This window comes from Hyunsoonleella pacifica, from assembly GCF_004310335.1.
Lineage (GTDB): Bacteria > Bacteroidota > Bacteroidia > Flavobacteriales > Flavobacteriaceae > Jejuia > Jejuia pacifica.
Genome location: NZ_SIRS01000002.1, coordinates 57,672 through 115,342, shown reverse-complemented (window position 1 = coordinate 115,342; position 57,671 = coordinate 57,672). Strand labels below are relative to the sequence as shown.

The window sequence follows — 57,671 nt, the reverse complement described above, 5'->3', positions numbered from 1 at the left end:
ATTCTGATGCTTTATTGTATGTCAATAAAGCCCTAGATGTATCTCCTGGAAATCCTAATGCTTTAACCTCCAAAAAATATATTTATTTAGGCTATGCGTACCAAAATCAGCAAGCCCAAAATTATACTGAGGCAGAACGCCTTTTAAAAGAAAACCTTAGCCTTTTTAAAGATGATAAAGACAGCTTATTAAATTTAGCCAACTTATATATTATTGCAGCTAAATTTGATGATGCTGAAACTACCTACAACACCATTGGTAATATTGAAGATAATAAGTTAATAGCATTAAACGGACTAGCCTTGGTTAAGCACTTAAAAGGGAAAGAAAAAGAGGCTTTAAGGTTAAGTGAACAAGCGTTTTTAAGTTTGGGTGCTGCTGACACAGATGCTAATTTGGTTCAGCCTACCACTGAACGATACATACAAGCTTTAATTTGGAATAAAAAATTTAAAACCGCTAAAGCCTTAATAGATAACTTAATGGTAAATAAACCCAATGAAAATTGGATTTTAGCTTTAAGTGCTACACTTAACATCTATAAAAGCGACTTTAAAAAAAGTTTAGCCGACTATAATCGTATATTGGAAAACGACAGTAGCTCTTTTGATGGCAACTTAGGGAAAGCCAATGCTTTAAAAGCTTTAGGCAATTATGATGAGGCATATCTCTCTGCAGAAAACACCTTAAAATTTTATGACAAACAAAAGGATGCCACGCAGTTTATAAACACCTTAAATAGCAACTTTACACCATTTTTAGAAGCCAAAGCCAGTTATTCTTTCGATAATGGCAATAACAAGGCCTATGCGTTTATGGTAAATTTGGAGTTTCCTACGTCTACACGTTTTAAATGGTTAGCAAATTATGGGTATCGTACCACAAATAATAATGTTACCAACAATAAGGCTACATCCAACAATGCTGGTTTGGGTTTGTCCTACCAACTGTTACCCAACATTACCTTTAAAGGTATTGCTGGAATTACTTCAGCTAAGGCAGATACGGATGATTATACTCAACTTTTAACAGATATTTCTTTTAACATAAAACCTTTTAAGCTACAAGTTTTAGATATAGGCTATAAACGGGAGGTTCAAAATTTTAATGCAGAATTATTAGACAGGGAAATTGTAATGCATAACCTTTACGCCAATTACAGTCTTAGCACTAATTTTAATTTGGGTTGGTTTACACAGTATTATTATACCATTCAAAGTGATGACAATGCCAGAAACTTATTATTTACATCACTATACTACAACATTTTATCAAAACCTAGTTTAAAAGCTGGTTTAAACTACCAATATATTACCTTTAAAAACCAGGTGCCTACTATTTATTTTAGTCCAGAACGCTTTAATGCTGGCGAGGTGTTTATTAATGTGATTAAAGATGAAAGCATTACAAAACCTAAAGCATGGTTTTATCAATTAACTGCTGCAACAGGATACCAGTTTATTGAAGATGATGAAAAACAAAGCACCTATCGTATACAAGGCGCTTTTGGTTATAAGTTTTCTGAACGCGCTCTTTTAAACCTTTTTGGTACAAGAAGTAATATAGCCTCTGCTACAGCTGCGGGATTTACGTTTACTGAAATTGGAGTCAGGTTTAAATGGTATTTATGTAAAACGCCTGGGTTTAGAAATAACCAGTAGTATATCTCATAAGGAATAGTAGCGGAATATAAACTCTTACTTCTTTATAATTATTACTTCCATTTTATAAAGATTCAGGACTAGGGTTTAAACTCTAAACCACTACAATACTTATACGTGTATACTATTTCTCCTTTTATACATAGAATTATCTTACTTATACACAAAAATCTAGCGCTCATGCCATTTTGTTATAATTCAATTCATTAATTCCTAAACTTTACATCACATCCAAAACAAATTATTCGATTGAGTAGCTACTATCAGTTTTGTGATTACAAAGGCGCAACCGAAAAGCCTATTTTAAATAGAGTAGGGAAATATCAAATTTTAAAAACATGGCAAGTACTGATTTAATAACCTATTTAAACTATATGTCAACTTGGGATACCGAGAGTGATGGAAACATTGATGATATTATCAAAGAACAAACACTATTCTTAAATGTAGGCGATTTTGATGCTGAAAGTGCAGTAAACTCTGAGTTTTCTGAATTGGAAAGCTTAGCAATGGAGGTAAGGGATAGAACAATTGCAGCTGATGCTACCAAGATAGCAGCTGATGCTGCTGCTGTAGCTTCAATCTGGTCTTTTGGTTTGGGAATGGCTGCATTTGCTGCTCTTGAAGCTACCGCAATTATTGAAGAAAAAGTAATCTCGGATAAGTCAAAAGAACTGAACAACAAATTACAAACTGCAGATACTGATATTTCGAATAAGATTGGTCCCAGTGTTGCAAATTACGTAGCACAATACAAAAAGAACAATAATTTGATTGCATCTAAAGCACCTGTAGGTCTTGATACCAAGACCTGTAGAGCTAACTTAATGCAGTTCATGGCCGAGGTACAAAGAAAAGCAGGTAAATTAGACGCAGCAACTTTTAGGACTTATGCTGAGTCTGCAAGAATTGTCTATAATAGTAGCGAAATCAATCAGGTCTACGATGCATTAGATGAATTAAACCTTAGTGCAAAATCTGATGCCGATGTTGAAAAATTCATGAACTCATTAGTAGGTTGGACACCTCCAGCAGCAGCTAAAGTAGGAACAGAATTAGTAAGAGGAATATCTATCTTGATTTTGAAGAATAGATTGAATATCGCGACAAAAACTATCGAAACAGCAGCTAGAGACGCAGGTATTCCTGCTGAGGAAGTTGGCGTTAGTGCATTTGAGGCAATGGATGCAGTTGGGAAATTTGCAGCAGCAGTTGTCGTTGTAATGTCTGTTGTGGATGTGGTATTCAATATTCTTGATATCGTCAATGTCGTTGATCAATGTAAGCAAATGTGTAACGATCTTGAAAACAATATCAAACCTAAATACAAAGAGTATTTTAATGGTATCAAATCTGCATCAGAAGCTTACAAAGCAGCCATCAATCCTTCAAAGACAACTTGGAAAACTGTCTCTGATGTAGCGCAGTATGGTGGTGCTTCTTGGGATAATCACATTGATACCATCACTGGAACTTCTGTTGAAGCTGCCAAAGTACATGCAGAAGCAAATCCTGACATTACGTTCTTTTTCTTTTGTAGACAGCCAATGTACTTAAGCGCGGATAAAAATTTTAGTGCTAATACTGCGGTATTCTTTAGTGGAACGCCATGGTATGGAAGTGCGCCTCAATGTGATTCGTATGAGAAGACTTCTGTTACTCTTCTACAGACCACTACGGCATAATCATGCACTATTAATAAAATAAAAACTTAGTCATTCCCCGGTAGGGGGATGACTTTTATGTAAAATTATCTAACTACAAAAAATATGAGTTCTATAAAACAAACTATTGCAATGTATTCACGTAATGCATATCCTTCCAACGAAGTTACTAAATATTCAAGCTACTATGAAGATACCTCTATTAACTCACTCATTATTTCTGGACCTAATGGTTATAAAGGAGGAATTGTATATAACGACCCTACTTCTCCTATGTTTGATTCGAATGGCGCGTATGTTGGAGATTCTGACTGGATATCAGTTTTGTTCGAATTTACTTCAAAAAACAATATTTCAGATGTCTATTTTTCCCTTGGCGACTCGGCAATTGAAGCTTTAGCTGCTATGAGTTCAACAGCACTCAGTAGTGTTATGCTTTGGTTAAAAACAAATGGATTGACAGGTATTGATATGGATAATGAACAAGAAATAGCAACAAGTGAAAAGGTAAAAACAGTAACACTAGCTGCTATTAAAGCAGGTTTAAAGCTTACAGCTGCACCATATTATTTGGAAGGATGGGAAGAGTGGTATCAATATGTTTCCAAATATAGCGGTGTTGTAGAACGTTTTCATTTACAGTGCTATGATGGAGGATACGGAAATGATCCTTCAGTATGGATAGAAAAATTTCCTTCCATTCCTATTGTACCCGGAGTAGAATCTATTAATTCTTCGGGAGCTTTAGGCCAATACACGCCATCTGAAACCAAGATGAAATACGAAGATTGGCAAAATAAATCTCAAAACCGTTTAGCTGGTGGATTTATTTGGCAATTCTTTTTCTTTATTAATACTCCTGGTAATGGGTATAAAGTAAAGCAATATGCACAAGCTATTTCTGATGGATTAAAAGATCAAATCAGTAATTGAGCACATTTATCACATGTAACCGTCAGTTACAGGTTAAGGACGTAAACTTTTTTGTTGGGCACAAGCATTAGCAATTACGGAGGATTCGTATTTTGTCGAATCCACCGTAATTGTGTTTATAAATTGTTAACACCAGTTTTTCTTTCTTTTTTTCGGTATGCAAAAATTAATAAAATAGTAGCTATTATTGTAATAAATAACCCAGGTCTTACATCAAAGCTTTGTGTAAAACTATAGTTAAATAAGCCTAACAAAAACCAAATTATCAATCCAAGCTGTATAGCAATGTACCTCTTTTTATTTTCTATTATTTCTAAAGAATGACTAACAACGATTAATCCAATAGATATTACACTTAAAGTAATCAGCCAATATGGGAAATCATAGTCAAAAACTATTGATTGTCCATCCCACCCTGAATTATTTCTATATATTCTCTTTCCATTTTTGAAATAATCAAAAAATCTAGTCCAAGGAAGTAGAGAGCATATGATTATTAAAACTGTTAAAAAGGATGACAAAATTAAATATTTATTAACCCTTTTTTTTTCTCGCTCAATTATTTCTATTTCTAATGCGTTAAAAATTAATTGAAGGGTTTTTTCTCTTGGTTTGGTTTCATTATTTTCAATTCGTTGAATTGTCCGTAAATTTACCTTAGAAGCTTCAGCTAATTCTTCTTGAGATAATCCTTTTTTAATCGTATTTCTTTTATTCTATTTCCAATTTCTGTCATTATTAGTTCAGTTAAATTTGTACAGCAAAAATATTCTTTAAATTCTCAATTTATAGTGACTTGCTAACGACATTTATACGGCATTTACGGAATTTATTGTTATTGATGGGATTAAATTGTTTATATCCTCAAACTATTCGGTTTATAACTCCATTTTAGTTGGCTATATGGAAGTTTAATACTTTTTTAGTTCTATTTGTCAATCAGGAAAATACTAAACAGTATAACAAAAACCTATAATTTTCTTACTCAATTGCAGTATCTAAATATTTAGCCAGAACCCGCGTTAGGGATTGAGGCATTTGTTGAAGCTCCCCGACGCAGGAGGGAGCGACTGCCGAAAGCCCGACCCTTGTGGTAACGCCCAATTATTACAATAAAAAAGCGCAAAAAACTTATGTTTCTTACGCTTTTTCACTTTTGAATTAGTCGCTATTATTAATCCTCAGTTAATTCAATTTGGGTTGGAGTTTAATCTAATCCAAAACAAGCTTGATTGTTTTATAATGGGTTAGTTTACTTTCTAACTTGCAAAAATATATTCCCGAACTTAAGCTTCCTCGCTTTAGAGTTACGTTATTGTTTCCTCTTACAGCCTTTACTTCTATGGTTTTTACCAAATGTCCTAATTGGTTATATACTTCTACATCAAAAGTTTCAGTAGCTGGAGCATTAAATTGAATGCTTGTACTTAAATGCATTGGATTGGGGGTGGCTAGTATTTCTATACCTGTATTTTCTATATCTTCTACTGATAAAGAACTGCTAGCAAAATGTACGTGTTCTAAATCTAATATTTTTGTTTGCGTTTCGCCATTTTCAGCCAACATAGTATACACTATAGATGTTACATCGTTTGCTTGTAAAGCTGCTCCTCCTTGGTCTATAAAGTCTGAAAAAGGCAGAGTATATTCTTCCATATCTTCAGTTAGCGTTATGCTTGTTTTAAATTGCGCTTCCCAATCGCTAATACTTTCTTTGACCAAACGTACTATTAATGTTCCTGTACCGCTGGCTTTAAGTTTTAAACTATTGTACGCTGATAAGTCTATAGGATTAAACTTTGGTGTTAATGCACGGTATACCGCTACATAATCGTCTGTTGTAGCTTCTAAAGCTATGTTACGCTCTACTTGATATACATCTTCTTGAAAGCTCTCGCTGTTTGTGGCAACATCAAAACGTGTTACATTGGCTTGAGCATCATCGTAGCCCCATGGTCCATCAGATAAAAACAGGTCATCTGGAATGTTTACGCCATCCCCAATTCTGAACCCTACGTCAAATAAACTACCTGCATCTACTTCTACATTAGATATATAATGCCCATCTAATGTGATGTTAGTAGATACCATTTCTACTGTTCCTGTTTCTGTAGTTCTTACGCCTCCATCAAATACTATATTCTCTGTTCTATTCGTGTTAACTATCAATAAGTCTAGCTTTCCATTACGGTATTTTCCTGATTTTATAAATACTGTTGGTGCTGATGAGTTGTTGTAATTAATTACTGGCTTTTGTACCTCTAATAGTGTTACCACTTCTTCTCCAAGCTTTACTAAATTATCCAAGGAGTTGGTCCAAATTTGGAAATTATAAAAACCTACATTATCCTCGTATTTATCAATATTCCAATGGCTTTCTATTTCAAAATTAGTATCGTTATCTACAGCTTTAGCTGAAAAACTTAATACAAATTCTAAGTTACCATATACATTTCGTATCAACGATCTTATAAATTGCTGTCCTTTAATTTCTATAGTTGACACTGATATTAACTCTGCTCCCAATAATCTATCACAGATATATTTTGAATGCTCATACACACCATCTTCTGTTTTTAGTAATAAAATAGATGCTACAGCTTCACTGTTTTTTATATAATCTACCGAATATATCTCTGTTGCATTAGTAATACCTATTAAATCTTGAGGAGAAGATTCTATAGCTTCATCCTCACTTATCACATCTAAAGGAATAAAATCTGACAACTGAAGCGTATTTCCCTTTCCTGATAGATTTTTACCATACTTTGATGTTTTTTTGAATCGCTTCGCTGTAGTTTTATCAAAATTATAACTGCGCTTTGCACGATTAAAATTACGTTTGTTTACTAATTCTGAAAGTCTATTATTACTCTCTAATCCTCCTTCATTTGCGCTTGAAGATGTTGAGGCTTCTATCACAGGACATCCAGCATAACCAGAACATGAAGGATCTTCACAATCGATTAGTCCATCCCCGTCGTCATCAATACCATTTGAACAGTCTTCCTGTGGTACTGGTGCTGTAGGACAACGTGCACCATCGTTTTGAGAACTTGATGGACCAAATGCAAATAGATTAGATTCCATAATATTCGAGCCAGTTAAATCTTGTACATTTTGAATTACATAAATGGTTCCTGTTTGATTGGCTGAAACATAAAAACGTCCATCCGCATCAAAATACACTGCACCATACGTATAATTTAACCCTGAAAGAATAGGAACTTCTCCTAGATTAGTCATTGCTCCTGTGTCAATATTTATTCTATATAAAATATTTGTTCCCTTTTCAACTGTATATAACATGCCATCTACAGCATTGAATGCCCAATCGTGGATGCTAATACTTTGAGGTAAAGTTAAAGTAGCTATATGTTGCCCATAGTTTTCCGATTCTGGATCTACATCTATAGAGTAATACGTTGTTCCTCCTCCTTTTAAATAATAAACACCATTAGCACTAATATCTCCTATATAACGACCACTAGTTGGTAGTTCGTCTACATAAAATACAACTGTTGAAAAATCTTTTCCTATTCTAACAATCGATTTAGAAGGAGAACTTAAAGATCCCCATATAAAGCCATCTGCCGGATTGTAAGCGGCTGCATTGATAGAACCCTCTGTAACATCAGTTGCAACCGCATACGAATTTCCGGAGGCCAAATCAATGGCGTAAACATCATTATATTGAAATAAATAAGCGTTATAATCACAATTAAATGGTTGATCTTGTCCATATAAAGCAGTTGTAATAAATAATAGTAGTAGTAATTTTTTCATGATTCTTAGGTTTTATACTACAAATGTAGGTTTGTTATTTTGGGGTTATCTTTATTTTTCGTTCGATGAAACTTTAGTGTAGACGAATGGTTTAATAGTTAAGTTAAAATAATTATGTATGATATTATTTATAACACTAATCTAATGTACGAAAAAGAATATATTGATTGTTGTAATTACAATAGCATTAGTTGAATAACACAATATTTTAACAGTTTAAATCACAAAAACATCGATGAAGTGTATTTTTGAAAGGATTTTTTAAATATGTGGCTACTATAATTAGGTGATTTACTAGAGTGAAATTATGCGGAAAAGTTGAATATATATGGTTTTTATAAAGGTAACTTGAAGTACTAGTATTAAAGTTAAATCTTTAAAGCAAATTTAAACGCTTCATTAATTCAGGCCGGTTGGAACGACTTACAGGTATTACGTCTTTTTTAATAAGTACACTATTATCTTCTATATCAATAATTTTTTTAACATTAATAATATATGAACGATGAACTTTTAAAAACAAATCGTTAGGTAACTTCTCTTCTATTTTCTTTAATGTAGAATGTACAGTGTAATCTTTATTTTCTGTTTTTACATGTATGTAATCGCCTTTGGCCTTAACCAAATAAATACTTGGAATATCTATTTTAATTAATCGCCTATCAATATTCACATAAAGGTCGTTGCCAGATGTAGTTTCTAGTTTATTTTTTTTGGGAGGCTTCGGCGTTGTAAGTTGAAAAGATTCAGCTTTTTTGATAGCTTTTTTAAATCGGGGTAAAGCTACAGGCTTTACTAAATAATCAACAATACAATCGTATTCAAAAGCTTCGATGGCAAATTGGCCATCTGATGTTGTTAAAATTATTTTAGGCGGATTTTTAAGTGTTTGGATAAAGTCGAAACCTGTAAAATCTGACATATGTATATCTAAAAAAATTAAATCTACTTTGTTTTGATTTAAATATTTTATGGCCTGTAATGCATTTGGAAACGATTCCAAAATATTTAAGCTTGGTATATTAGAACACAACTGAGAAATAATTGCTCTAGCTGTTGCTTCATCATCAATAATAATACAATTCATTAATGTGGCGGTCTTTACAAGGTCTCTAAATAATCTGTAATAGTTTTAAGGATCTCATTAAAAGCCTCATTTCCAGAAAGGTTATTTTCTTTTAAATTTTCCTCGTAATCTTCTGCTATTTTATAACTTTTTTCAAGGCCTAAAATACTAATTTTATGCTTAATCTTATGTACGTTTTGCACTAATGCCTGAAAATCTTTGGCTTTAAAGTTTTTAATATAAACCTCTTTCTCTTCTGGAAATTCCTTTTTTATGATTGCAATTAACTTATCCTTAAAACTTTCGTCTCCTCCAGATAGTTGGTTTAAATAAGATAGATTTGGTGTTTCCATTATTTATTTTTTTAAAGTAAAATAAAAAGTTGTGCCGGTTTCTAGTTTAGATTCTACCCAAATTTTGCCACCATATAGCGTCACTATTTTTTTAACTATAGATAAACCTATTCCTGAAGATTCGGGATTATTTTCTAACTTTTGAAATGTTTTAAATATTTTGTCAAAATACACACCATCAATACCTTTTCCATTATCTCTTACAAAAAACTTCCAAAATGTATTATCGTCTTCAACGCCAATTTCGATACGCCCTTCAGATTTATCATTATACTTAATAGCATTGTCTATGAGGTTTTGAAACAGTTGTTGTAATCTAAATTTATCACCTTTTACAATAGGCAATTTATTAGTTTTTTCTATGGTAATATGTTGCGGTACTAACATAATAGAAGTAATATTATCAACCAACTTATCAATATTTACATCGTAAAATTCTGTTTGATTTTTGTTTATAGTAGAATAATCTAAAATACCACTAATTAGCGTATCCATTTTTTCTACATTATTTCTGATAAGAACTAAACTTTCACGTCCATCATCATCAAACTTATCTTTATAATCTTCACTTATCCATGCTGTTAAAGCATCTATACTTCGAAGTGGCGACTTCAAATCATGAGATACCATGTGTGCATAGTCACTTAATTCTTGATTTTGATGTCCTAATTCTTCAAGTAGTTTTTCTCGTTGCTTGTTTATTTTAACGATTTCCCTAGTTTGATTATCTATAAATTCAACCAATTTTAAACCATCTAAATCTACATTATCTAAACTTGAGTTACTTGGTAATTCATAAAATTTAAGGGTTTCTATAACATGTTTTAGCTTAGCTATAAACTCTTTTTGTGCTTTAGCTTCTTTCTTTAATTGCTCATTCGCTGCATATAATTCTTCAGAACTAATAGCCATAGCCCTTTGTTGCATTACATAATGTTCATCAAAATTTGTGTAAGACCTGTTTATAGCATCTAAGAAATTAAACATCTTTGCAGAAGTCGCCTCTTCTTCTGGTAAATATTTACGAATTTGGCGTTTAAGTAGAGAGTTCATTATTCGCTTATTAGTGTTATAGTCATGGTTTGGTTGTGCAATTGGCAGTTGTTTTCACCATGGAAAGGCGCTATCTCTCCATAGGAATAAAATCCACATATTGTTGTGTTATCTCCTACTACTGCTACTACTTCTTCTATTTCTTCTTCAACACGTTGATCCAAAACCAATTTTCTACCAATGCAACTTACTAACAATGCCAATTGTGGTTTACTATTTCTTAACTCTAAAGCTTGTCTAGCTGCACGCTCTGATGCATTAGCAATATTATCTACATTAGTCATCATCAACTGTACTTGCGAGCCTTCAGGAATATCTCCTGCAAGAATCATTGTATTCTTCTCCTCGTTTATATTTAAAATAGTACGTACAAAAGATTGTTTTTCTTCTGTAGACTTAACATTTAAAGGGTATAACAAAGCAGCCGCTGGCAACTCTTTAGACTTTTCGCCTAGATATTTTTTGTATAAATCCAATGCAGGTTGACTATCTAATTCATAAAGCACATTGTTCTCTGATTTAGTAACGATACGCTCTGGACCAAAAGGAGTCCAGCCTCCATAGATTGAAAAAGATGCTTCAAACGATTTTCCATAAAACCCTATAGCTATAATTTCTCCTGATTTTGGGTTTTCGTTGTAACCAGCAACTGTTTTTTCAAAACGAGCTGCATCTCCACACAGGCCTCCTGTAATTAATATATTATTAAATACAGATGCATTCATCCCTTTAGTTAGCTCACTTCCGTTGATAAAACTACCTTCAGATAAAACAAAAACATACTTTAAACCTTCCTTGGGAAACTGCTTTAATAGATTTACTCCTGTTTTATAACTATCTAAATCTGAGCTTAAGACATTGCTAGTTTTAATTATAAACTCTGTTCTCTCAAACTCAACAGCTGTTATGGTTATACTTTTATCATCTACAGTATTGGATGTGATATCTCCACTAGTTGAACCAAACACAAAATGACCATCTGGAAATAATGATTTAACTTCATCATATATAGTTGTGCTCTCTAATAAATATCTGTTCCCTAACACCAAAACTAATGGTTTAATTAGATTAATGTCTTTAGATAAATACTCCCAAGAGCTATCATTAGTTTTTTTTAACTGTACTATTTTCATATACTACTTTTTTAAAGTAAAAAAGAAAGTTGTTCCCTTTTTCGATTCACTTTCTAACCAGATGTCTCCTTCATGCAAATCAACAATTTTTTTTACAATAGAAAGTCCAATACCTGAAGAATCTTTACTCTTATTTAATGAATGAAATATCTTGAAGATTTTCTCATGAAACTTTTTCTCAATACCTATACCATTATCTTTAACTAAGAATTGATAATGTGTTCCTATATCTTTAACGTCAATTTCAATTAGACCAACCTCCTTATCAATAAATTTAATGGCATTACTGATTAAATTTTGAAATAGCTGTTGTAGTTTAATCTTTTCTCCTTCTATTTTAGGGAGTGGGTTTAAAACTGATATAGATACATCTTCTGGAACGTATAATATGGTTTTTAAATCTCTAACCAGTACATCTAAATCTACTATATCTTTTTCAGACGTTTCAGCACCTAAACTTGAGTAGATTAGTACATCTGAAATAAGTTGTTCCATTTTCTCCAACGTAGTTTCTATTAGATCAAAGTTTTTAAGGCTTACGTCATCGAGCTTATCTTCATTATCTTCTTTAATCCAGTTTACTAATGCATCTATACTACGTAATGGAGATTTTAAATCGTGAGAAACAATATGCGCATATTCTTGAAGCTCATCATTACTTTTTTCTAACTTTTCAAGTAGTTTTTCTTTTTGTATTTGTAAACTATTTACTTCTGTAATATCTCTAACTATCCCTTGAGCTGCAACAGGTAAATCGTCTTCATAAATAATACTTGCATTAACATGTACTAGTTTCACTACCTTTTGTTGAGTAACAATTTTAAAATTTGAATCTGTAATGGTACCATCTAAAAGTAGTTTTTTAAAAGACCTTGAAACTATTTCTAGATCAACAGGATGTACCATATCCATCAAATTAGCATTTTCATTAGTATCAGTAAAGCCTAATAAATCTACGGCTGCATTGTTCATTTTCAAAATATTGCCCCATAAATCCATGATGACGTAGGCATCTACTATATTTTCGAAAACGCCCTGTAATTGAGAATCCGTTTTATTGAAAAGTGCCTCTAACTCTAAATAAGATTTTTCTAATTTTTGATTAGCATCATATAGCTCTGCAGCTTTATTTTCCAGAAGTTTTTCAGCCAGTTTTCTAGCTCCTTTTTCACGTGCAAGCGCACGCTCTAACATGTCAATTTTTTCTTGACTCATTAATTTTTGTTGATTACAAACTTAACTTCTGTGCCATCATCTCTAAGCTTTTCAACAACAATATCTGCTGTTGCGTTAAAATGCTCAAACGTTTTATTCATTAAACCTAGACCAAAGTGATGCATAGCTCTACTGGACTTATATATCATCACTAATGATTTTTTTGTTTTTTTGAGGACATCAAAAGTTGGTAGTTCAGCATCAGGATAAATTTTCTTAACCTCAACATGAATGTGATTTTCAATAGAAGCTAACATTTCGACAGGATCTTTATATGCCGCCAAAAGTTCAGGGTAATTCTGCTTTAAAACATCAAAAAAATGTTCAGCGTATACTAATAACAAATCATCAATTGATATACCTGTATTTGTACTTAAATGCTGTAATAATTGCAACATTTCTGAAAACTCGTAAGTGCCTACAGCAGTGTAAACACCTTCAGATTCTAGCTTCGAACTGGTTATTATTTTGTCAACCATTTCGAGTCCATATTTATCTTCTACTAAATCTAAAAACTCCGTAAATAAGATGCCTTTCACCTAAATTTGCTTTAATTCATTAATACTCCAATACGCCATAAGTTTTTCAATTTTAGATATATAGTCTTCGTATTTTAAAGGTTTTATAATGTAACCCGCAATTCCTATTTTATAACATTCCAATAAATCTTTTTGGTTATTAGATGTAGTTAGTATAATAGTGGGTATGTATTTTAATACATCATCATTCTTTAAAATATTCAAAAACTCTATACCGTTTAACTTCGGCATATTCAAATCTAATAAAATAATGTGAGGCAATTCATCTTTTTTTTGTAAAATTTTCAACGCGTCCTCTCCGTTATTCGCTTCAACGATATTGTGAGGTAGTTTTAATTTAGAAATTGTCCTGTGCAACTTCATTACCTCTATCATGTCATCTTCTATGAGTAGTATATTTAGAGTATTCATAATCTCTCCGTTTTTGTAAGATCAAAATTAAAATATAATACGTTTGTTTTTATCGTATTTCGACAATTGAGATTTAAATGGCGACGAATAGAAATTAAGTGTCGACGAATGGTTTTCACAATAATAAAATTTATAGGTTACTGGTAAAAAATACTTTTATGTTCTTGTTCTAATTTGCTGGTTTTACAGTTATTCTAACGCTCTTGGACGCTGGCGTTTTAGCAGTGTGCGCAAAACTGTCTAAAGGCACAAGCACATTAGCCTCAGGGAAATAAGTAGCACAACAGTATTTTGGAATATTGTAACCAATTACTTTAAAACTATTAGCTTCTCTAACTACACCATTGTATTCTGATTTTAGGTTGACTATATCCTGCTCCTGTAAACCTCGTGTTTTCATATCGTCCTTGTTCATAAAAATGATGCGTCTTTCATTAAATACACCTCTGTAACGATCATCTAACCCATAAATTGTAGTATTAAACTGGTCGTGACTTCTTATGGTCATCATAACCAACTCTCCTTTATTTAACTTCCACTGAGGTAGCTTATTAATTGTAAAATTTGCTTTTCCTGTTTTGGTGTTAAACTTTCGTGCCCTTGCGCCGTTTGGCAGATAAAACCCTGAGGGTTGTTTTAATTTGTTATTATAGTTTTCAAAACCATTCACAACCTCAGCGATATCATCACGCACCAAGTTATAATCGTCTTTATAGTCCAACCAGTTAATTTTAGAACGTGTTTTTAATGTAGCATGAGCAATACCACAAACTACTGCAACCTCACTCATTAAACTGTTTGAACAAGGCTCTAAGATCCCTTTAGTAGAAGACACCACACCCATGGAATTCTCTACACTTTGGGTTTGCACTCCTGTTTTTTGATAATCCTTCTCTGCCCTACCTAAACACGGTAAAATTAAAGCTTCTTGTCCTGTAACTAAATGCGAACGATTCAATTTGGTACTAACATGCACCGTTAAATTACAATTTGCCAGAGCTTGAGCGGAATAGGCCGTATCGGGCACTGCTGAAATAAAATTACCACCTAAACCAAAAAATACTTTAGCTTTTTTTTCACACATAGCTTTAATGGACTCAATAACACTATAACCATGCTTTGGAGAAGGTTTAAAACCATATTTAGCCTCAATTTTATCTAAAAATGCTTGTGGAGCAGATTCCCAAATACCAACAGTTCTATCGCCTTGTACATTGGAATGTCCTCTTACAGGGCAGGTACCCGCACCTTCTTTTCCTATACTTCCTTTTAGCAATAACAGGTTTACCAACTCTCGAATATTATCAATAGCGTTTTCATGCTGTGTTAAGCCCATCGCCCAACAAATGATAATCTTGTTTTTGTTTAAAACTAAATCAAAAACGGCATCAAATATATCTTTTAGCACTCCTGATGCTTTTAAGCAATCTTCAAAATTATAAGTTTTTAAATCTGAAATAAAGTCATCTAACCCGCTCGTGTAGTCTTCAATAAACGCCTTATCAAAAACACTTCCTGTTTTTTCTTCTCTCTCCTGTAATTTTAGTAATAAAGCTTTAAAAAATGCTACATCCCCATTTATAGTAATAGGCACAAATACATCTGAAAGTTTGGTACCGCCTTTTAGAATTTTAATTGGGTTTTGCGGATCAGTAAACTTCATTAATCCTGCTTCAGGTAAAGGGTTTATTGCTATTATTTTACCACCATTCTTCTTGGTTTTTTCTAAAGCCGATAACATCCTTGGATGATTTGTTGCAGGGTTTTGACCAACAACAATCACTAATTCTGCTTTGTATAAATCGTCTAGTGTTACGGAGCCTTTACCTATTCCTAACGTTTCGGATAATGCACTTCCACTGGCTTCATGACACATATTGGAACAATCTGGCAAATTTGATGTTCCAAATTCGCGAACAAATAATTGGTATAAAAATGCGGCCTCGTTTGTTGTTCTACCTGAAGTGTAAAACACGGCTTCGTCTGCACTATCTAATGCATTTAAATGTTCTCCAACTTTCCTAAAAGCGTTTTCCCACGAAATAGGTTGATAATGCGTAGCACCTTTTGGTAAATACATAGGCTCTGCTAAACGCCCTGATTTGCCAATTTCAAAATCTGATAAGCTTGCTAATTCATCAACAGAATTGTTAGCAAAAAACTCACGATAAATCAACTTATTTTGCATTTCCTCTGCCATGGCTTTTAAACCATTTTCGCAATATTCGCCTAAAGACGAACGCTCATCATCTGGATCGGGCCACGCACAACCAGGACAATCAAAACCTCCTTTTTGGTTAATGTTTTGAGTAATCTTTAAAATATTTGAGGGCTTGATATATTTTACAGCATGTGCAGTAGCTGCTTTTAAACCTCCAACTCCTGCAGAATTTGTTGGTGGTTCTTTTACTCGTAAATTTTTGAATTTTTCTGGTGTTAAAGCTTTATCTATTGGCGATTTACTCATGCTTCGAAGATATAATAAATAATGAAAAAATTCGCTTTACTGCTAAGACCGTTTTAGCTCATGTTGATAATCCTCCTTTGTATCTATATCGAGGTTTTCAAAATCTGGATATATCGCTTTTACCGATTGCTTGTATTTTTTTAATAGTGATTTTGCTCCGTCATCTCCTGATAATTCAGATAATTCTTTAAAGTAGTTTTTATGAAACAGTGCAGGAACTCCATTTTTATGTGGGTTATATGCAGTAGCAACAATCGCTTCGAAATTAGAATCAAATAAGTTTATCATGCTATCTAAATATACAGTTGTTACAAAAGGTTGATCTGCTAAAACGATTAAAAGACCATCACTATTTACTTTAGAATCTAAACAATATTGTGCTGCACAGGCTATGGATTTTCCCAATCCTAAATCCCAATTTTCATTTTCTATAATATGTACGGCTTCTGTTTTAATATCTGAACTAATAGCAGCGTAATTTGCACCAAGAATCACTACAATATCTTCCTCCACAGTATCTTTACAAGTCTTAATAGTATGCTTTAACAATGTAGTATTTTCCCATTTTAGAAGTTGCTTGGGACTTCCCATACGCTTTGAAGCTCCTGCGGCTAAAATCGCTATGGTTATTTTTGAAGTAAAACTCAAAACCTATTGTTTTTGATGGATATGTCCTGACTTTAAGCGTAACGATTTTGAGTTTCGTTTTCGGGTTACTGCTAAAATCTCTGAAACGATAGAAATCGCAATTTCTTGTGGTGTTTCAGAACCAATATCTAAACCTGCTGGTCCGTGGATAGTTTCTAAGAATTCGTCTGAAATATCAGGGCAATATTCAATACATTGAGTAAGCAAATCTTCACGTCGTTTTGTTGGTCCCAAAAGCCCAATGTAATTAGGATTAGCTTTATGTAAAGCAACTAGATACCTCAAATCGTAAGCAAAATTATGCGTCATTAAAACAACTGCTGTTTGCATGTCGACACTTGATATATCAAACTCTTCTGGTGTTGTAGTTATTAAATTTTGTGCACCTTCAAAATACTCCACTGTTTTATCTTCAGATACTCCAGCAACTATAGTTACTTCCCAACCTGTTAATACGGCATATTTACATAGTTGAACTGCATCATGTTCAGCTCCAATAATTATCAGTTTGAAACAAGGTAACATGTTTTGATGAAATGTGAAGAGCCTCTTCTTTTCAGAACTATTATTTGAAAGCGCAAAGCTAGAGTTACCGATGTTAACAGTAGAACCAATGCCCTTAAAAATGCCTTCGCTTTTTTGGTATTTTGACACTACTTCAAAAGTTTGTCTATCATTCAAACATTTAAAAAAAGCAACTTCAAACTCTTTTTCAAAAGTAATAGCTTCTAGTAATATATATAAAATACCTTCACAACCTAAGCGATACCTACCATCATAGGTCATCATCTTAGATTGTCCTGTTGTAAAAACAGATTGTGCTTGTAATACTACTTCTTTTTCAACGCAACCACCGCTTACTGCTCCTATTATCTCTCCATTTTCTAAAATAAGCATCCGTACTCCAGGGCGTCTGTAAGAGGAACCATCTAAATCTACAACTGACGCCAAAATACAGGTTACCCCTTTTGTTTTAGCTTTAATTGCGTCATTTATTATATGTTTAAACTCATGCGTCATTTAGTAATTTTACTTATTCTAATCTATCTTTTTTTCATCTACATACTTCAGCTTACCATCAATAAAATAACATGAAATAATGTTTTGCACTGGTACACCAACAGCATTATTTGCCATTATTTTAAAAAATACCTGATTTTGATTTTCTAATCGTTGTGAAATAAGGCTATCGTTTTTTTGTTTACTATACGCTTTTGCTGTTAGTACTTTTAAAAACTCCTTATTTGCTTTATGATAAATAGAACCTTCCTTCTTTGTTGCTCCTACCAATTTAAATGAATCAGGATTATACATGTTTTTTTTATAATAGGTTTCAAACTGTTTTTCATAGGATTCGTTTTTGGTAGGACTAGCACATGCAAAAACAAAAAACAATAAAGTAAGAACACCAAGTTTCATAAATTAATGTATTAGTTAACCTATAATTGCTTCTTTATTATTTAAATTTTTCATGTAAGGAAATTTTGTTAATCGTCTACCTGTTGCTTTATAAATAGCATTAGCTACAGCTGCTCCAACTGGTGGTAATGTTGGTTCTCCTAAACCTGTTGGTGCTATATCACTTTCAATAAAATGCACTTCTACTTTAGGGGTTTGCGACATTCGAATCAATTGATATCCATTAAAATTATTAGCTGATGGTACACCGTTTTTAAAACCAAAATCAGCATACATTGCATGACCTATACCATCCAGAACACCACCCCGTGCCTGATTCATTGCTCCTAATGGATTTACCACGATACCACAGTCTATAGCACAGGTTACCTTTTTAACTACTGGTACACCATTATCCATTATTACATCTGCTACTTCAGCCACATGGGTATTATGACAATAATATACTGACAAACCTTGGTAAATACCCTCAGTAGTATTACCCCAATTAGATTTTTCTACTACAGTTTTTAAAACACCTTGTAATCTATCTGGACTATACTCTATGTTTGGATCTGGGTTCTTTTTAACATTTTCCAATAAATCCATGTGTAGTTTTACACGGTCTACCCCTAACTCTTCAGCTAGTTCGTCAAAAAAACTTTGTTCAGCAGTTGCTAAAAAGTTGGTGTAAGGTGCTCTCCATGCTCCAACAGTTATATTACTTCTTAATCGCGCACTATCTACTTGATAATTTTCAATAGCTCCTGCAGGAAAGAAATTAGGAATTAACCCATACATATTTCCATTAATACAGGCTTCTTTAAGGTAATATCCTGTGAGTTTTCCATCTTTTATAGATGCAGCAATTTTGTATTTACTTGCTGGCCTGTACACACCTGTTGTCATATCATCTTCTCTAGTTGATATCATCTTGACAGGTTTTTTAATAGCATCTGAAATTTCAACTGCTTCCAAAACGTAATCATTATAGAGGCGCCTTCCGAAACCGCCACCCATTCTTGTAAGATCAACATGAATGTCTTCTACAGGCCTTCCTAACATAGCTGCTACAGCTTCTTCTGCAGCCTCTGGCGTTTGTGTAGGCCCTACCAAATACACGGTTTCAGGTGTAACATTGGCGAAAAAATTCATAGGTTCCATAGTATTATGTGGTAAAAACGTGGATGTATATACACGCTCTAAAACCTTATCAGCATTTGCAAATGCTTTTTTTACGTTACCGTCTTTACGTCGCGTTCTAAATCTTTTACCATTTACTAAATCCAATAGTTTTTTATCATGCCCATCTGAACTTTCTAAACTAGTATCAGTTTTCCAACTAGCCGTTATTGCTTTTTTACCCTTAATAACATCCCAAGTTGTTCTGCCAATAACTACAACTTTATCTGTTGTACTTAATTTCACACTCCAATTGGGCTTACCTTTAGTTAACATGGTTCTCGCTTTTTCCCCAATGGTAATCACATCAATTACTCCTGGTAGTGCTTTTGCTTTAGTTGCATCATAAGATTCTAATATTTGACCAAATGCAGGTGGTCTCAATACAGAAGCATATAGCATGCCTTCTTCTTTATAATCTAGTCCAAACAGTGGTTTTCCTGTTATAATTTTATGGATATCCACATTACTTTTTCCCTTACCCACAATGGTAAAGTCTTTTGGATCTTTTAGTGTGATATCTTCTGGAACATCTAATACAGCTGCTGCTTCAACCACATCTCCATAGCCTAAAGTATCCCCATTAGCATTAGATATTACACCTTTTTTTGCTGAACATGTATTTGCAGCTATACCCCAACGTGCTGCTGCGGCATTTATTAGCATTTGTTTTGCAGTGGCTCCTGTTTCACGCAGCGGTTGCCAACTTCTTCTAATAGATTGACTTCCCCCGGCCGTTTGGTTACGATAACTTTCAGTATCTAAAGGCGCTTGTACAACATACACATCGTCCCAAACTACATCCAATTCTTCTGCTATTATCATGGGCATTGATGTTTTTACGCCTTGACCAATCTCTGGGTTTACAGAATATATGGTTACTTTTCCTTCTGGGGATATCTTAATATATGCATTGAAATCTTTGTAATTAAGCTGACTTAAATCTACTGGGAGTTCAACATCTGATTTACAGGCATTGAATAAGTTAAACCCAATTAACATACCACCACTTGCAAGTGCTGATGTTTTTAAGAATGATCTTCTACTGAATGTATGTTTCATTTTAATTTTTGTGATTAGGTTAACTTAATTTTTTTGATGCTAATTGCACTGCTTCTTCAATACTATTGTAGGATGCACATCTGCAAATATTACCGTTCATGGCATTTCTAATATCATCATTTGAGGGGTTTGGATTTTCTTTTAAGAATGCAGACGCTGTCATAATTTGTCCGGCTTGACAATAGCCACATTGTGGTACATCAATAGTTTTCCAAGCTTCTTGAACAGGATGATTTCCGTCTTCTGACAAACCTTCAATAGTAGTTATTTCCATATCTTCAGCTTGAGACACTTGCAATAAACAACTACGCATAGCACTACCATCTACATGCACCGTACAAGCACCACATTGGCCAATACCGCACCCGAATTTGGTACCAACTAGATTAATTTTATCTCTTAAAACCCACAATAACGGTGTATCTGCATCTGCCTCTACAGCATGTGCTTTACCATTAATTTTTAAATTGAATGTTGGCATATTATAATTTTTTCAAAAAGGTATAAAAAAATTATAGGCTACTATGCTAGTTCCTCAATATTTAACAATCGATTAACTAATAAAATTTAATCTTATGAAGATGTACTACAAAATTCTAATGCACGCCTTTCGTTGTAATACAGATTATCTTTATCAATAAAACCAGCATGTCCTCCAAAATTTGGCATTTCTAGAAATAAATTAGGATTATTTTTTGCTTCTTTAACAGGATAACATTCTGGCGATAAAAACGAATCGTTTAAAGCGTTTATTATTAAAGTAGGGATTTTAATATTTGGCAAAAATTGTAAACTGCTGCATTTTTCATAATAGTCTAAAGCATCTTTAAAACCATGCGCCCTTGAGGTATACACATTGTCGAATTCTATTAATGTTTTAATACTGTTAACGTCTTCAATAGATAATTTATCAGGAAAACGTTGTTGTTTTTCTTTTAAATGCTTTACTAAATCTTTTAAAAACCGATCATGAAATGGTTTGTTTTTTAGTTTGTGAAGCTCTTTACATGACCCATGCAAATCCACTGGAACAGAGACAGCTACAGCAGATTTTACTTCTTTAAAAATACCAGAGTGCTCTCCCAAATATTTCAAAATAATATTTGCTCCCAAACTAATGCCTTTTATGTAAATCTTAGAATAGCCTTTAGATGAAACAGCATGTTGAATTACCGCATGTAAATCATTTGTAAATCCTGAATGATAACTATAATAAAACAAATTGTTTTCGCCACTACAGCCTCTAAAATTCATGCAGACAGCATCTATACCATTATTATTATAATGCTTTGCAGCCCCAGTCATGTATGGACGTTGACCATGACCTTCTAAACCATGTAATAAGATAATAAGTTCTTTGGATTTGTTTTTGGAATAACTCCAATCCAAATCCATAAAATCGCCATCACTTAGAGTGATTCTTTCCCGCTCTTGCTTTAATTTTACCCTTCTGAATAATCCAGAATACACTGTAGCTATAAAACCGTTTTTAAAATAAAATGGTGGCTTATAAGTTGATTCTACTATTGGCATTTAATGGTTTTTGGTTGATGATTGAGTGTGATTAATCAAAGCTTAAAGATGTGAATTTAAAATCTTTTCCATTAAATAATCCTTTATCGCTTAATTTCAATGAAGGAATTACCAATAAAGCCATAAACGATAACGTCATGTACGGTGCATTTAACGTGCAACCTAAAGACTTTGCCATATGGTCTAATTCAGCATATTGACTACCAATAGTTTCACAATCTTTATCACTCATGATTCCTGCAACGGGAAGCGGAATTATTTTTTCCTCGGAATGAGATACAGCACAAATACCACCTTTATTTTCAATAATTAGATTTACTGCTTTACAGATGGCTTCATCTGATACACCAACCGCAATTATATTATGTGAATCGTGCCCTACAGAGGATGCAATAGCGCCCTCTTTTAAACCAAAATTTTTAATGAAAGCGAGTGCAGGTTTTGGGTTTTGGTAGCGATTTACGACAGTTATTTTTAAAATATCATTTTCAATATTTGACACTAAATTCCCGTTTTCTACTGTGGCTTCCGCTATGAGTTCATTGGTTACCAGTTGTCCTTCTAAAGCTTCGATAACGCGGATTTGCTTTGCGGCTGATACAAATTCAAAATCTGATACATCTTTCGCTTCACAACTAAAATTATTTAAGTTTTTAAACTGTACTGGCTCGATTAAAGATGTATCATTATCAAAAACCAATTCACCATTAATGTACGTTTGAAGTGTTTTAAAATGATTTAAATCTTCTACTACAATACAATCGACTGCGTCCCCAACTTGTAACAATCCAACATCTAAATTGTAATGCTTTACAGGGTTAATGCAAGCAGATTGCAACACTTTAAAAACATCAATTCTTTTAGACACTGCTCTTTCGCATAATTGATTTATATGCCCAAGAAGTAAATCGTCTGGATGTTTATCATCGCTACAGAACATCATACGATCAAAATGCTCAGGAAGCAAATCGATTAAAGCCTCAAAATTTTTAGCAGCACTACCCTCACGTATTAAAATTTTCATGCCTTTTTCGAGTTTCTCTATGGCTTCTTCATAAGTAAAACATTCGTGGTCGGTTGTGATACCCGCGTTAATGTATTTGGTAATATCGTCTCTTCTTACTCCAGGTGCATGTCCATCAACAGGTTTGTTGTAATATTTTGCCCAGGCTATTTTTTTTAACACCTCTGCATCATCAAAAATTACACCTGGGTAATTCATTAGTTCTGCGAGGTATTTAATATCTGGATTTTTCAATAGTGTTTTAATACCTTCTGAATCTATAACTGCTCCTGCCGATTCAAAACTAGTTGCAGGCACACAAGACGGTGCTCCAAAATTGAATTTAAACGGTACTTGTTTTCCGTTTTCAATCATAAATTCTACACCAGCAACACCTAATACGTTGGCAATTTCGTGTGGATCAGACACTGTAGCTACAGTACCATGCTTTACAGCTATTCTAGCAAATTCTGATGGTACTAGCATAGAACTTTCTATGTGAATATGCGCATCTACAAACCCTGGCAGAATGTAATGGTCTACATCATGTGCTTTCTCCACAATAGCAGCTATTTTACCATTGGCTATGGTAATTTCGCCTTTGTAAATGCGTTTATTTGGGATGTCTACTATATTTCCAAGTAGTTTCATTGTTATAACCTGTAAAATATCAACGAAGTTACGAGGTTATTTTATGGATAAAAAAAAAGAACTAAACTTTCGTTTAATTCTTTTTTGTCTGGTGTATTAACCTCTATTTCCAAGTTACAATATCGTCAATTGGTCTTCTAGATTTGGCATGAGGTGGCGCAGCTTTTCTATACCCAAAGGCTACCATATAAGACATACCATATTTACTAGTATCTATTCCAAATTTATCTTGCAATAAGGCTTCTGTTTTTTCTTGATGAAATCCTTCAATCGGGCAACTATCAATACCATTTAGTGCAGCGGCCGTCATCATATTTGCTAATGCAATATAGGTTTGCTTAGATGCCCAATCAAATAATTTTTTATCGGTATCTAAATTAAAATCTTCTTTCTGAAAATTTTTATAAAACCCTGAGTACATCTCTATCACATCTTGCGGAAACTGCTTTACATCTTTCATCATATGCATGATATAACCTGAGTCCCATTTCGTCATAGGTGCTTTCATACTTAAGCCTAAAATAAAGTGACTTGCGGTATCTAACTTTACGGGAGCGCCCCATGCCACTGGTTTTAGTAATTCTCTTAAGTCTTTATCTTGTACTACTACAAAATGCCAAGGCTCAAAACCAAAGGAACTTGGAGATAGGTTGGCTGTTTTTAAGATAAAATCTATATCGGCTTTTGATAATTTTTTAGTAGCATCAAACTCTTTTGTAGCATGCCTGTAATTAAAGGCATTTAAAATAGCTTCTTGTGAAATATTTGGTTTTTCCATGTTTTATATTTTTACTATACTTTTTATAGTTGCAAACTTAAGTATAGTATTTTATCTTTGCAATAACGGTCATAAATGATAGTTAGAAAAAATTTAAAATCATGTATACTTTTAAAGGTAAATCCTATCCGTGTTGTACTAGCTTAACTATGGGTATTATTGGTGGTAAATGGAAAACGGTAATTCTATATCATTTAATTGATAAAACCTTGCGATATAACGAACTACGCAAAGAAATACCATCGGTTACTGAACGTACGTTGAGTTTACAATTAAAAACTTTAGAACACGATGGGCTTATTGAACGCAATGTTTACACATCCAAACCGCCTTTAAGAGTGGAATATAAATTAACTGAGTTTGGTAAAAGTGTTATTCCGTTAATTCAATCTATTATTGATTGGGGCGAGTATGTTATTGAAACGCACGTGGAAAAATAAAATTAATATTATTTGTTTGGATTCCTGCCTTACTGAAACGCATTCAGCACATGCCGAAGCAATACACCTTAACTTAATTCAATTTTAAGTATGTGTTTGGTGTTTTTTGTTATTTTAAAACGCTCATCCGCTCGCCTTCCAACTACCCAAACAATAGCATCATTATCGGTACATAGTAACCATGTATTTTCTTTATCTAAGAGCGATAATTTTTCGTCTTTAAAATACTTGCTTAGCTTCTTTTTACCTTTCATGCCTAAGGGATAAAATATATCGCCTTCCTTCTTTTTTCTTAACACTAAAGGGTATTTTAAGGTATCCTTATCTACGTAAATTACGTTTTGCTGAGTTTTTGATATTGTATTTACCGCTTCAAAATATAGTGTTCCAAATGGGGTTTCTTTTTGTGTTTCATCTTCTAAAACACTAATAGTATTTGGCGTTTCTGCGGCTTTAAACGGACTTAATAATAATTGGTCTCTGTTTTTTATAAGCCTGTGTGTATTGGAGAATACTTGTTTTCCTGTTTCGGCATCCAGTAAATCTACCAAATCATTCCATTGGGTAAAACCAAAGCTTTTAAATACCTCGAACATATAGGCTTTTGGATTATTTACCTTTTTAAATTCTGAAATTTTAAAGGTTATAAAATGCTCGTTCATGGTTTCGATAGCACGCTTTAATACAGCATTAGTGCTTTCTTCAACGATATCTGCAGTATCGTTTAAATTGTCTAGAGTAGTTTGAAAACTCTGTAATAAACTTGGGTTAATTTCTTTAAGAATTGGTACGACTTGATGCCTTAGCTTATTACGAAGGTATTTAACTGATGCGTTGCTACTATCGTCTCTCCAATTAATGCTGTGCGCTTTAGCATAGCTTTCAATAGCATCACTTGAGAATGGCAATAACGGACGCACAAATTTGCCATTAATTTCTGGGATTCCTGTTAAACCTTCCAGCCCTGTACCACGAGTAAAGTTGATTAAAAACGTTTCTAAATTATCATCAGCGTGGTGTGCTGTTAAAATGTAGTCGAATTTTAATTGGTCTGCTAATTCTGTAAACCAATTGTAACGCAGTTCCCGCGCTGCCATTTGTATGGAGCGTTTGTTATCCTGTGCATATTTTTCGGTATCAAACCGTTGGGTAAACACTTCTACTTCTAAATTTTCAGCAAGTTCTACTACAAAGTCTTCGTCGGCATCACTTTCGGCACCTCTTAAATTGAAATTGCAGTGCGCTAGTGAGATATTTAATCCAGCTTTGTAACATAAATGTGTTAGCACAACACTGTCGATTCCTCCAGAAATGGCTATTAGGAGTTTGCTTTCTTTAAGGAAAGATATATTACTCTCAATATGTTTTTTGAAATTTTCTAACACGATTAAAGTAACGGTTATTGAAATTATACTAAATAGTATACATACATTAATCCAGTTTCTCCATTTTTATCTTTTCAATCATTTGAAATAGTTCACTCTTTCCAGTATCAGTTGCATATGAAGCAAAAATAGCTAGTGCAAAACCATTACGTATTGTAACATAATAATCTTGACTGATTCCAAAAGTTAAGTTTTCAATTTCTAAACACCTAAAGTTCTCGTCTCCTATGTTGATATCATAGGGTTCTTTTTTAAAATTAACCTCCATATTCAATTGAGCTAGGTAATTTTTGGCTTGTATAAGATACTCATCAATTGTTTTAACACCTTTTGCAGACTCTAAGTTTTCAACATTAACCAATAGTGTTGGGTTAGCTAATTCAGTAGTCCCAATTTCATATTTTGAAACCATTAAAAGCTCTGCAATATTTACCATTGATGCGTCTATTACTTCTTTGAGATTTTTATCTCCTCCATGAAGGATATCTTCTGATTGAGACTTCAAATCTTCTATTTGCTTTTTACCTTGTACTACCCAACCCTTATGTATCGGTACAGAAAATCTAAAAAATTTATTTTTATAAACATTGTTTTCTACAACGCCGTAATCAAATGACTTAGGCAAATTCTTTTCTTGCTTACAGCTGCTAAAAAATAACAACAGTAGTAATAAGGGAAATATTCGCATCAAGTGGGTATATGTTAAATTGTATCCAAAGTTAAGTTTTATTTTTCTCACGCAAAGATGCAAAGACACAAAGTTTTAAGATACTACTTTTTCCAACAAGCTAGAAAGTGATTGAACATATTTTGAAGCTCCTAGCAAATAACGACTAATGAAAGTCTGCTTGAAGACAGCCTCGCCCCCTCTGGATTACACCATAAAAACACTAATTTTCCAACACCTCTCTCATTGCTTTAGCCTTAACCAAACATTCTTCGTACTCTTTTAATGGATCGCTTTTTGCAGTAATGGCGCCACCTACAGAATAAGAAATGTATTGTTTTGTAGCGTTGTAGAGAATACTGCGGATGACCACGTTGAAATCGAAATCGCCATTTGGATTAAAATAACCTATAGCTCCCGAATAAACACCGCGTTTGGTTTCTTCTAGCTCTTCAATAATACGCATTGCAGAAATTTTGGGTGCCCCTGTCATACTTCCCATAGGGAAAGTGGTTTTTACAACATCTATCGGGTGTGTTTCTGGCGCTACTTTTGAAGTGACTGTAGAAATCATTTGATGTACTTGATCAAAAGTATAAATTTTGCACAACTCTTCAACCTTTACACTTCCTTTCTGTGCTGTTTTTGAGAGATCATTACGCACCAAATCTACTATCATGATGTTTTCGCTACGCTCTTTTTCATCATTTGCTAGGGCTTCTTTTAGTTGCTTATCTTCTACAGGATTGTCAGCGCGTTTTGCAGTACCTTTTATAGGCTGAGAAATAATGGTTTGCGCTTCTTTTTTTATATAACGTTCTGGCGAAGCACAGAGCACATATTTATCATATTGCTTTACAAATGATGCAAACGGCGAATTTGAAATAGCATTGAGATTCTGATAAGTTTCCAGAGGATTAATACATGTGTTCTCTGCATAAAACTCTTGACAAAAATTAGCCTCATAAATATCGCCTCGATGAATATGTTCTAGAATTTTATTGACTTTTTTAAAATACTCGTCTTTATGAATTCGTAGTTTTATTTTAACATCGCTACATAGATTACTGCGTTGCGATTGCCCACATTTGCCAATGGCCTCTAGATCTGTTTGAAGTTCATCATCTACATAGTTTAAATACTGAATGGTTACCTGGTTCCCTTTAATCAAAAACAACTTTTTAGGTTGAAAAAAATACAGATCTGGAAACCCTAAGCCATCGTGATTTTTAGAGTTTAAAGCCTCTATATCGTTTTTTAAATCATAAGTGAGATAACCAAAAACCCAATCATTTGTAGTGGTTTGGTATTCTTTTAATTTTTCAAAACCATCTTTATAATCAGTTTGAATGCTGGTAAAGGCATCTACCGCTAAAACCGCATCGTAACTTGTATATTTTTGTGCGTAGTTATTGGAATCTAACCAAACTACATCGTCAAACTGCTGTGCCCAAATCAATAATTGTTGCTTAAATATTTTTGGGCTTTCTAATTTATGAATGTAATTTGTCCTCAATAAAAAGTATTAAAAAGCAAAGTTACTTAGAATCCTTAAAAAATTAAGACTTTTGTATAAAATACCAATTAGAATGGTTTCAATTAAAAACGACAAGCTTAAAATAGCAGTAAAAAATATAGGTGCTGAACTTTGCGAAATTAGCAGCATAAAACATAATACTCAATTTATGTGGGATGCCAACCCTGATGTTTGGGGTAGTTTTGCACCTAATTTGTTCCCTATTATTGGAGCTTTAAAAAACAACACCTACAATTTTGAGGGTAATACATATACTTTACCAAAACATGGTTTTATAAGACATAATAAGGCTATTACATTGGTAGAACATACCGAAAATAGCCTAACCTTTGCTTTAACATATAACACAGATACTTTAAAGATATATCCGTTTAAATTTGAATTTCAAATCACATTTAAACTGATTGACAATAAGATTGAAGTACAACATACTATTAAAAATAGCGATGATAAAACTATCTATTTTTCTCTCGGTGGACATCCTGCTTTTAAATGCCCTGTGTTTGAAGGCGAAGCATACGAAGATTATTATTTAGAGTTTCAACAACCCGAAACCTCTGAAACCCATTTGATTGATATGTCTAATGGTATGATTTCAGAAGACACAAAGTTAATGCTCAATAATTCCAATATACTAAAGCTTACACATGAGTTATTTGAAGCTGATGCTCTAATATTTAAGGATTTAAAATCTAGAAAAGTTGCTCTAAAAAGCAAAACTCATGGCACAATCTTATCGGTAAGTTATCCCGATTTTAACTATTTAGGCATTTGGGCAAAACCTACCGGTAATTATGTATGTATTGAGCCTTGGCTTGGTATTGCCGATGCTGTAAATACCAATCAAGATTTTAAAACCAAAGAAGGCATTATAGCCCTTCCAAAAAACGAAATCTTTAAAGCATCTTACACCATAGAAATAGATAACACGCATTTAGTATAAACTAAATAATTAAGGCTAACTTTGCCCACAAATAGCAACACTGTGACGTTTCAAGACTTAAACCTTAACACCCCACTTTATAACGCCTTAGATGATTTGGGCTTTACTACCCCTACGCCTATACAGGCTGAAGCCTTTAGCGTAGTGGCCTCTGGTAGAGACGTTGTGGGTATTGCACAAACGGGTACAGGTAAAACCTTTGCTTACATGTTGCCTATTTTGCGGAATTTAAAATTCTCTAAGCAAGATAATCCGCGTGTATTGGTTTTAGTTCCTACTCGCGAATTGGTAGTACAGGTGGTTGAGGAAATTGAAAAACTATCTAAATACATCAATAATCGTGTTTTAGGCGTTTATGGTGGTACCAATATCAATACCCAAAAACAAGCAGTAGCACAAGGTTTAGATATTATAGTGGCAACTCCTGGGCGATTGTATGATTTGGCTGTAAGTCGCGCATTACAATTAAAATCAATTCAAAAACTAGTTATTGATGAAGTAGATGTAATGCTAGATTTAGGGTTTAGACACCAACTAATTAATATTTTTGATATTCTGCCCGAACGTCGACAAAACATAATGTTTTCAGCAACAATGACACAGGATGTTGATGCCCTAATTACAGATTTCTTTAGAAGTCCAGAACGGGTTTCTATTGCTGTTTCTGGTACACCTTTAGATAATATTGCACAACACCGATATAATGTGCCCAACTTCTACACAAAACTTAACTTATTAGTGCATTTGTTACACAATGAAGACACGTTTAATAAAGTGTTGGTTTTTGTGGCTTTTAAACGCATGGCGGATCGTTTATTTGAAAAACTAGACGACTATTTTAAAGAAGAATTGTGTGTAATCCACTCCAATAAAACTCAAAATTACCGTTTACGGAGTATTGAGCAATTTAAAGAAGGGTATAATCGCATTTTGATTGCAACCGATGTGATGGCACGTGGTTTAGATATTGATAATGTAAGCCATGTCATAAATTTTGATACTCCCGATTATCCTGAGAATTACATGCACCGTATTGGTAGAACAGGTCGTGCAGAACGCAAAGGCGAAGCGCTAGTGTTTTCTACTGAAAAAGAACAGGAAGCCATTGAAAATATAGAACTCTTAATGGCTATGAAAATCCCTGTTTTAGAATTCCCTGAGGTTGTTGAGATTTCTACAGAATTGATTGAAGAAGAACGTCCGCAAATAAGAGAGCGTAACAATCCAACAAAACTAAGGGATGAAGATGCTCCTGGACCAGCGTTTCATGAAAAGAAAGCTAAAAACCAAAAGGAGAACTTAGGCGGAAAATACCGTAGGGAAATTGCTAAAAAGTATAAAAAGCCTAAAACGCGAGGGGATAAGAATTATAATAAGCGGAATAGGAGGAAGTAAGTCGCAGTGTTCAGTTACAGTTTGCAGTGGTTTACGTTTTAACATTCAACGTTTGAGTTTTCTTTGATATTTAGGTTTTGGGGATGGATTCCTGCCTGCGCAGGAATGACAAATACGATTTATTTTTAGAAGATAAAAACCCTTTAATTTAATGTATTTTTACTTTAAAACTCACTATTACAAATAAACACAACGCTGTCATTCCTGCGAAGGCAGGAATCCATCTTTATTAAACAAAATGCACAAAAACATACACCAATACTACCTATATATACTTTCAAACAAAAAGAACGGAACCTTATACATAGGTGTCACAAATGACTTAGAACGCAGAATGTTTGAACACAAAAACAAACTCGTTGAGGGTTTTACTTCAAAATACGGATTAGACAAACTCATGTATTTTGAATCTTATCAATATGTTAATGATGCCATAAAGCGTGAAAAAAACATGAAGAAATGGAAACGCCAATGGAAAATTAATTTAATTGAAGAAGAGAATCCAAATTGGGATGATTTATCTGCGGATTGGACGTATTTGATTGAATAATCTTATTGTGGATTCCTGCCTACGCAGGAATGACAGACAGCAAAAAATTAGAATTTTAGATATAATAAAACACTAATTTTATTTACCTATTACCATAAATTCCTCCATGTCAAATAAACACAACGTTGTCATTCCTGCAAAGGCAGGAATCTATTTTTATCAAAAAACATAAAAGTGGAAACGGCAATGGAAAATTAATTTAATTGAAGAAGACAACTCCAATTGGAATGATTTATCTGCGGATTGGACGTATTTAATTGAATGATTTTGATATGGATTCCTGCCTGCGCAGGAATGACAGACAGCAAAAAATTAGCATTTTAGATATAATAAAAAACTCATTTTGTTACCTATTACCATAAATCCTCTATTTCAAAAAAACACAACGTTGTCATTCCTGCGAAGTCAGGAATCTATTTTTATCAAAAAACATAAAAGTAGAAACTCCAATAAAAAATAAACTTAATTTAATAATACAACCCCAATTGGAAAGGTTTATCTGCGGATTGGACGTATTTGATTGAATGATCTTATTGTGGATTCCTGCCTGCGCAGGAATGACAAATAATAACAATTTGACTTTGAGATATAACAAAACTCTAATTTAATTACTATTATCATGAATTCCTCTATTGTAAATAAACAAAACCTCTGTCATTCCTGCGAAGGCAGGAATCTATTTTTATCAAAAAACATAAAAGTAGAAACTCCAATGAAAAATAAACTTAATTTAATAATACAATCCTAATTGGGAAGGTTTATCTTCGGATTGGACATATTTGATTAAATGATCTTATTGTAGATTCCTGCCTGCTCAGGAATGACAAAATTACAGTTTAGCAACTCTATTTTAGGTTATTCTATTTATTGCTTTTGATAAAGCTTACAATATCTTCTATAAAACCTTTTGCTTTATTTATTTCTAGTATATGAGAACTAGGATGACCACAATGATTTCTTATATCTAAATTATTATCCATCTGAATCTTTTGGTGCTTTGACAGCACCTTTAATTCAAAAGCAAGTTTTAGAAGATTCATTTCCTTAATAGTTTCAAAATCTGTTATTTTTGAAAATTTCTTATTAAATTTCAATTTCGTAGCTGCACTATTTATTTCCTTAAACCCTGATTCTACACATCTATTTTGTAAAATTCTAATAAATGCTGACCATGAAAATACAATTCCAGCTTTTAGCGCACCAATTCTGAAACATTGAATAGCTTCCAACAAATACTCTTGTTCATCTTTTTCTTTTAGTGTAAAAATAATTTTTTCAAGATCTTGCATTTCTGGCTCAATAATACTTTCCTTATTAACAAATTTATCTAGAGGTGTAAAATCTATTTTGATGTTTCCATGGAATATTTTAGTATACTTCTTAATACTATCAAAATGATAAATACCTAATGAATCCAAAATAACTATTATTGGTACCCCTAAATTAATCATGTGATCTATGTAACTTCTTTTAAGAACCTTGATAACAGATTTACTAGATATACCCGCTTCTTCAAAAGATTTTTTAATTACTTTTTCAGCACTTGTTCTACTATATTTTGTTTTTGATTCAGTAGATTCTATTAAATATCGCTTTGGCTTATGATCACAACTTTTCCAGTATTCATCTAGATAATCTACTATCTTTTTTGAAATAAATACTTTTCGATTTTGATCTGGATTATTTTTCCTAATGTAGATATGAAATGGAGGTTTTTTCGTATTCAAATCGGATAATTCAATATTAAGCAATTCACTTAAATCAAGACAACAAGCATAAACTAGTATGAAAATAGCTCTATGCTTAGCATTTTTAAAATTTTCAATAATCACAAAAATTTCTTCTTGACTCAATATATCAATATCCTTTATCGAAGCTTTTGGCAAGTTTTTCCTATATATTACATAACTTTTTTTATGTATATGATTATAATAATACTCTGCAACTTGAATAAATTGAATTATTAAACTTCGGGAATCCTTCCGATTTATTAAGATTTTAATGTATTTATTCAATTCTGATTCAGAGATATTTATTGGCTCTGTAGCTGGATAATACTTTATTAAATCTATAAACCGTTTAGTGTAAAGATTTATGGTTCTATTATTTGAATATCTAATTTTAAGATATTGTCTTATTTCTAACTCAGCTTTTACTATATCTACCACAAATCTCTAATTTTTTAATATACAAGCACTTAATGCTTCAAAATTATTACTTTACTTACAAATCTTGAAACAAACTTATAAACACTTATAAACAAAAAAATCCCTTTTTCAAATGCATGAAAAAGAGATTTTAAAGTTAATTGATTGATGAAATTATATTTATACAATTAGTTTTTCTGTAATACTTTTAAAATAATAATCCCTATTCTAGGAAGTATAAAAGTAACTGCACCAAAAACGGTTGTTAAAAAGGATACTTTTAGTCCTGCCGCCATCATACCGTGACTTACATCTCCTATACACTCAATAGTATCAAACGCAGTAATCATTCCTATAATAGAGCCTAAAAAACCAAATACCAACCCTAGAATACTTACATCTGAAGCTAAACTTGTCATTTTTTTAGATTTACTTACATCTTTTTTAAGGTTTATAAAGCCCATAACTACAAAGATTAACGCCAACAAAAGACATATTAAAATTAAGGACATAAAAAAGGGGCCACCTTCCATAAAGCGATCTCCAAAAACATTCAAAGAAATAACTGATGATACATTCATAATATTAGTTTTAATTAAACATGCTACAAACTTATAGTCTAAATGCTTTACAAGAATTAAAATGCGACGGATAACCAATTTAGCAATAAAAACAACATTCTGCTAAATCGGTTGCTAAATTGGTTATTCGTCTACAAAACCAAAAAACCACAAAAAATATATCCTATTATTGTATTAATGTTTTCGCAACGTTTCATATTAAAAAAAATAGGACAAATATTTTTGCACATCATATTTTGGTATGGCATTCTCTTATTTTACACCTATTTTTTTGGTGTTGATAGTAGTGACTATAATTATGTTAAGGATTTTTCATTCTTTTTAATGCCAATAACCATTGCTACAACTTATGTGTTTATTTATAAAATAATACCTGACTATTTGATTACTAAACGTTACATCTTATTTGGACTTTATAGTCTTTATGCCTTTATAATTTCGGCATATCTAATCGTTATATCTGTATTTTATGGCTTGATATATCTCTCAAATTTCCAATACACAAACATGGCTCCTATTAGCAAAAGTTTACTGTTTGTAGGTATTAGTGTGTATTTGGTAGTTATTGTTGTTAGTGCTTTTAAACTTCTTAAATTGAATCTAAAACACTCTGAGGATACCAAAAAACTAGAAACCAAAATTTTAGAAACACAACTTAAATTAAAAGAGCAAGAGTTGAATTATTTAAAAATGCAAATTCATCCGCACTTCCTATTCAACACCTTAAATACCATGTATGGTTTTGCATTGAAAAAAGCAGATGAAACGCCAGAAATGATTTTAAAACTTTCAAATTTACTGGATTATTTGCTATATCAGGTAGATAAACCTTTTGTGGCTTTACAAGATGAAATTAATCATATTGATGATTATATTGAATTGGAAAAAATGCGCTTCATTGACACGCTTCAAGTAAACTTCAATACAGAAAATATTTTAGAGGATACTAAAATTGCTCCTATGTTACTTATTCCATTTATTGAAAACAGTTTTAAACATGGCAATTTAAAACAAGGGGCGCTTCAAATTAATATTAAACTTTTTTGTAAAAACGGTACTATCTTTTTTGAAATTGAAAATACAACCAGCAATAGTCTTACATCAGAAAATGGTATTGGTTTGGAAAACATAAAAAAGCGATTAAACTTATTATATAAAGACAAACACCATCTTGATATTAAAAATACAAATGGATTATTTAAAGTACATTTAAAACTCATTACTAATTAATGCCACAACGCAAAAATATATCCTGTATTATTGTAGACGATGAGGCTATTGCCAGAGAGGTTATTGCAACGCATTTGGCTAAAATACCTAACATATATATTACTGCAAGCTGCAGCAATGCTATTGAAGCTTTTAATGTACTACGAACCCACACCATCGATTTGATATTTTTGGATATTAATATGCCCGAAATCTCAGGTATATCTTTTGCCAAATCTATAAACAAGGATGTAAAAATAATTTTCACAACGGCTTATCGGGATTTTGCTGTTGAAGGTTTTGAGCTGCAAGCGGTAGACTATTTGATGAAACCCATTTCATTTGATAGACTACTTAAAGCGGTTAACAATTATTTCAATATTTATTCTGATAATAAAGTAGTTGAAACAAAAGACCTAAACATTAACGATTTTATGTTTGTGCGTGCAGATAGACGCATGATTAAAATAGATTTTGAATCTATAATCTACATTGAGAGTTATAGCGATTATATTAAAATTCATTTGGCCAATAAAACCATAGTTACCAGAGAAACTATAAGTGCTATTGAAGGTAAATTACCTAATGACCGTTTTTTAAGAATACATCGTTCTTACATTATTGCTTTAAAGCATATTACTTCTTTTACCAATGAGGAGATTATTATTAATGACAAAGCGTTAACAATTAGCAGAACCTATAAAAAGGAGGTTTTAGAAATCTTAGAGAAGTTTTAATTAAATAATCCGCTTTTAGGCTTTAAGGTATTTGGCGCCCAAATCTTGATATCATCAAATTTCCCCGTATCATCGAAAGAGCCAAAACCTAGATACCCTGATTTAAAATGAGTATCTGTTGCAGTCATTATGGGTTTAGTCATATCATCAAAATAAATTTCAATAAGTCCTTCTTGCGTTTTTCTAACTATTCTAACGGTATGCCAAGAATCTTCTGCCCCCCAATTGGTACCATCAGTTCTCTCAGAGGCTATGCTTTTTCTGGGTTCATCGTTCACTATAAAAATAGAATTAGCATGCGCATCAGCTTTAGACGCTATATGTGTATAATAAAAATTTGAAGCATTGTTAATACCAAATACTAAACACAAATCTCTATGAGGGTATTCTCTTCCGTTTTGATTTAGTTTTATTTCAAAAATAAAATCCCCAACTAAAACCTCCTTTATTACGGCTATATTAAAAGGCGATCTTACTTCTGGTTTATATTCACTTTTACCAAAAAGCTCCATACAACTGCCATTATTCCCTTCTGAAATACGCCAAACGTCATCATCAGTCTTTTCTAGAGTGTTAATAGCTTGAGGTTGCTCAAAATCTTGAGTGTAAACCAATTTATAATTATCTGGAATCGTTGCTTGGGCTTTTATAGGTATACTCAGCCCGAATGCTATTATAATAAAGTAGATGAATCTCATAAAATAAATGTATAAAGTCAAATTTATCACAAAAAAAATCCCTTTCCAAAATAGTGGAAAGGGATTATGTCATGTAGAGAGCCGTTTTCGTTACTCAGAAAAGTAACCAACCAAATTTTAACCCTAACTTAAAGTTAATCCTGAATACTTACTTGACTCTCTACAATATCTTTAATTGGTACTATAATTTTACCTGTTTTTGTTTTTAAGGTAACTGATATACTATTTATAGCTTCCACCTCGCCTCTTATATCATTAAACTCTATAATTTGTCCTACTTCAAATAATTTTCTTGTGTAGAAGGTATTTAATAACTTTTCTATTACATTTTTTGCTCCTAAACCAAAAGCTATTGCAAATGCTACCAAAAATGCTGCAAGTATCATTTTAATGTTACTTGTAATAATCTCTGTGTTTATTTCAGCTTGATTTAAAGCTGTAATGGTTATTAAAACCATTAGCAAAAGAAAAACTAATTGGCTTAAAAATTTACCACCAGACAATTCCATCGAATCAAAAAGCGACTGTAAAGACTTTTTAACAAAGTTTGCAAAGAGCAAACCAAGAATTACAATAGCTATGGCCGTAAACAACTTAGGTAAATATGCAATTAAGCTATTGAGCCCTTCTGAAACCATAGTAAGCTCTAAAACATCAGCTACTATTGAAATCAATATGATATACGAAATCCATTTTACAATTTTAACTATTAAATCAACTAATTTGATATTTAAGGTTTTACCTTCAGATAACTCAATTTCATTAAGTTTTTCTCCAAGTTTATCAACATTAGCTTTTTTAAGCACTTTACGTAAAATACTAGTAATAATTTTTATCACTATTAAAATAATGATAATGAGTGCCAAAACGCCTAGTATTTTAGGTGCAGAGTCTGCAATACCAAGCCATATATTTTGCAAAGAGTTTTTAAGTTGTTCTATAAAATTCATTGTTAAAGGGTTATAATTGGTTATTGGTTGTTACTATCTCTTTTACTAATAACTGTTTCTATAACATGACTAAAATTATAGGAAAATAATGCCGCTAAATCCATGATAAGCTTCGCTATGGCAATATCTGTCATTACCTTAGACTTTAGCTCTGGTGGAACTTCCTTAAGTGGCTGATTTATTTGTTTAAACGGATTTTCCATTGTTATTAGTTATCAGCATAAACTTTTACAAGTTTATCTTTTGCTCTTTTAATTCTCATTTTCACTGCACTCTCTCCTATTCCTAACACCGACTCTATTTCCTTAATAGTTAAAAAGTCTTGGTATTTTAGTAATAGTATCATTTTCTCATCAGGCGAAATCAATTCCATTGCTTTCTTTAACTTATCTACTCGCATGTTGAGAAACTCCTCATCTTCTATCTCATGATCAGATACATTTTCTATATCTTGATAATCAACAGATTGCTTTTCAATTTTCTTAGCTGTATTTCGAGTTACATAATTTACGCAATGATTATATGTAAAAGCATACAACCAAGTGGAAAATTTAGATTTCCCTTTAAAACTAGCTAATTTCACAAAAAGTTTTAAAAATACATCTTGTGTTAAATCTTTTGCTTCGTCTTCATCCCTAGCAAATCCATAGCACTTATTGTATACCAATGCGGCATATCTATCATAAAGCACCTCGAAAAGCAATGTATCATTGGTCTCTACAATTGCTCTTACCAGATCTTCATCAGGCTTGTTATTAATTTCTTCTAGGGTTTTCAAAATAGCTTTATAGCTAAATAATAGTTGATAGTCTTATGACCCCCATATTTTTAAAAAGTCACTCGCCCCGCAAAAAAAAGAAAAAAAAATTTCATGTAAAAAAAACCTTATTAACAAAATACGATTTTAATACTTAAAATTAAATGAAAACTTTTTCTATAACAAATGGAAATATTACTGAAAAGTATAAACCTCTTCTATTACTTGTGCTAACCTAAAATACCCAAAAGCATAATTATCAGGTCTAGAGGGGTTAATTACGTTTCCTTTTAATCTTGCTGGTACTGTACCAAAAGGGTTTTGTGCATTTTCGTATTGATCTATCAGTAAATCAATGTAGTTAAAATATTGTTTAGATATACCATGAAATTTAATACGTGCAACATCTCCTGGTTCAAACTCAGTAGTTCCTAAATCTTCATCCTCTTCCTTTTCAAAAAACACTTTCATTCTATTACCATCGGTAAACTCATCTGGAATCGCTAATAACTCTGGTAATAAATCGCCTTCTTCTTCAAATCTAAATAAATAAAAGTTCTCTTCTCCTGCTGGATCATTAAAATAAATATCTACTTCTAGAGCTTCATCATTAAAACCACCAATTCTAGCTTGACTTATCTCATCAATGTCCACAACTGGTATCATGGTTTCCTCTGCGACATAAGTCTCTCCTTCGTGATTGATCTCCAAAGTATAAGTTTGATTTAATACAGGTACAAACGTTGAGGTATTGTAAATACCATTGCCTTGGTGCGTAAATTGAAATTCTTCATTAGTATTGTTGTTAGTAATCCTAACCAAAGCATTTGTAATAGCTGTATCATTAAGATTATCAAAGAAAGGTGTTGACATACTTATTTTGATAGATTGATTGTTACCTTGTGTATTTTTCTCCCAATCTATTGAAGCTTCAACCACTAATCTGGGTGGTGCTTCTGGTATATCAACATCAACAACATCTGTACAAGAAAAGGTACAGATTAAAACAAAGACCATTATTTTAAATATTGAATGCTTCATGGTTTAAAATTTAAAATTATATGATACTGAAGGTACTGCACCAAAAATAGCAGTTCTTGTAGCCTCATTTGCTCCCGTTTCTCTATTTTGTCCAAAGGAAATTGAAGCTGCATTTCTGCGGTTATAGATATTATAAATACCAAATACCCACTCGCCTTTCCATCTTTTATCTGGTTTTCTATTAGGCTTATAAGTAGCCGAAACGTCAATACGGTGGTAATCGGTTAATCTACTTGCATTTCTATCTGAAAAATTTGCAATATTTAAACCTTCATAAGTATACTGCCCATCTGGATAGGTAACTGGACGTCCTGTTTGGTATATTAAATTAGTACCAAACTTCCATTTATCATTTAATTTATAGCTTCCAGTTATGGATACATCATGTGTTCTATCTTGTGCTGCATAATACCAATTACCATCATTAATTCCAGGACCACCAGCTGTACCTCCAGGAGTGCGCTGTTCTGCCTTAGAAATGGTATAGGCTAACCATCCTGTAAAATCTCCTTTTGTTTTTCTCAACAAAAATTCAAGACCATAAGCTCGCAATTCTCCATTTAATATCTCTGTTTCTATGGTATTTTGACCTATTAAATCTGAACCATCAACATAATCAATTCTATTTGCCACAGTTTTATAATAGGTTTCTATTTCTAACGAATAGGTTTTATCATTAAAGTTTCTAAAATATCCAATAGCATATTGATCCGACAGTTGTGGTTTTATAAAACTCCCACTAGGTGTCCATACGTCCAACGGAGTAACGGATAATGTATTTGATAATAAATGTATATACTGTGCCGTATGACTGTATCCTGCCTTAATAGACGATGTTTCATTTAATTGATATGCTAAAGCTAAACGAGGCTCAAAATTACCATAGGTTTTTATAGTTTCATTTCTAGCAAAATTTGTTTCTCCTATAATATTTCCCTCTTCATAAATACCAAGAGTTTGATTATAGACTATTGGCAATCCGTTTTCATATTCTGTAATTGGTTGCCCGCCTTGTCTAATAAAATAACTATAACGTAAGCCAGCAGTAATAGTTAATTTATCCGAAAATTTATATTCTGCACTGGCATAAATTCCATTTTCAAAAGCTCGTTTTTGATCTAAAAGCAGAGGGTTTATTGAGGATGTTTCTGATGTTGGATTTATTTCCCCTGGATTAAAATCATAGTAAATCGCACTAAAACCAAAGTCTAATTGCAAATCATTACTTTGGTAATAACTTAAGTCGTATTTAATATTGTAATTAGTAATTTCTGAAATCCAGTCAAAATCAAAAGATTTAAAATCTAAAATATAGTCATAATCACTATATACAAATGATAGATTTGAAAATACGCGATCACTAAAGATATGATTCCACCTTAAATTTCCAGAAGCATTACCATAGCCGCTATTAAAATTAGCACCGAAATTAAATTCATCTCTCCCAAAATAACCTGATAAAAACAATTTATTTTTTTTATCAATATTGTAATTCGTTTTTAAATTTAAATCATAAAAATAGGCTGAATTCTCTTCTCCTGATGCCTGTAAAAATAAATGTGCATAAGACCCGCGACCCGCTATTAAAAAAGAGCCTTTATCATTAAATAATGGGCCTTCTGCTGAAAGTCTGCTAGAAATTAAACCAATACCACCATTAAGCTCAAAATTTTTGCTATTCCCATCTTTCTGTCTTACATCTAAAACAGAAGACACACGACCACCAAATCGTGCCGGAATACCACCCTTGTAGAGTTTTACATCTTTTATAGCATCTGCGTTAAATACAGAGAAAAAACCAAATAAATGTGATGTATTATAAATTATTGCTTCATCTAAAAGCACCAAATTTTGGTCCGCTGCACCTCCTCTTACATTAAACCCTGCCGAACCTTCTGCCCCGCTAGTAACTCCTGGTAGTAATTGTATAGATTTTATAATATCTACTTCTCCTAAAACTACAGGTATCTGCTTAATAGTACTTACCTTAAGCTTAGAAACACTCATTTGAGGCGACTTAATATTTAACCGTTCTGATTCTTCAGCAACAATAAGAACTTCTTCCAATTCTGTTGAAGCTTCTGCTATTTCAAAATCTATACTTTGATTGTTATTTAAATTGATTTTCTTATTAGAAGTGGCATACCCCACATAAGATACTATGAGGTTATATTCGCCTGCTTCTGCCGTTATAGAATAAAATCCATACTCATTTGTTATTGTCCCTATTGTTGTACCTTCTAAAAATACCGAAGCACCAAAAAGCGTTTCCCCATTTGAGACATCTGTAATTGTACCACTAACGGTATGCTTATTTTGAGCTGAGAGTAATACTGAAAATAGCAGTACGATTTGAAAACACAATAGTTTTGGGTAGACCATAAAACAATTTATAAGTCACAAAATTACACAATAACATTTATTTTGTTTAAATAAAATGTTAAATTGTTAAACAAGACCTATTCTATTTATATGCCTCAAGTTTTTTTAATTCTACTTTTATTAATTCTTCCCAGTATTTCTGACTTCTTTTATCTCTACCGTGCTGAGTTTCTTCATCATATTGTTCTTGCCTCTTTTTGTATTCAATTTTAACTGCATTCAAAGTTTGTAATATTTCTTCTTCTGAAAAAGAAGTTTCTATTTCTTTCACAACCATTCTTATTTTTCTTGCATATAATTCAGTTATATCAAAATGTAATTGTTCATGCTCTAAAAGAGCATCTGATTTATCATCAAATATTACCCAACTTTCATACATACTAAACACTGCTTTTATAGAAAGTTTACCATTTTTAAACGGATTAGGATATGCTCCTTTGAAGTGTATTGATGAAGTTGTTATCGCTATAGATTCTGGAAATTTTATAGTATCAGGTATACCTCTAAAATCTTCCCAACTAAGTTTTCTATTAGACGACCATTCTATTTCTGTAAAACTTTGTTTATGAAGTTTAGTATTTTTAATTTTCAACAAATCTTTTTCTATAAAATACCCTTCTACAATGCTTTCTGAAAATTTCATTTTTGTAGAAGACAACAACATTTCTAAAAAGATAATAAGTAGTAAAATATTTTTCATTAAAACAAAAAAGCAACCTTAGAAGGTTGCTCTTGTATTTATTTATTACAATACATAGTTATCTATATATGTAAAGCCCTATCCTCAGTAGCTGCTAAAGCGGCTTCTTTAATGGCTTCAGTAAACGTTGGATGCGCATGAGACATACGAGATATATCTTCTGCACTAGCACGATATTCCATAGCTACTACTGCTTCTGCTATCATATCTGCAGCTCTGGCACCTATCATGTGTACCCCTAAAATTTCATCAGTAGTTTTATCTGCTAAAATCTTTACAAACCCATCTAAATCCATACTAGCACGACTTCTACCTAAGGCTCGCATTGGGAAAGAACCTGATTTATATGCAATACCTGCTTCTTTAAGTTCCTCCTCTGTTTTTCCAACAGCTGCTACTTCTGGCCATGTATATACTACTCCAGGAATTAAATTATAATCTATATGTGGTTTTTGTCCTGCAATGGTTTCAGCTACAAACACACCTTCTTCTTCTGCCTTATGTGCTAACATGGCGCCTTTAACTACATCGCCAATAGCATAAATATTTGAAGCAGATGTTTGTAAATGGGCATCTACCTCTACTCTACCTCTATCATCTAACTTTACACCTGCAGCTTCAGCATTTAATCCATTTGTATATGGACTTCTACCAACAGAAACTAAACAGTAATCGCCTTTAAATTCTACTTCTTCTCCTTTTTTATTATCTGCTTTTACAATAACCTCATCGCCCTTACGCTCCACAGATTTTACCTTGTGAGACACTTGCATTTTGAATTTTGCCTTCTTGAATACTTTATTCAATTCCTTAGAAAGTCCTGCATCCATAGTTGGAATTATTCTATCCATATACTCAACTACAGTAACTTCAGCTCCAAGTCTTTTATATACTTGCCCTAATTCTAATCCTATTACACCTCCACCAATTATAATTAAATGTTTAGGAATCTCCTTCAACTTTAAGGCTTCTGTGGATGTAATGATACGTTCTTTATCTATTTCTATAAAAGGTAATGTAGAAGGTTTACTTCCTGTTGCTATTATCGTTTTTTTAGCTTCAATTTCAATAGTTTCTTCGCCTTCTATAGTTATATGTGTAGCGTCTTTAAAACTCCCTAGACCATGATATACATCAATTTCATTCTTTTTCATTAAGAAATCGATACCTCCAGTGGTTTGATCTACTACAGACTGCTTTCGTGCAATCATCTTTTCTAAATTTACCTTAACATCTCCAGGAATTTCAATACCGTGTTCTTCAAAATGTTTTACAGCATCTTCATAATGATGCGAAGAATCTAAAAGCGCCTTACTTGGTATACAACCTACATTTAAACATGTACCACCTAGAGTACTATATTTTTCGATAATAGCAGTTTTCATGCCTAATTGTGCGCAACGGATTGCTGCTACATATCCTCCTGGTCCCGAGCCTATTACAGCTACATCGTATGAGTTCATATAAAAATTTTGAATATTAATTTAAAACGAATATCAAAAATACGAATGTTTTATGTTTACACCATAAAAAAAATGTGTTATCAAAGTAGAAATATGATACGTTAAATTTTCATCTTATATTTTAACAAAAACACAATGACAGTTACTATCTACCTATTTTTTTCTATATCTTGAAGTATCCAATCCAACTCTGGATCTCTTAGCTGTTGCATCTCTTCTACTGTAGGTAAGATTTCAATATCTGGTTTTATGCCATAACCATCGGGATTATGCTTGTAAGGCGCTTCAATTTGCATTAACCCAATTCTAGTAACCAATTTAGAGTTAGGTAATTCGTAGAGTTTATAAAAGCCCGCTACGGTTCCATTATATGCCCCACCTGTTTCCTCTCCTACAAAAGTAGCTCGTTTTGTAGCATGTAAATTTGTTGAAATTATGGAAGAGGCAGAAAATGAATTACCATTAATTAACACATATACTTTTCCTTTAAAGTTTAATGGGTTGGGTTGTTCTGGTTTAGCATATTTAAATTTGTAATACAATTTATCATCCTTCTTTTTTACTCTAAGTAGGTTCTGAACAATTAAAATAGGAGAGAATACACCAGATAGTACCTTAAGCCCCGTTGGTGTAGTGTTACTCATTATTGATTTTAAAACAGGAAGTCTACTATTTACTTCGCTTTCTGTAATAAACTGAAATTCCTTATCGGTTAAGTAAGAATATAAACGCTCTATTTCGGCAATACGCCCGCCTCCATTATCACGCAAATCTAAAATGAAGTGTTTTGCCTTTACTGAGTCTATTTTTTTAAAACTCTCCTCGTAAAACTTCTTGTAATTCCCATTTGAAAATCCTCGTATTTTCATGTAAGCAACAGTGCTATCTTCTCCAATAAACTTAAAATTTCTGGTATACTCCTTTGTTCTTGCAATGTATCCATGTTTTTTATTGAATGCCTTTCTTTTTTTAGCTACTGCTTTTAAACTATCCTTTTGCTGCTTAGTGAGCTTTTTAGGTTTAGGTACTTTGATACTATCTTTTTTCGTCGATGTAGAATCAGTTTTTTTCTTTTTCTTTTTTGGCACACGCTTAAATACCTTAGAAAAGGTAGAATCTTTGGTTTTAAACGTCACTTTCAAGCTATCTAAAAACCCTTTATCCCTTACATAAAAAGCTTTAAAACCTTTGCTTACAAACCTATCAAAAAGTGTGGTATTAAATCCATCCGAAGCAAAACGTGTTTTGTAAGTTTCAACTAATTCTGGTGCAGATTCTCCAGCTATATTTAAAACTTCTGCTCCAACAAAAGTTGAATCTTTACCAATAGTACGTTTTACATAAAGCTTGCTATCTCTGTAATCAAAATCCAAATCGTAAAACTCAAATTTCTTCTCTTTTAAAACCTTACGTTCTTTTCTTGTAAACTGCTTCCCTTGTGGACGGATAGATACATGTCCTTGCCTAACATTAGTTAAAACTGGAGCTAGTTTTTTATAAAAATCACGTGAGTTTATGGGTGTTTTGATAGATGTTTTTAAGCTATCAAACTTAAAATCCATGATGTCTCTTGGTGTGTATTGATATAGCTTAGGGTGGTGTTTCTTTAGTTGATGATACAACTTATCTACATCTTCTTTTAAATCATCAACCGCATGTAATTTGGTAATCTGTACGTTGTGCTTTTTAATACTTGCACAGGATGACACAATTGTAGCCAAAACAATAATTCGTAAAAATCTCTTCATATTAAATAAACGCTATTATGCTAAAATACTAGCATTTACATGGATTAAAAAAACGATTAGTCTTTATTTAACGTTTTTTACATCTTAACCCTTACCTTGATTTAGAGGTTTATAATATAAAGCAATGCATTAAAGGGCTTGCTTTACGGGAATTTATGTAGTTTTGCTCCCATGCAAAAAACGGTAAACATACTGAATAGAAAAGCACGTTTTCAATATGAGATATTGGATAAATATACTGCTGGCATTGTGTTAACCGGTACCGAAATAAAATCTATAAGAAGTGGTAAGGCTTCTATTGCAGAAAGTTTCTGTGAGTTTAATGAGCGTGGAGAGCTTTTTGTAGTAAACATGACTGTTGAAGAGTATGCCTTTGGCAATTACTACAACCATAAACCTAAAGCTACTAGAAAACTACTTTTAAATAAACGTGAGTTAAAAAAACTAGAAAAAGAAGTTAAAAACTCTGGGCTTACCATTATACCGCTACGTTTATTTATAAATGATAAAGGTTTGGCTAAACTTGATATTGCTTTAGCAAGAGGTAAAAAACTATACGATAAACGCGAAACCATAAAGGATAGAGACAATAAGCGTAATCTGGATAGAATCAAGAAAATCTACAAGTAGCCCTCCTTTTTAAATTCATAACACATAAACGCTTACTGTAGCATATCTGCAGTAAATCTTCTAATATCCAATTGATACAAGAACTCTAATACCATAATAATTTTATGATGACATTAACCATTTATAGGTTTCTAATTCATTATTTTGCATCGTATTTTACATCAATTAAAAATGAGAACGTTAACACTTATCCTACTATCATACTGTTTAACAATTGCAGTACAGGCACAGAAAAAATCTGAAAAAAAAGAATTCGTAATCGACAGTTCTACAGTACGTACACTTGATAAAACCATAAAAACACTCTACCAAGTTATTTCTGCTGAAAAGGAAGAAGAACGCAATTGGAAACAATTTAAGTTTTTGTTCTATCCGGGTGCCAAATTAATTCCTACTGGCATGAATCAGGATGATGTTTATAAAGCCAAATATTTAACTCCTCAAGATTACATTAACAATTCTAAAAAGTGGTTAAAAATGAATGGTTTTATTGAAAAAGAAATCAATAGAAAAGTAAATACCTTTGGAAATATAGCCCATGTATTTAGCACTTACGAATGCTATCATAGTAAAGATGACAAGGAACCCTTTATGCGTGGTATAAATAGTATTCAGCTTATAAACGATGAAAACCGTTGGTGGATTGCAAACATTTTTTGGGCCCAAGAAACCGAAGACAATTTAATTCCTAAAAAATACCTTCCAATAAAGAAATAATATGAAACATTTATCAAGATATAGTTTTAGTGTATTGGCTTTTGTACTGGCTTATACAGTAATAGCACAAGAATCAAAACCAGTTTTCAAAGATGGAGAGGCTCAAATAGTTGAAGCTTTTAATACACCTGAACAATGGATTAGACATGATGTATTTGTTGAAACAGAATTTGATTCTGATGGCGATGGCAAATTAGATAGAATGCATGTAGATGTAACACGCCCTTACCAAACCGATACCGAAGGTTTAAAACTACCTGTAATTTATGAGTCGAGTCCATATTATGCAGGCGTTGCACCTGATGTAGATGGTGTATTTTGGGATGTTAAACATGAATTGGGAGAAATGGGACCCGAACGTGTACACCCTGAAGTAACACGCCTTGGCAAACGCCCAATAATATCAAATTCACAAATTAAAACCTGGGTGCCAAGAGGTTATATTGTTGTACATTCCTCATCTCCCGGTACAGGGCTATCTCAGGGTTCCCCAACAGTTGGTGGCGATAACGAATCTTTGGCACCTAAAGCGGTAATCGACTGGCTAAATGGTCGTGCTAAAGGTTACACAGAACCTTATGGTAATGAAGAAGTAAAAGCCTTTTGGAGTACTGGCAAAGTAGGTATGACAGGAACATCCTATAATGGCACTATACCGCTTGCTGCTGCAACTACTGGAGTTGACGGATTAGAAGTTATAATTCCTGTGGCACCAAATACTTCCTATTATCATTATTATAGAAGTAATGGTTTAGTACGTTCTCCAGGTGGTTACCTTGGTGAAGACATTGATGTGTTATACGATTATATCCATAGTGGCGATGAAACCAAACGCGCCTCAAACAATAAAAGAGTAAGAGATACCGAAATGAAAAACGGTATGGACAGGATTACTGGAGATTATAACGATTTCTGGGCTGGAAGAGATTATTTAAATGATATGGCTCCCATGAAAGCCGCCATGTTAATGTCTCACGGGTTTAATGATTGGAATGTGATGCCAGAACATAGTTACAGAATATATAAAAAGGCTAAGGAAATGGGATTGGAAACGGCTATTTATTACCATCAATACGGACATGGAGGCCCTCCTCCCGTATCTATGATGAATGCATGGTTTACACACTATTTACATGGTATTGATAATAATATAGAAAACAAGCCTAATAAAGCATTCATTGTTCGTGAAGACGATAATATGAAAGACCCAACGTCCTATCCAGATTATCCAAATCCAAAGTCTAAAGATGTAACACTATACCTAACAAGTGGTGCTCCTAAAGCTGGAGGTTTAAAACTAACCACTCCAAAACAGCAGAATACTGAAACACTAATAGACAATTATTCTTTTAGCGGCGAAGCATTAGCCAAAGCTGAACTAACACAACACAGGCTGCTCTACGTTACACCCAAACTTAGTAAAGATATACATATTTCTGGTGTGCCAAAAATTACAGTAACTTTAGCTAGTAGTAAACCTGCAGCCAATTTATCGGTTTGGTTAGTATCGTTACCATGGAATGAAGGTAGACGTGCTAAAATAACTGATAACATTATCACACGTGGATGGGCAGATCCTCAAAACTATAAATCGTTGACCAAAAGCAAACCTTTAAAACCTGGTAAATTTCACACTGTTAGTTTTGATTTACAACCGGATGATCAAATTATAAAAGCTGGTCAACAAATTGGACTACTAATTTTTTCAAGTGATAAAGCATATACTTTACACCCAGAACCTGGAACTGAATTAACTGTAGATTTAGATAAAACAAAGCTTACTTTACCTGTTGTTAATGGACTTGAAACATTCTAATAATCAGTTTGAAAAATAAAAATTTATGGCAAAATTTTTTACCGAAATCACATCAAAACTTCAAACATTTATTGAAGCACAGCATATATTTTTTGTAGCTACTGCTGCTGCAGATGGTAGAATAAATTTATCGCCAAAAGGATTAGCCGATAGTTTTAAAGTTACAGATAAAAATACCGTGCTTTGGCTAAACCTAACTGGTAGTGGCAATGAAACTGCTGCACATATATTAGAAAATAACAGAATGACCATAATGTTTTGTTCTTTTGAAGCTAAGCCTCTTATTCTTAGGCTATATGGAAGTGCCAAGGTATATCATGAAAGGGATGCTGAATTTCAAAACAACAAGCATCATTTCCCAGAAATTCCAGGAACGAGACAAATTGTAGAGATGAAAGTTGAAAGCGTACAAACCTCTTGTGGATTTGCAGTGCCGTTTATGGATTTTAAAGAAGAGCGTCAACAACTAAATGCATGGGCAGAAAAACAGGGAAAAGAAAGGATTGAAAACTATTGGAAAGAAAAAAACACCAAAAGTATTGATGGTTTAGAAACTAAGATTTTTGAAAAGTAACTTGTGTCTTGTCATGCTGAATTTATTTCAGCATCTCAATACTCCTGTATCAAAATAATGGCTAAACGCGCTTATCATAATTATTGGGTTTACATACTAACCAACCGACCTAATGGCACTTTATACATTGGAGTAACTGGAGGTTTAGACGATAGAATGGAAAGGCATATTGCAGGAGAAGGAAATTCTTTTTCTGCTAAGTACAAATTAAAACGACTAGTATATTTTGAAGAGTTTCAGTTTATAAACGATGTAATTAAAAGAGAAAAACAATTGAAAAATTGGCATAGGCAATGGAAGATAAATTTAATTGAAAAAGAAAATCCAAATTGGGATGATTTGTGGGATCCAATAAGATTTAATTAGTTATAAGATCCTGAAACAAGTTCAGGATGACAAACCATCTTTAAATTTTTACTATGCAAAGAGACAATAAAAACCCCATAGAAAACTACTGGTCTAAACGTTACAAAGAACAAAACACTGGTTGGGATATAGGGATGACTTCCACTCCATTAAAAACTTATATCGACCAACTAGAAAATAAAAATTTAAAAATTTTAATCCCAGGAGCAGGTAATGCCTATGAAGCTGAATACCTTTTTAAAAATAGGTTTAATAATGTTTACATTTTAGACATTGCCAAAGCTCCTTTAGAGGCATTTCAAAAAAGAGTTCCAAATTTCCCTTCTAAACACATAATACAAGGTAACTTCTTTGATCATAAAAATAAATACGATTTAATTCTGGAACAAACATTTTTCTGTTCATTTCCTCCTCTTCCTGAAACGAGAAAAGCTTGTGCAGAAAAAATGGTCAACCTATTAAAACCTAAAGGAAAATTAGTTGGTCTCTGGTTTAATTTCCCTTTAACAAGCGATATGGAAAAGCGGCCGTTTGGTGGTTCAAAAGAAGAATACTTAAATTATTTTAAGCCTTATTTCAATATTAAAACTTTTGAAAAATGCTACAATTCTATTCCTCCTAGAATGGGTAATGAATTATTTGGAATTTTTGAAAAACAATAATTGTTGTACTTTGCAGATGTTATTTTAATAATACCCCATGCACCTAAAACCTACTTATGCTATAACGCTTATTGCGTTATACTTTCTTGTGAATTCATGCTCAACAAGTGAAGAAATCGTTGATACTGAAAAAGAAACTGTAATAGAACCTGAAACATTCGAAATCTATTCCAGTACACTGTACCCCAACACACCAACTGATGTCATACCAGAAACGGCACAACGATATATTGGCGGTCTAAATGCTAGCGATGAGAATAACGGGTCACAAAACGCGCCTTGGGCTACTTTTGATAAAGCATTACGAGAACTCTGTAAATCTAAAACTTGGTATTGTCTTAATTTTTTATCTGATGTAACCGTAAATGATTTTATAGACACAAAGTTTTACGGATCAGGTCCCGGAACACTAGAACAGTTTGTCTATATAAGAAGTGCTTCTTTTCTAGAACAACCAGCAACACTTACTCTTAATGCAAGATTGGAAATTGACGGCCAACAATATTGGCTATGGCACAACTTCAACATTAAAGGAAATGAAGGCATAAATTTAGGACAAGACAGACCAACAAACTATCATACTTTTAGAAATATAGTAGGTAATATAACAGGGAGTGGTGGAGATAATCACGGTACATTTCAAGCATTAAACTATAATGCCAATTATTTTGGCGTTTTTAATTGTAATCTTACTGGACCAGGGATTCAAAATGTTCATGGGAACACCGCTAACATTATATTTTTTGGTTTAACGCATGCTAGAATAGAAAACAATATATTTACCAATACGCCAAGGCCATTATATTTTAAACACTCCAATCGAGCAGTATATGGTAAAGCAAACATACACATACGCAATAATTACCAGCCTGAAACTAGTGTTGGAGAATCTTGCTTTATAGCTGGCAGAGCCCAAGGAGGCATCTTAGAAATTTCTAATAACATTTTTGAAAGCCCTGTTGAGATATCTAATGGTGGAGGCTCAGAGCAACCCGAAGGTCATTTTATTAGCCATAATACATTCGTTTCAGATCTAAAATTAAAAAATGGCAATGATCCTGTTATTAATGCCACTCTAACAAACAATATAATATTGGGTAATTTAGAATTACTTCGTTATGGAAATCATATCAACACAAACACTTCAGATTACACACTTATTAATGGCAACATATACTATCAAGATAAAATGTTCAACTTGGAACAATGGCAACAAAACGCTGTTCCTAGTGGACAAGATTTAAATTCAATACATGGATTTCCTAGTTTTGTTACACAATCCAATGCTGTATTAAGTTATACATTGGCAGAAGAATCTCTTGGCAAAAATGCTGCTAGTGACGCTACAGATATTGGTGCAAACACAACATTTGTAGGCAACAAATAAATTTAGAAAACACATTACTTTAATTCCTATCCTCCAACAAAGGCACAAAACGAAATTCACCTAATTCATGCTTTTCAAACTCCTTTGTCCCTTTTCTAATAAAAAGCGTCATAACTTGTACATCACCTCCAACGGGAATAACTAAACGCCCGCCGTCCTCTTTTAACTGACTTAATAAGGGTTTTGGAACAAATGGTGCTCCTGCTGTTACAATGATACTATCAAAAGGAGCTTCTCCAGGTAAGCCTTTATACCCATCTCCAAAAATTAACTTTTTAGCCCTGTAACCTAATTTTGGCAAAAACTTGCTTGTCTTTTTAAAAAGTTCTTGTTGGCGTTCTATACTATATACCTTGGCTCCTAATAAACACAACACCGCAGTTTGGTAACCACTTCCTGTACCTATCTCTAATATCTTATCTCCTGAGGAGATTTGTAATAATTCTGTTTGAAATGCTACTGTGTAGGGTTGAGAAATCGTTTGGTCTGCAGCAATAGGAAAAGCCTTATCTTGGTAAGCATGATCTAAAAAACCAGAGTCCATAAATAAATGTCTTGGTATTTTTCCAATCGCTTTCAATACCTTTTCGTTCTGTATTCCTTTGGCTTTTACCGTGCTAACCAATTGCTGGCGCATGCCCTGGTGTTTAAATGTGTCTTTCAATTCTTGGGAGGTTAATCATGCTAAAATAAAAGAATTTCTTCAAAAGAACTATCAAAGAAAATAGAGATTTCTAGTATTAGGCTTTTAGAATAATAGAAATTATTTCATTTAAATTTCAGATGTCTCGGAAATGACAATTTCAAATGAAACTTAGCTGCAATACGGCTAGAAATTATTCTTGTAATTACACAAACAATTTTAAGTGAAAAACAATTTTGACAGAATTTAAATTTAGTATCTTTAAAGTGTGAAAAACTTAAGGTTTTCTTTTAAAATTTTAGTGGTTTTTCCATGTAATTTAAATACTAAAAAAAGCTTTAATACCAAGATAAAATTATGCTAAAAGCTGGGGTTTTAGGTGCTGGACATCTAGGGAAAATTCATTTAAGACTTTTAAAACAATCTAATAAATATGACTTAATTGGGTTTTATGACGCCGATACTGCAACTGCTGAAGAAGTAGCTCGCGAATTTGGCTATAAATTATTTGACTCTATTGATGATTTAATAGATGCGGTTGATGTTGTAGATATTGTTACACCTACACTGTCGCATCATGACTGCGCTATAAAAGCCATTACAAAAGGTAAGCATATTTTTATTGAAAAACCCATTACAAATACTGTTGCCGAAGCTGAAGACCTGAGAGCTTTGGTAGCGCTCCATAAAGTAAAAGGGCAAGTAGGCCATGTAGAACGTTTTAACCCTGCATTTTTAGCTGTTAAAGACGATATTAAAACTCCTATGTTTATTGAAACACATCGTTTGGCAGAATTTAACCCTCGCGGAACAGATGTACCTGTAGTATTAGATTTAATGATACATGATATCGATATCATTTTAAGTATAGTAAAATCTGAAGTAAAACATATATCAGCAAGTGGTGTTGCTGTAATTAGCGATACACCAGATATTGCCAATGCTAGAATTGAGTTTAAAAACGGGTGTGTAGCCAATTTAACCGCCAGCAGAATATCATTAAAGAAGATGCGTAAAGGCAGATTTTTTCAAAAAGATGCCTACATTTCAGTGGACTTTTTAGAAAAAAAATGTGAAGTCGTAAAAATGAAAGATGCTCCTGAAAATCCAGGCGATTTTGATATGATTTTACAAAATGCTGAAGGTATCAAAAAGCAAATTTATTTTGATAACCCTAAAATTCCTGATGTGAATTCTATTCTAATGGAATTAGAAACTTTTGCTGAAGCTATAAATAATAATACCACACCTGTAGTAACCTTACACGATGGTACTGAAGCGTTACGAGTAGCTAATATGATTATTAATCAGTTTTAAAAGCCCTATCAACCTCGCTATAAGGGCGGAATTTCACTCCTACGGAAAGCTTAGAGTGAGATTAAAACTCTAATAAAAATAATATGAAACATATCGCAGTAATAGGTGCTGGAACTATGGGAAACGGTATTGCCCATGTTTTTGCTCAAAACGGGTTTAAAGTACAACTTATTGATGTTAGTCAAGAGGCTTTAGAAAAAGGTTTACAAACCATTACTAAGAATCTAGACAGAATGGTTGCCAAAGAAAAAATTACCAATGCTACCAAAAATACCACGCTAGATAATATATCAGGTTTCACTTCTATTAAAGAAGGGGTTAGCAAAGCTGAATTAGTAGTTGAAGCCGCCACTGAAAACTTAGATTTAAAGCTTAAAATATTTAAAGATTTAGATGCGTTTTGTACTGCATCTACAATTCTGGCGACCAATACATCTTCTATTTCTATTACCCAAATAGCAGCAGTAACTTCTAGACCAGACCATGTTATTGGAATGCACTTTATGAACCCAGTACCAATAATGAAATTAGTAGAAATTATTAGAGGTTATAATACCAGTGATAAAGTTACTAATACTATTATGAATCTGTCTAAAATATTAAATAAAGTACCTGTGGAAGTTAATGATTACCCGGGGTTTGTAGCTAATCGTATTTTAATGCCAATGCTTAATGAAGCTATTGAAACGCTATACAACGGTGTTGCAGGAGTCTCAGAAATTGATACAGTTATGAAATTAGGAATGGCACACCCTATGGGACCTTTGCAATTAGCCGATTTTATTGGTTTAGATGTATTCCTTTCAATATTAAACGTTATGTATAACGGATTTAAAAACCCAAAATATGCACCATGTCCACTACTAGTTAATATGGTTAATGCTGGTAAATTGGGTATAAAATCTGGAGAAGGGTTTTACGATTATTCTGAAAGTAGAAAGGCTGAAAAAGTATCTGGGCAATTCTTGAAAGGATAATACATTGTGAGACAATTTCTAATTTGTGTACTTCTATTCATTCTAATCTTTTCATGTAAAGAAAACAAACAAGATATACCTATTACAGATAATAATGAAACAACTAATTCTCATAAAGTAATAAAGAAAAAGTTTATTGATTTATTTAAATCTAATCAAAATCATATATCAAACGGATTTGATTTTCCTATTGGAAAGTTAGATACTTCTGGATATTATAATGCACAAAAATTCCAAGAAAACAATCATTTAGGAGAAGACTGGAATGGTGTTAGAGGTGGTAATTCCGATTTAGGAGATCCTATTTATGCTATTGCTAATGGATATGCAAACCAAGTAAAAGACTATGGAGGTGGTTGGGGGAATGTGATAAGAATTATTCATCTACATAAAGGCCAATTATACGAATCCATTTATGCACACTGCGATACTACTTTAATTGAAGAAAGTAACTTTGTAAAAAAGGGAACAAAAATTGCAACTATAGGAAATTGTAATGGCATATACCTTGCGCATTTACATTTCGAAATAAGAGATTCCCTATTAATGGATATTGGTTCTGGATACTCTAATAAAACTAAAGGTTATTTAAACCCAACAAAATTCATTAATAAAAATCGAGAATAACCTAACTTTTTAAAGCCAAATGTTTGTAACTACTTTTAACTATTCTAATTTTGCGTGATGAGTATAAAAAACAATCTTCAAAATATAAAAGCATCTATACCTAATCATGTAACGCTTGTAGCTGTTTCAAAGACAAAACCTGTGAGTGCTATTTTAGAAGCATATAATGCAGGTCAACATGTTTTTGGCGAAAATAAAGTTCAAGAAATGGTCGAAAAGCATGAGCAAATGCCCAAAGATATTGAATGGCACATGATAGGGCATTTACAACGCAATAAAGTAAAGTATATGGCTAGTTTTGTCCATTTAATTCATGGTGTAGATAGCTTTAAACTTTTAAAAGAAATTAACAAGCAAGCCAAAAAACATGATAGAGTAATAGATTGTTTATTTCAAATTAAAATTGCTCAAGAGGTTTCTAAATTTGGTATATCAGCCCAAGAGGTTTCAAAAATCTTATCTTCTCAAGAGTTTTTAGAATTAAAAAACATCAATATTACTGGCTTGATGGGAATGGCAACTTTAACAAATGATGAAACTCAAATAAAACAAGAATTTAACTACTTAAAAAACGTTTTTGATAGCTTAAAATCACGTGAAACTTTTAATTTTAAGCCTGAAACTATAAGTATGGGTATGAGTGGGGATTACAAACTCGCTATTTCATGCGGAAGCACTATGATTCGTGTGGGAAGTAGTATTTTTGGAGCAAGAAATTACAATATCGGATAGATAAAACTAAACTTTTAACAAATCTACGCAGTATTAGACATAGAAACTACGGGAGGTAAATACAATGAAGAGGGTATTACAGAGATCGCTATCTATAAATTTGATGGTCATGAAGTTGTAGACCAGTTTATAAGCCTTGTAAATCCAGAACGCGACATACAACCTTTTGTAGTTAACCTCACAGGCATAAACAATAATATGCTGCGTAATGCCCCAAAGTTTTACGAAATTGCCAAACGCGTTGTTGAAATTACTGATGGATGTATTTTAGTAGCTCATAATGCGCAATTCGATTATCGTATTTTATCCACAGAATTTAGTCGGTTAGGGTTTGATTATGAAAGGGAATCGCTTTGCACTGTTGAACTTTCTAAATATTTAATTCCAGGGCAAGCCTCTTACAGCTTAGGAAAGCTAGTACGCGCTTTAGGAATACCTGTTGCTGACAGACATCGTGCTTCAGGAGATGCACAAGCTACAGTAAAGCTTTTTAAAATGCTTCTGGATAAAGATTCAGAAAAAAAAATTATACAAGATGCTGTAAGGCTTAACCCAAAACGCCAATTAGAACCTAGGCATTTAGATATAATTGCCAAGTTACCCTCTATAACTGGGGTTTATTATATTCATAAAGACGATGGAGAAATTATATATATTGGTAAAAGCAACAATATTAAAAAGCGCATCAATCAACATTTTACAAACACTAACCCTAAGTCAAAAAAAATTCAAACATTGGTGGCAGCTGTTACTTACGAAGCTACAGGTAGCGAGCTAGTTGCATTACTAAAAGAAAGTGAAGAAATTAAAAAAAATAAACCCGTTTTTAATCGTGCCTTAAAACGAAATAGTTTTACTCACGCGCTCTACAGTTTCTTAGACAATAATGGCTATCTAAATCTTTCTATCAATAAAGTAGACAAAACAAGAAAAGCTATAACCACATTTAGTAATTTACAAAGTGGAAAAAGCTTTATATCTAAAGCGATTAGCGAATATAATTTGTGCCAAAAACTAGTAGGAGAATATAAAACAACGTCAAGTTGTTTTAACTATGATATAAAAGAGTGCTTAGGCGCATGTGTTGGCGAAGAATCTGTAGAAATCTATAACAAACGTGTAGAGCTTTTAATTAGCAAAAACAGTTATAGTAATAAAAATATGGTAATAGTAGACAAAGGCAGAGATATAGATGAACGAAGTGCTATTTTAATAAAAAATGGTGTATTTCAAGGACTTGGGTTTTTCAATTTAAACTATCAAATTAACAATCTTGAAGTTTTAGAATCTATAATTACACCAATGCAAAACAACAGAGACACTCAACACATTATTCAAAGTTATTTAAGACGCAATA

General features: G+C 32.8%; 54 protein-coding genes (2 of these 54 cut by a window edge). 21 read left to right on the top strand and 33 right to left on the bottom strand.

Annotated features, from left to right (window positions below; genetic code table 11):
- From EYD46_RS03935 to EYD46_RS03925, 3 genes are all read left to right on the top strand, one after another.
- Positions 1-1,661: the 3' portion of a tetratricopeptide repeat protein gene (locus tag EYD46_RS03935; protein WP_229731286.1), read on the top strand. The gene continues 412 nt to the left of window position 1, outside the view; 1,661 of the gene's 2,073 nt are visible here — the last part of the coding sequence; its start codon lies beyond the left edge, outside the window; it ends in the stop codon at positions 1,659-1,661.
- A gap of 338 nt (positions 1,662-1,999) precedes the next feature.
- Positions 2,000-3,346, top strand: a complete 1,347-nt coding sequence (locus tag EYD46_RS03930) for a hypothetical protein (protein ID WP_130935767.1) — start codon at positions 2,000-2,002, stop codon at positions 3,344-3,346.
- 84 nt (positions 3,347-3,430) lie between these two features.
- Positions 3,431-4,258 (top strand): hypothetical protein, encoded by an 828-nt coding sequence (locus EYD46_RS03925; protein ID WP_130935766.1) that lies wholly within the window; start codon positions 3,431-3,433, stop codon positions 4,256-4,258.
- A 116-nt stretch (positions 4,259-4,374) separates the two neighbouring features.
- Here EYD46_RS03925 and EYD46_RS03920 read toward each other — a convergent pair whose 3' ends face one another.
- The 18 genes from EYD46_RS03920 to EYD46_RS03835 all read right to left on the bottom strand — a co-directional run bounded on the left by EYD46_RS03920 (position 4,375) and on the right by EYD46_RS03835 (position 24,536).
- Entirely contained in the window at positions 4,375-4,779 is a 405-nt protein-coding gene (locus EYD46_RS03920; protein WP_229731287.1) for a hypothetical protein, read from the bottom strand.
- 691 nt (positions 4,780-5,470) lie between these two features.
- Entirely contained in the window at positions 5,471-8,044 is a 2,574-nt protein-coding gene (locus EYD46_RS03915) for a DUF6923 family protein (RefSeq protein WP_130935765.1), read from the bottom strand.
- A 376-nt stretch (positions 8,045-8,420) separates the two neighbouring features.
- On the bottom strand, positions 8,421-9,131 hold the full coding sequence (locus tag EYD46_RS03910; protein WP_130935764.1) for a LytR/AlgR family response regulator transcription factor: 711 nt from the start codon (positions 9,129-9,131) through the stop codon (positions 8,421-8,423).
- Between the two features lie 14 nt (positions 9,132-9,145).
- Entirely contained in the window at positions 9,146-9,463 is a 318-nt protein-coding gene (locus EYD46_RS03905) for an Hpt domain-containing protein (protein ID WP_130935763.1), read from the bottom strand.
- A 3-nt stretch (positions 9,464-9,466) separates the two neighbouring features.
- Positions 9,467-10,516 (bottom strand): sensor histidine kinase, encoded by a 1,050-nt coding sequence (locus tag EYD46_RS03900; RefSeq protein ID WP_130935762.1) that lies wholly within the window; start codon positions 10,514-10,516, stop codon positions 9,467-9,469.
- On the bottom strand, positions 10,516-11,649 hold the full coding sequence (locus EYD46_RS03895) for an FIST signal transduction protein (protein ID WP_130935761.1): 1,134 nt from the start codon (positions 11,647-11,649) through the stop codon (positions 10,516-10,518). The genes EYD46_RS03900 and EYD46_RS03895 overlap by 1 nt, the downstream gene beginning before the upstream one ends.
- A gap of 3 nt (positions 11,650-11,652) precedes the next feature.
- Positions 11,653-12,864 carry a sensor histidine kinase gene (locus EYD46_RS03890; protein ID WP_130935760.1) on the bottom strand — a complete coding sequence of 404 codons (1,212 nt, stop codon included), beginning with the start codon at positions 12,862-12,864 and terminating at the stop codon, positions 11,653-11,655.
- Positions 12,864-13,403: a heme NO-binding domain-containing protein gene (locus EYD46_RS03885; protein WP_130935759.1), complete on the bottom strand. Its 540-nt coding sequence runs from the start codon at positions 13,401-13,403 to the stop codon at positions 12,864-12,866. Before EYD46_RS03885 ends, EYD46_RS03890 begins: the two co-directional genes overlap by 1 nt.
- Positions 13,404-13,814 (bottom strand): response regulator, encoded by a 411-nt coding sequence (locus tag EYD46_RS03880; RefSeq protein ID WP_130935758.1) that lies wholly within the window; start codon positions 13,812-13,814, stop codon positions 13,404-13,406.
- Between the two features lie 169 nt (positions 13,815-13,983).
- Positions 13,984-16,281, bottom strand: a complete 2,298-nt coding sequence (locus EYD46_RS03875) for an FdhF/YdeP family oxidoreductase (RefSeq protein ID WP_130935757.1) — start codon at positions 16,279-16,281, stop codon at positions 13,984-13,986.
- A gap of 42 nt (positions 16,282-16,323) precedes the next feature.
- Positions 16,324-16,929 (bottom strand): nucleotidyltransferase family protein, encoded by a 606-nt coding sequence (locus EYD46_RS03870; protein WP_130935756.1) that lies wholly within the window; start codon positions 16,927-16,929, stop codon positions 16,324-16,326.
- 3 nt (positions 16,930-16,932) lie between these two features.
- Complete coding sequence (locus EYD46_RS03865; protein WP_130935755.1) at positions 16,933-17,949, bottom strand: XdhC family protein; 1,017 nt, start codon at positions 17,947-17,949, stop codon at positions 16,933-16,935.
- 18 nt (positions 17,950-17,967) lie between these two features.
- Entirely contained in the window at positions 17,968-18,348 is a 381-nt protein-coding gene (locus EYD46_RS03860) for a hypothetical protein (protein WP_130935754.1), read from the bottom strand.
- A 15-nt stretch (positions 18,349-18,363) separates the two neighbouring features.
- Entirely contained in the window at positions 18,364-20,571 is a 2,208-nt protein-coding gene (locus EYD46_RS03855) for a xanthine dehydrogenase family protein molybdopterin-binding subunit (protein WP_130935753.1), read from the bottom strand.
- A 19-nt stretch (positions 20,572-20,590) separates the two neighbouring features.
- A complete protein-coding gene (locus EYD46_RS03850; RefSeq protein ID WP_130935752.1) occupies positions 20,591-21,052 on the bottom strand; it encodes a (2Fe-2S)-binding protein in 462 nt (153 codons plus the stop codon).
- Between the two features lie 92 nt (positions 21,053-21,144).
- Complete coding sequence (locus tag EYD46_RS03845) at positions 21,145-22,104, bottom strand: YheT family hydrolase (protein WP_130935751.1); 960 nt, start codon at positions 22,102-22,104, stop codon at positions 21,145-21,147.
- Positions 22,105-22,135: 31 nt separating this feature from the next.
- Positions 22,136-23,758, bottom strand: a complete 1,623-nt coding sequence (ade, locus tag EYD46_RS03840) for an adenine deaminase (RefSeq protein ID WP_130935750.1) — start codon at positions 23,756-23,758, stop codon at positions 22,136-22,138.
- A 103-nt stretch (positions 23,759-23,861) separates the two neighbouring features.
- Positions 23,862-24,536 carry an NAD(P)H-dependent oxidoreductase gene (locus tag EYD46_RS03835; RefSeq protein ID WP_130935749.1) on the bottom strand — a complete coding sequence of 225 codons (675 nt, stop codon included), beginning with the start codon at positions 24,534-24,536 and terminating at the stop codon, positions 23,862-23,864.
- A gap of 101 nt (positions 24,537-24,637) precedes the next feature.
- Here EYD46_RS03835 and EYD46_RS03830 point away from each other — a divergent pair, with 101 nt between their 5' ends.
- Entirely contained in the window at positions 24,638-24,976 is a 339-nt protein-coding gene (locus tag EYD46_RS03830) for a winged helix-turn-helix transcriptional regulator (RefSeq protein ID WP_130935748.1), read from the top strand.
- A gap of 68 nt (positions 24,977-25,044) precedes the next feature.
- On the opposite strand, the gene tilS is transcribed toward EYD46_RS03830, so the two are convergent.
- From tilS to pabB, 3 genes are all read right to left on the bottom strand, one after another.
- The gene (tilS, locus tag EYD46_RS03825) at positions 25,045-26,361 is read right to left on the bottom strand and encodes a tRNA lysidine(34) synthetase TilS (RefSeq protein ID WP_130935747.1); all 1,317 of its coding nucleotides are present in this window, start codon (positions 26,359-26,361) and stop codon (positions 25,045-25,047) included.
- A 46-nt stretch (positions 26,362-26,407) separates the two neighbouring features.
- Positions 26,408-26,986 (bottom strand): hypothetical protein, encoded by a 579-nt coding sequence (locus tag EYD46_RS03820; RefSeq protein WP_130935746.1) that lies wholly within the window; start codon positions 26,984-26,986, stop codon positions 26,408-26,410.
- Positions 26,987-27,251: 265 nt separating this feature from the next.
- Positions 27,252-28,544: an aminodeoxychorismate synthase component I gene (gene pabB / locus EYD46_RS03815; protein WP_130935745.1), complete on the bottom strand. Its 1,293-nt coding sequence runs from the start codon at positions 28,542-28,544 to the stop codon at positions 27,252-27,254.
- 73 nt (positions 28,545-28,617) lie between these two features.
- On the opposite strand from pabB, the gene EYD46_RS03810 reads away from it, so the two are divergent.
- The 3 genes from EYD46_RS03810 to EYD46_RS03800 all read left to right on the top strand — a co-directional run bounded on the left by EYD46_RS03810 (position 28,618) and on the right by EYD46_RS03800 (position 31,453).
- Positions 28,618-29,508, top strand: a complete 891-nt coding sequence (locus tag EYD46_RS03810) for an aldose 1-epimerase family protein (protein ID WP_130935744.1) — start codon at positions 28,618-28,620, stop codon at positions 29,506-29,508.
- A gap of 42 nt (positions 29,509-29,550) precedes the next feature.
- Complete coding sequence (locus EYD46_RS03805) at positions 29,551-30,903, top strand: DEAD/DEAH box helicase (protein WP_130935743.1); 1,353 nt, start codon at positions 29,551-29,553, stop codon at positions 30,901-30,903.
- Positions 30,904-31,141: 238 nt separating this feature from the next.
- A complete protein-coding gene (locus EYD46_RS03800; protein ID WP_130935742.1) occupies positions 31,142-31,453 on the top strand; it encodes a GIY-YIG nuclease family protein in 312 nt (103 codons plus the stop codon).
- Between the two features lie 860 nt (positions 31,454-32,313).
- Here EYD46_RS03800 and EYD46_RS03790 read toward each other — a convergent pair.
- Entirely contained in the window at positions 32,314-33,621 is a 1,308-nt protein-coding gene (locus EYD46_RS03790; protein ID WP_130935741.1) for a tyrosine-type recombinase/integrase, read from the bottom strand.
- Positions 33,622-33,788: 167 nt separating this feature from the next.
- Complete coding sequence (locus EYD46_RS03785; protein WP_130935740.1) at positions 33,789-34,181, bottom strand: MotA/TolQ/ExbB proton channel family protein; 393 nt, start codon at positions 34,179-34,181, stop codon at positions 33,789-33,791.
- A 222-nt stretch (positions 34,182-34,403) separates the two neighbouring features.
- On the opposite strand from EYD46_RS03785, the gene EYD46_RS03780 reads away from it, so the two are divergent.
- Together EYD46_RS03780 and EYD46_RS03775 are read left to right on the top strand one after the other, a co-directional pair.
- A complete protein-coding gene (locus tag EYD46_RS03780; protein ID WP_229731288.1) occupies positions 34,404-35,411 on the top strand; it encodes a sensor histidine kinase in 1,008 nt (335 codons plus the stop codon).
- Positions 35,411-36,127: a LytR/AlgR family response regulator transcription factor gene (locus EYD46_RS03775; protein WP_130935738.1), complete on the top strand. Its 717-nt coding sequence runs from the start codon at positions 35,411-35,413 to the stop codon at positions 36,125-36,127. Before EYD46_RS03780 ends, EYD46_RS03775 begins: the two co-directional genes overlap by 1 nt.
- On the opposite strand, the gene EYD46_RS03770 is transcribed toward EYD46_RS03775, so the two are convergent.
- The 9 genes from EYD46_RS03770 to EYD46_RS03730 all read right to left on the bottom strand — a co-directional run bounded on the left by EYD46_RS03770 (position 36,124) and on the right by EYD46_RS03730 (position 45,866).
- Positions 36,124-36,825 (bottom strand): hypothetical protein, encoded by a 702-nt coding sequence (locus EYD46_RS03770; protein ID WP_206662885.1) that lies wholly within the window; start codon positions 36,823-36,825, stop codon positions 36,124-36,126. The genes EYD46_RS03775 and EYD46_RS03770 overlap by 4 nt on opposite strands.
- 134 nt (positions 36,826-36,959) lie before the next feature.
- The gene (locus tag EYD46_RS03765) at positions 36,960-37,775 is read right to left on the bottom strand and encodes a mechanosensitive ion channel family protein (protein ID WP_130935736.1); all 816 of its coding nucleotides are present in this window, start codon (positions 37,773-37,775) and stop codon (positions 36,960-36,962) included.
- Positions 37,776-37,795: 20 nt separating this feature from the next.
- A complete protein-coding gene (locus EYD46_RS03760; protein WP_130935735.1) occupies positions 37,796-37,978 on the bottom strand; it encodes a hypothetical protein in 183 nt (60 codons plus the stop codon).
- A 5-nt stretch (positions 37,979-37,983) separates the two neighbouring features.
- Positions 37,984-38,553: an RNA polymerase sigma factor gene (locus EYD46_RS03755; protein WP_130935734.1), complete on the bottom strand. Its 570-nt coding sequence runs from the start codon at positions 38,551-38,553 to the stop codon at positions 37,984-37,986.
- A gap of 174 nt (positions 38,554-38,727) precedes the next feature.
- Complete coding sequence (locus tag EYD46_RS03750; RefSeq protein WP_130935733.1) at positions 38,728-39,573, bottom strand: DUF4249 domain-containing protein; 846 nt, start codon at positions 39,571-39,573, stop codon at positions 38,728-38,730.
- A 3-nt stretch (positions 39,574-39,576) separates the two neighbouring features.
- A complete protein-coding gene (locus tag EYD46_RS03745) occupies positions 39,577-41,955 on the bottom strand; it encodes a TonB-dependent receptor (protein ID WP_130935732.1) in 2,379 nt (792 codons plus the stop codon).
- An 82-nt stretch (positions 41,956-42,037) separates the two neighbouring features.
- Entirely contained in the window at positions 42,038-42,598 is a 561-nt protein-coding gene (locus EYD46_RS03740) for a DUF922 domain-containing protein (protein ID WP_165454331.1), read from the bottom strand.
- A 119-nt stretch (positions 42,599-42,717) separates the two neighbouring features.
- Entirely contained in the window at positions 42,718-44,118 is a 1,401-nt protein-coding gene (gene lpdA / locus EYD46_RS03735) for a dihydrolipoyl dehydrogenase (RefSeq protein WP_130935730.1), read from the bottom strand.
- A 149-nt stretch (positions 44,119-44,267) separates the two neighbouring features.
- A complete protein-coding gene (locus EYD46_RS03730) occupies positions 44,268-45,866 on the bottom strand; it encodes a S41 family peptidase (protein WP_130935729.1) in 1,599 nt (532 codons plus the stop codon).
- Between the two features lie 171 nt (positions 45,867-46,037).
- On the opposite strand from EYD46_RS03730, the gene smpB reads away from it, so the two are divergent.
- From smpB to EYD46_RS03695, 7 genes are all read left to right on the top strand, one after another.
- Positions 46,038-46,496, top strand: a complete 459-nt coding sequence (smpB, locus tag EYD46_RS03725; RefSeq protein ID WP_130935728.1) for an SsrA-binding protein SmpB — start codon at positions 46,038-46,040, stop codon at positions 46,494-46,496.
- A gap of 171 nt (positions 46,497-46,667) precedes the next feature.
- Positions 46,668-47,213 (top strand): hypothetical protein, encoded by a 546-nt coding sequence (locus tag EYD46_RS03720; protein ID WP_130935727.1) that lies wholly within the window; start codon positions 46,668-46,670, stop codon positions 47,211-47,213.
- Between the two features lies 1 nt (position 47,214).
- Complete coding sequence (locus EYD46_RS03715; protein ID WP_130935726.1) at positions 47,215-49,029, top strand: Xaa-Pro dipeptidyl-peptidase; 1,815 nt, start codon at positions 47,215-47,217, stop codon at positions 49,027-49,029.
- A 25-nt stretch (positions 49,030-49,054) separates the two neighbouring features.
- A complete protein-coding gene (locus EYD46_RS03710; RefSeq protein WP_130935725.1) occupies positions 49,055-49,603 on the top strand; it encodes a pyridoxamine 5'-phosphate oxidase family protein in 549 nt (182 codons plus the stop codon).
- A 57-nt stretch (positions 49,604-49,660) separates the two neighbouring features.
- Positions 49,661-49,969 carry a GIY-YIG nuclease family protein gene (locus EYD46_RS03705; RefSeq protein ID WP_130935724.1) on the top strand — a complete coding sequence of 103 codons (309 nt, stop codon included), beginning with the start codon at positions 49,661-49,663 and terminating at the stop codon, positions 49,967-49,969.
- A gap of 53 nt (positions 49,970-50,022) precedes the next feature.
- Positions 50,023-50,631 (top strand): methyltransferase domain-containing protein, encoded by a 609-nt coding sequence (locus tag EYD46_RS03700; protein WP_130935723.1) that lies wholly within the window; start codon positions 50,023-50,025, stop codon positions 50,629-50,631.
- Between the two features lie 37 nt (positions 50,632-50,668).
- On the top strand, positions 50,669-52,018 hold the full coding sequence (locus tag EYD46_RS03695; protein WP_130935722.1) for a hypothetical protein: 1,350 nt from the start codon (positions 50,669-50,671) through the stop codon (positions 52,016-52,018).
- 19 nt (positions 52,019-52,037) lie between these two features.
- On the opposite strand, the gene EYD46_RS03690 is transcribed toward EYD46_RS03695, so the two are convergent.
- Complete coding sequence (locus tag EYD46_RS03690) at positions 52,038-52,682, bottom strand: protein-L-isoaspartate(D-aspartate) O-methyltransferase (protein WP_130935721.1); 645 nt, start codon at positions 52,680-52,682, stop codon at positions 52,038-52,040.
- A gap of 336 nt (positions 52,683-53,018) precedes the next feature.
- Between EYD46_RS03690 and EYD46_RS03685 the strand changes: the two genes are divergently transcribed.
- From EYD46_RS03685 to EYD46_RS03665, 5 genes are all read left to right on the top strand, one after another.
- On the top strand, positions 53,019-53,978 hold the full coding sequence (locus tag EYD46_RS03685) for a Gfo/Idh/MocA family protein (RefSeq protein ID WP_130935720.1): 960 nt from the start codon (positions 53,019-53,021) through the stop codon (positions 53,976-53,978).
- A gap of 83 nt (positions 53,979-54,061) precedes the next feature.
- Positions 54,062-54,955 (top strand): 3-hydroxyacyl-CoA dehydrogenase family protein, encoded by an 894-nt coding sequence (locus EYD46_RS03680; protein ID WP_130935719.1) that lies wholly within the window; start codon positions 54,062-54,064, stop codon positions 54,953-54,955.
- A 6-nt stretch (positions 54,956-54,961) separates the two neighbouring features.
- Positions 54,962-55,582, top strand: a complete 621-nt coding sequence (locus EYD46_RS03675; protein ID WP_130935718.1) for a M23 family metallopeptidase — start codon at positions 54,962-54,964, stop codon at positions 55,580-55,582.
- 57 nt (positions 55,583-55,639) lie between these two features.
- Entirely contained in the window at positions 55,640-56,314 is a 675-nt protein-coding gene (locus tag EYD46_RS03670; protein WP_130935717.1) for a YggS family pyridoxal phosphate-dependent enzyme, read from the top strand.
- Positions 56,315-56,335: 21 nt separating this feature from the next.
- A protein-coding gene (locus tag EYD46_RS03665) for an exonuclease domain-containing protein (RefSeq protein WP_130935716.1) crosses the window boundary here: on the top strand, positions 56,336-57,671 show its 5' portion. Its footprint extends 35 nt past the window's final position; the window shows 1,336 of its 1,371 coding nt (coding positions 1-1,336); its start codon is at positions 56,336-56,338; the stop codon falls past the right edge of the window.

Bases quoted from the DNA above. Each gene is read 5' to 3' on its own strand.
- EYD46_RS03930 (WP_130935767.1), top strand. From the start codon at position 2,000: ATGGCAAGTACTGATTTAATAACCTATTTAAACTATATGTCAACTTGG.
- EYD46_RS03925 (WP_130935766.1), top strand. From the start codon at position 3,431: ATGAGTTCTATAAAACAAACTATTGCAATGTATTCACGTAATGCATAT.
- EYD46_RS03915 (WP_130935765.1), bottom strand. From the start codon at position 8,044: ATGAAAAAATTACTACTACTATTATTTATTACAACTGCTTTATATGGA.
- EYD46_RS03910 (WP_130935764.1), bottom strand. From the start codon at position 9,131: ATGAATTGTATTATTATTGATGATGAAGCAACAGCTAGAGCAATTATT.
- EYD46_RS03905 (WP_130935763.1), bottom strand. From the start codon at position 9,463: ATGGAAACACCAAATCTATCTTATTTAAACCAACTATCTGGAGGAGAC.
- EYD46_RS03900 (WP_130935762.1), bottom strand. From the start codon at position 10,516: ATGAACTCTCTACTTAAACGCCAAATTCGTAAATATTTACCAGAAGAA.
- EYD46_RS03895 (WP_130935761.1), bottom strand. From the start codon at position 11,649: ATGAAAATAGTACAGTTAAAAAAAACTAATGATAGCTCTTGGGAGTAT.
- EYD46_RS03890 (WP_130935760.1), bottom strand. From the start codon at position 12,864: ATGAGTCAAGAAAAAATTGACATGTTAGAGCGTGCGCTTGCACGTGAA.
- EYD46_RS03880 (WP_130935758.1), bottom strand. From the start codon at position 13,814: ATGAATACTCTAAATATACTACTCATAGAAGATGACATGATAGAGGTA.
- EYD46_RS03875 (WP_130935757.1), bottom strand. From the start codon at position 16,281: ATGAGTAAATCGCCAATAGATAAAGCTTTAACACCAGAAAAATTCAAA.
- EYD46_RS03865 (WP_130935755.1), bottom strand. From the start codon at position 17,949: ATGACGCATGAGTTTAAACATATAATAAATGACGCAATTAAAGCTAAA.
- EYD46_RS03860 (WP_130935754.1), bottom strand. From the start codon at position 18,348: ATGAAACTTGGTGTTCTTACTTTATTGTTTTTTGTTTTTGCATGTGCT.
- EYD46_RS03855 (WP_130935753.1), bottom strand. From the start codon at position 20,571: ATGAAACATACATTCAGTAGAAGATCATTCTTAAAAACATCAGCACTT.
- EYD46_RS03850 (WP_130935752.1), bottom strand. From the start codon at position 21,052: ATGCCAACATTCAATTTAAAAATTAATGGTAAAGCACATGCTGTAGAG.
- EYD46_RS03845 (WP_130935751.1), bottom strand. From the start codon at position 22,104: ATGCCAATAGTAGAATCAACTTATAAGCCACCATTTTATTTTAAAAAC.
- ade (WP_130935750.1), bottom strand. From the start codon at position 23,758: ATGAAACTACTTGGAAATATAGTAGACATCCCAAATAAACGCATTTAC.
- EYD46_RS03835 (WP_130935749.1), bottom strand. From the start codon at position 24,536: ATGGAAAAACCAAATATTTCACAAGAAGCTATTTTAAATGCCTTTAAT.
- EYD46_RS03830 (WP_130935748.1), top strand. From the start codon at position 24,638: ATGTATACTTTTAAAGGTAAATCCTATCCGTGTTGTACTAGCTTAACT.
- EYD46_RS03810 (WP_130935744.1), top strand. From the start codon at position 28,618: ATGGTTTCAATTAAAAACGACAAGCTTAAAATAGCAGTAAAAAATATA.
- EYD46_RS03800 (WP_130935742.1), top strand. From the start codon at position 31,142: ATGCACAAAAACATACACCAATACTACCTATATATACTTTCAAACAAA.
- EYD46_RS03785 (WP_130935740.1), bottom strand. From the start codon at position 34,181: ATGAATGTATCATCAGTTATTTCTTTGAATGTTTTTGGAGATCGCTTT.
- EYD46_RS03775 (WP_130935738.1), top strand. From the start codon at position 35,411: ATGCCACAACGCAAAAATATATCCTGTATTATTGTAGACGATGAGGCT.
- EYD46_RS03770 (WP_206662885.1), bottom strand. From the start codon at position 36,825: ATGAGATTCATCTACTTTATTATAATAGCATTCGGGCTGAGTATACCT.
- EYD46_RS03765 (WP_130935736.1), bottom strand. From the start codon at position 37,775: ATGAATTTTATAGAACAACTTAAAAACTCTTTGCAAAATATATGGCTT.
- EYD46_RS03760 (WP_130935735.1), bottom strand. From the start codon at position 37,978: ATGGAAAATCCGTTTAAACAAATAAATCAGCCACTTAAGGAAGTTCCA.
- EYD46_RS03750 (WP_130935733.1), bottom strand. From the start codon at position 39,573: ATGAAGCATTCAATATTTAAAATAATGGTCTTTGTTTTAATCTGTACC.
- EYD46_RS03745 (WP_130935732.1), bottom strand. From the start codon at position 41,955: ATGGTCTACCCAAAACTATTGTGTTTTCAAATCGTACTGCTATTTTCA.
- EYD46_RS03740 (WP_165454331.1), bottom strand. From the start codon at position 42,598: ATGAAATTTTCAGAAAGCATTGTAGAAGGGTATTTTATAGAAAAAGAT.
- lpdA (WP_130935730.1), bottom strand. From the start codon at position 44,118: ATGAACTCATACGATGTAGCTGTAATAGGCTCGGGACCAGGAGGATAT.
- EYD46_RS03730 (WP_130935729.1), bottom strand. From the start codon at position 45,866: ATGAAGAGATTTTTACGAATTATTGTTTTGGCTACAATTGTGTCATCC.
- smpB (WP_130935728.1), top strand. From the start codon at position 46,038: ATGCAAAAAACGGTAAACATACTGAATAGAAAAGCACGTTTTCAATAT.
- EYD46_RS03720 (WP_130935727.1), top strand. From the start codon at position 46,668: ATGAGAACGTTAACACTTATCCTACTATCATACTGTTTAACAATTGCA.
- EYD46_RS03715 (WP_130935726.1), top strand. From the start codon at position 47,215: ATGAAACATTTATCAAGATATAGTTTTAGTGTATTGGCTTTTGTACTG.
- EYD46_RS03710 (WP_130935725.1), top strand. From the start codon at position 49,055: ATGGCAAAATTTTTTACCGAAATCACATCAAAACTTCAAACATTTATT.
- EYD46_RS03705 (WP_130935724.1), top strand. From the start codon at position 49,661: ATGGCTAAACGCGCTTATCATAATTATTGGGTTTACATACTAACCAAC.
- EYD46_RS03700 (WP_130935723.1), top strand. From the start codon at position 50,023: ATGCAAAGAGACAATAAAAACCCCATAGAAAACTACTGGTCTAAACGT.
- EYD46_RS03695 (WP_130935722.1), top strand. From the start codon at position 50,669: ATGCACCTAAAACCTACTTATGCTATAACGCTTATTGCGTTATACTTT.
- EYD46_RS03685 (WP_130935720.1), top strand. From the start codon at position 53,019: ATGCTAAAAGCTGGGGTTTTAGGTGCTGGACATCTAGGGAAAATTCAT.
- EYD46_RS03680 (WP_130935719.1), top strand. From the start codon at position 54,062: ATGAAACATATCGCAGTAATAGGTGCTGGAACTATGGGAAACGGTATT.
- EYD46_RS03670 (WP_130935717.1), top strand. From the start codon at position 55,640: ATGAGTATAAAAAACAATCTTCAAAATATAAAAGCATCTATACCTAAT.